The sequence below is a fragment of the Bacillus cereus group sp. BfR-BA-01379 genome (assembly GCF_022663605.1).
Classification (GTDB): domain Bacteria; phylum Bacillota; class Bacilli; order Bacillales; family Bacillaceae_G; genus Bacillus_A; species Bacillus_A mobilis.
Window position 1 is genome coordinate 1 of the sequence record NZ_JAKUFT010000017.1, and the last position, 57,671, is coordinate 57,671.

Sequence of the window (57,671 nt, forward strand, 5' to 3'; positions counted from 1 at the left end):
TTTGGCTCTTCTGTCACCTTTGGTTCTTCCGGTTTTTCTTCTTTGATTTCTTCTGTTATTTCTTCTTCAACTTGCTCTTCTTCTGGTTTTACATGAATTTCCGGCTTCTCCGTAACTTCTGGCTTCTCTAGCTCTTTCGGCTCTTCTGTCACCTTTGGTTCTTCCGGTTTTTCTTCTTTGATTTCTTCTGTTGTTTCTTCTTTAGTTTGTTCTTCTTCTGGTGTTACCCAAATTTCCGGTTTTTCTGTTACTTCTGGATTCTCAAGCTCTTTCGGTTCTTCTGTTACCTTTGGTGTTTCCGGGTTAGTTGGAGCTTCCAGTTCTTCTATCGATTCTTCTTTACCTTGTTCTTCTACTTCTGTTGCTTCATGTATCTTTATATTTGTAATATCATATCCGTTAACTTTCGATTGATATCCTGATACTGGTCGTTCTTTTACTTCATACATATGAACTTTTCCTTCATTATCAACTGCTGGTAACTTTCCAAACTCATATTTCCAGCCATTTGCTTCCGTAACTTCTTTCGTTGCAATGACCTTGCCGTTTTGTAGTAAATCTACTTTAATCGTTTTTGGGCGATCATTTACTTTATCGCCTTCCCACGTTTTCGTTCCTGCAACAGATGTAGTTTTTAACTTATTTGAAATCATAAGTTTAATTCCGTTTACAGCATCCTGCTTAATTGTAAAAGGAATTTTTGCTTTCGGATCAAACTCTACGTAATTCGGCGCAGCGATTTCTTGTACATAGTAATTACCTGGAGCAAGGTTTGGTGCTTCAACTATTCCGTCTTGGTTTGTTGTATAAGAATCACCAACTTGCTGACCTGACTCTGTAAATAATTTAAAAGAAACACCTGGAATCACTTTACCTTCGTTACCTTCAATATGCTTTACAATTTGCAGCGTTCCTTTTGTAGGTAAATCCCCTTCCGCTTCGCCACCGAATGATATATTTTTAACCTTTACGCTATTCGATTCAGAAGTAGGCTTCTCATATAAAATTTGATAATCAAGTTTATAGTCATTTTGTAGAAATTCTAATTTCTTTCCACTCTCAGTTATAGTTGATGTATAAGCAACGGTAAATGAATTAGCGCTCCCCATATGTCTATAAACTACGACTTCAAATGAGTTATCACTAGTAAACTTAATATATCCATAACCTCGCTGTTGAAATTGCTCAAGAGACAAATATTCTCTATTATTAATCGTTATATAGAAACTACCTGTATTAAGCGTTTGTCCTTCTTGTAACGTATCTTTCAAAACGATATTGTCATGTAAATGTTGTTTCTTTAAATTAATATTTAAAAACCAACGTACTTCATTACTTTTGTCTGGCTGAATATCACCAGATTTATAGAAAAAGATTCCCGGTTCTTTACCATCCCCTTTCGGATGAGTAATGCTAACCGTTTGTTTCTCTAAATTTGTTCCTAAATTCGTTTGTACATCTTTCGTTTTTCCTGCTTCTACATTCGTACCTTGAACAGTGAAATTAAAGCTCCCTCTAATATTCTCAAGCTTCTCTACTGTATCATTAAATGTACAAACTACATTATTCCCATTAATTTGGCACGTACCAAAAACACGCCCTGACTCATCCTTTAACGCAATTGTGCCACTAAAACCCTTTAATTCTGGTGGAAGTGCTAACGTTAATGTATCCCCGGACTTCATCTTTTCCCCAGGTTTTTCACTAAAATCTACACGTATGCTAGTCTGTTCCCCATAATTTAATTTTGTTTTTTCAATCGCAAAACTATCAACAAATCCTGCTGTGTTTAATTCTTGAGCATGCCCTATGATAGGCATAAAAATTTGTCCAATAAGAACAGTAAAAATAAAACAAATTACAGATATTCTTTTTAAATATGTACTCATAAAACCTCCAATATTAATTGTTAAACTTTTTAACCGTGAAATCCATTCCACCCAAAATACCCCTTAAACTAAGGGGATACAGACTAAAGATTATTTGCAGCATCAAACCATCGTTAGTTCTACAACATAAAGTAATAAACAATACAATTCATTCACTACATTGTGTTCATTCCTACTTTTTTCGGGCAGCCAACAATAAATACTATTCCTAATAAAAATACATTACAAGACTGTTCATTTACATATTAATTTGTTACTATGTTCATGCTGCCAAAATATACTAAATGACCATTTTATTCATAGAGTCATCTGATGACTGACTTTCTTTATCTTTCATCGATAATTCTCCTCTAATACCTTTATTCCACTCTTACTACATTTATTATTTTAACATTTATACAATCCACCTAAAAAGTTCACAAAACCCTTATTTAAAGCGTTTTTCATACATTTATAAACAAAATACAATCTCCAAAAAAATATTTTTATATAATAATAAAAGAGAGTTTACATAGAAAATACATACCATTTTTTCAATCGTTTTCAAAAAAATAAAGCTACCTTTTCTTACGAAAAAAGATAGCTTTATTTGTATAGACGACTGCTCTACTCCCTATTGTTTTGCGCCTTTTAACGACTCTCTCAGGACAAATTTTTGTAATTTTCCACTCGCATTACGAGGCAGTTCATCCACAAATAAATAATGACGCGGGCGTTTATAATCTGCTAATTCATCACTTTCTTTACAATATATTTCCAAGTCTTCTTCTGTAATCGCTTCATCTTTCTTTACAACGACAGCCACAACACGTTCTCCCCATAATTCATCTGGTTCACCAAGCACCGCAACATCTAATACACCAGGATGACTATGAAGGAAATCTTCAATTTCACGTGGATAAATATTAACGCCTCCGCTAATCACCATATCATCCACACGATCTGCGACGAATAAATAGCCATCTTTATCGAAATAACCTAAATCACCAGAGTGATACCATCCTTTATACATCGATTTTGCATTTGCTTCTTCTCGGTTATGATAACCAGCCATCATAGTTGGGCCGCGCAAAATAATCTCCCCAACTTCATAAGGAGGTAATACATCATCTGGCTCTGCTGGTGCGTCATCGTTCGGTTTTACAATGCGGATTTCATGACTAAAGCACGGTGTTCCCGCTGAACCTGCTTTCGTAATTTGATCTTCTTCTACGAGAAACGCAACAACTGGCCCCATTTCTGTCATTCCGTAAATTTGGACAAGATCAATATAAAGACGTTCTTTACATTCCTTCACTAGCGCTGGAGCCATCGCTGCTCCTCCATAAACACCAATCTTCATCGAAGTTAAATCATACTGCGTTAAATCTTTTTGCAGTAACATATTCCACATCGTCGGTGCTGCAAAAAACGTCGTAATCTTCTCTTCTTGAATCGTATGTAATACTCTATCCGTATCAAAGTGATGTAAAATCACATTCTTTCCACCAACTTGAATGCGCGGAATGATTCCAGCGTTTAACTCGCCACAATGATATAAAGGCGCAACTACAAGTCCGGTACTATCTCTGTTATATTTTATGAAATACGTGCAAATCATACTATGCTCAGTCATTTCACGATGGCGATGTAGTACGCCTTTCGGATGACCAGTCGTACCGCTTGTATATAACATAGAACAATAATCCATTTCATCGACTTCAATATTTACTTTTTCAGCTGATGCTTCATTTACTTTTTCATGGTAAGAACTCGCATAGGAAGGTGTATCGTCTTCTACATACCAAAAAGACGAATTTGGAAAATCTCGTTCAATAATAGCAACAGTTGATTCAACTGCTTTTTCAAAGACTACTACTTTCGAGGCTGCATCTTGGAGGATATACGATAATTCTTTTGCTTTTAAACGGAAGTTAATCGGGTTAAAGATTGCCCCAATTTTCGCACAGGCTAAGTAAACGTTTACAAATTCGCGGCAATTATATAAGTAAACAGATACAGTATCTCCCTTTCTTACACCTTCTTCCAACAGAGCTTGCGCCGTTTTATTTATTTGCTCATCCCACTGTTTATATGTCCAGCGAATATTTTTTTCCGGCTCTACTAACGCCTCTTTATTCGGATACTTACCAACCGCTAAATCAAATATTCTCCCTATCGTCATGTACATGCCAATAATTTCCCCCTTTTCTCTTTCATAAATCTATCATTTCGTCCATAAGTAGACATTGTCCTCCAATGATTTGACTAATTTTTCTGATTATTATCGACATAGTTTTACAAACAGTTCCGTTTATCGGCAAATGAAATTATACCGGCGGTTTGTCGAATATATCGACTTACCGACAAAACTGACATGATAAAGCGCAACTTTAATCACCACTCAGGCATTTACAGGCAGACCAACTTCCACAAATAGCGGAATAAAAAAGAGGCTATTCCAAATCGGAACAACCTCTTTCTTCTTATACAAATAGCTCTTCTAAAATTTTCAGTTTATCTTCTGTATATTTTACGAAGCCATCGTTATATGATTTTGGATCTTTCGGATTTGCGAAGTGCGTAATTGCACCTGTCTTCGGATGAACAAATTTACTTGATGCACCACAACCAAGTCCGATAATCGATTGAACTTCTTCCATAATAACAATGTTATAAATACTTTCTTGCGTCGGCATTGCATAACCAACGTTCTCTAAGTTACCTAAAATATTCTTTTGACGATATAGGTAATATGGTACGTAATTATGCTTTTGCGTCCACTCTTCTGCTTCGTGCATCATCGCTGTAATTTCTTCGCGACCAGCTACTTTATATTTACGTTTGTTTTGCGTCATTTCAGAAGCACGTTTAAATGATAACGTATGAACTGTTAACGATTCTGGCATTAACTTTTCTGTTTCATCTAACGTATGCTTGAAGATATCTAGCCCTTCACCAGGAAGACCAATAATTAAGTCCATATTAATATTGTTCATTCCCATTTCACGAGCTAAGTGATACTTCTCAATTGTTTCTTCTACAGTATGATGACGCCCAATCGCTTTTAGTGTCTCTTGATGGTATGACTGCGGATTAATACTAATACGGTCAATATTCCATTTATTTAACACTTCTAGCTTAGCTGGCGTAATTGTATCGGGGCGACCTGCCTCAACTGTTACTTCACGCACATTTTTCACATCTGGGAACGCCTCATACATTTCTTCATACAGCATATCCATCTCTTCTGCTGTAATACTTGTCGGTGTACCGCCGCCGTAATAAATCGTCGTAACTGTTACACCTTTTTCTTTTAAAAACTTACCAATTTCACGAACTTCATAATGTAAACCACCTAAGAACGAATCAACAGATCCTTGGCGTCCGTTAATTGCATAAGCCGGGAATGTACAATATGCACATTTTGTTGGACAGAATGGAATACCGATATAAATACTTACTTCCTCTTTCAAACGGTATAAATCCGGAACTACCGCTAATTGGCAATCCACAATACGCTGAAGAAGTTCAATTTTCTCTTCATGAATTAAATAGCTTTCACGAAGTTCTTGATGCGCTTCTTCTTTTGACATACCACTTTGAAGCATTTTATGAAGAAGTTTTGTCGGACGAACTCCTGTTAAAATGCCCCAGCTTTGTTCAAGACCAGTTAACTGCTGAAGAACAGAAAGATATACATAAGAAACAACGTGCTTCACTTGCTTCATACGCTCTTTTTCATCTGTGAAAGCAGATAAATCTTTTGCGAATGTTTCTTCATACACATTTCCAGTAGCAACATCTGTTAAACGAGCAGATGCTTTCACATTCTCTTCAATGTGTATATCAACAATAAGATTTGCTTCCTCTTGTTCAAATCCAATCGTACTATCTTCAAAAAATAAGCCGCCAATATTTTGCAGCGGACGTAAAAAACGATCATCTTGTAACGTTTTAATTGAAATTAACAACATTATCACCTTTTCATTTGCAAACTCTCTTTAGTTTACTTGAAGGGCGTTTGTAGGTCAATACAGAAGGTTTTACCTTATTTCTATATCCTATTTAAAACAAACTGAATATTGGTTTTTCAAGAACTTTTCCAAGTTATATAGACATTAGAATATGCTCTTGTTACAATCTAGAACGTATTAGTACTTGCTACTAATTTAAAATACACCTAAAGGAGGACTGTTAACACGACATAGCTACTATAACGTGTTAAAAAACAACTATGAAAAAAAGTTTTTACAACATTTTAGCACTATCTTTGGCATTACAAGCATTTATAGCACCTACCCATTCATTCGCAGAAAATATAGAGAAAACTGCGGAATTGTCTATTGATGAACAAGCTTTAAAAAGCATTGAAGAACATGCAAAACAGCATAGACATGACGAAGAAAACGACCTTGAAATCTCGGGTGAATATCTTCTCCACTTATCAACAAAACTTCCACTATACGATGCAAACGACTTAAAAACCAAAACAAATATTGAAATTACTGAACCAGTAGTAAAAGCAACGAAGAAAAAAGGTAATACATATTATATACAAACTACATTTGGTTCTGGCTGGGTTAATAAGGAAAGTACTAGTTTAGAAGTACAAGAGATTCATAAACTCTCGGATCAAAAACTAATTGTAACAGAAGAAACATCAGTATATTCATTCCCTTTCCAATCGTTTAAAGAAGAAACAACATTACAGCCACAAACAGTAGCTCCTACTGAACAAGCTGGGAATTGGTTTAAAATTCAAATGAACGGAACTGAAAAATGGATTTATGCACCTTCAGCTACATTTGAAGGTACAAAAGCATCATTATTTGAAAAAACAAGTTCTATCGAAAAGAGAAGTGCAACTTTCTTCAAAACACCATCTAATTTGCCTACAAATAACGTTTATGGTGTTACATTTAAAGAAATGATTGTTCCAAAAGGGAATGAAAACATTCGTCCCGGCTACGCAATGGAACCGAAATACATTACAATTCATGAAACTGCTAATACGAGTAAAGGTGCTAACGCGTTAAATCATGCAAAGTACTTAGATAGTCAAGCACGCGGGAAAACTGATCGTTCAGCATCTTGGCATTTTACAGTAGATGACAAAGAAATTTATCAACATCTACCAATAAATGAAGTTGGTTGGCATGCTGGAAATAAGACTGGAAACTATGAATCTATCGGAATTGAAATTGCTGTGAATAGTGATGGAAATTATACGAAAGCGGTAGAAAATGCCCGGAAATTAGCTGCTTATTTAATGAACGAATTAAACATATCTCTAGATCACGTTCAAAAGCATCAATTTTGGAGCGGAAAAAACTGCCCTGCATTTATGATTCAACGCGGACAATGGGATGCTTTCTTAAAGGGCACGAACGCTTACTATAATGAAAATCGTAAAGAAGTTATTCCGCCGCCAGAAGTCCCTCATGAAAAAGACGATATTACAGGTGGATGGTATGAACAAGACATTCGTCAGTTAGCAACTAGAAAAATCATGTTCGGTGATGGAAATGGTTCTTACTGGCCAAACCGCCTCGTAACACGAGCTGAATTTGCAAATTTAATGTCGAGAGCTTTAAAATTACCGGCTGGAAACGCTACATTTACAGATTTAAATGAAGCGCATCCATCTTTAATAGACGGAATTAACCGTGCCGCTAGCGCAGGTATCATTAGTGGTCGCGGAAATAATAAATTTGATCCAACCGCTACAATCACACGTGATGAAGCTGTTATTATGATTGACCGTGCATTAGCATATAACTCAATTTATAGAAAAGAAATGAAATTACCATTCATTGACCAAGATTTAGCATACGATAAGAAGGCATTACAAAATGTTTACGCATACGGAATCGTAAAAGGGAACGAGCGTAATGAATTCGTACCAAAAGGCACAGCAACACGTGCTGAATCAGCCGCATTTTTAAATCGAATGCTTAAAGTTATTGAAGCTTAAATAAAAAAACTAAAAGGCATAAGAGATAACATTTCTCTTATGCCTTTTATAATACTATTAACTATTTTTAATCATAAATCTAAGACGTATTCCTAATAAAACAAGAGCAAAACCAATGAATGGTAGATAATTCATATCATGTCCGGTGGCTGGAAGACGTTGCGCATGAGATGCATCTTGTCCTTTTTCTGGTAAGGTAGGTTGTTCTTTATCTACGTTTACCATTCCTTCACCTGGTTTTTCTGTTTCTTCACCCGGTTTCTCTGTCTCTTCGCCTGGCTTTTCTGTTCCTTCACCCGGTTTTTCTGTTCCTTCACCTGGCTTTTCTGTTTCTCCACCTGGTTTTTCTGTTCCTTCACCTGGTTTTTCTGTTTCTCCACCTGGTTTTTCTGTTCCTTCACCCGGTTTCTCTGTCTCTTCGCCTGGCTTTTCTGTTTCTCCACCCGGTTTTTCTGTTTCTCCACCCGGTTTTTCTGTTTCTTCACCTGGCTTCTCTGGACCTTTGCTTGTTTCTTTTTCATTTGTAATTTGAAGTTTTACTACTTCAATTTCTTGATTAGAAATCGTAAATTCAATTTCCTTATCAGATAAACTGTATCCTTCTGGTGCCTGAACTTCTTTTAAAATATAATCTCCTGGCTCTAGTTCTTTCGAAGTTGCTTTACCATTTTCATCTGATGTTAATGCGTCTATTTTTGTTCCATCTTTCAAAATTTCAAACACTGCGCCCGCTAATTTTTTATCTTTATCATTAGCATCTACCTTTATAATTTCTATTTGACCTGTAATTTTTTCTTTCACTTTTTCATTTAATACTTCTTGCTTCATTACTGTATTTGCAACAACATTTACTTCTACCGTCACTTCTAACGCTTTATAACCTTCCGGCGCTTTCGTTTCTTCTAACGTATACTTTCCTGGCACTAAGTTTTCGAATGTTACTACGCCGTCTTTATTCGTTGTTTTCGCTTCTCCAACTACTTGACCAGTTTCATTTTTCAGCTTAAATTCTGCACCTTCTAGAACTTTTCCACTCTCTGCATCCTTTTTGATTACTTGTAAGCTTCCTAGTTCTTTTGTGTTTTCTACTTGTACTTGTACTACTTTGTTTGCTTCCACAACGACTTCAATTTCTTCTTTTAACAACTTATATCCTTGTGGTGCTTTCGTTTCTTTTAATGTGTATGTTCCTGGCTCTAATTTCTGAGAGATTACTTTACCCGTTTTATCTGTTCGTAACGTCTCTACTTTTTTACCATCTTTGTACACTTCAAATTCTGCATCTGATAATACTTTCGTTTTATCGTTTGCATCTACTTTTACGATTTCGAATTGACCGAGGCTCTTACTATTCGTTACTTTTACATCAATAACTTTTTCACCATCAACTGTTACATGAATTACTTGCTTTGTTAACTCATAACCTTCTGGCGCTTTTGTTTCTTCTAACGTATATTCACCAGGCACTAGTCCGTCTACTTTAACAGTTCCAGACTCATCTGTTGTAATTCCTTCTTTTACAACATTCCCTTGCGCATCTTTCAATGTAAATTCTGCGCCTGCTAAACGTTTCGCTTTATCTTTATCATCCGTCTTAATAATTTGTAGAGAACCTAAGATTCTTTCGTTTTCCGCCTCTACTTTCACTACTTCTTTCTCGTTTTGTATTGTTACTTTCCATTCTTTATTTGAAAGCTTGTAACCTTCTGGTGCTTTCGTTTCTTTTACTGTATATTCACCAAATGGTAATTTTGGTGACATCACTTCTCCACTCTCATCTGTTTTCAGTTCCGCTACCTTTTTACCATCTTTATATACTGTAAATTCTGCACCTGATAATACTTTCGCTTTATCATTCGCATCTACTTTTACAATTTCAAATTGACCTGTTACTTTTTCATTCATAACTTCTTGTTTTACTACTTCATTTGCTACTACATTTACTCCGACTGTTACTTCTACTGCTTTATAGCCTTCCGGCGCTTTCGTTTCTTCTAACGTATATTTCCCTGGCACTAAGTTTCCGAATTGTACTACACCGTCTTTATTCGTTGTTTTCGCTTCTCCAACTACTTGACCAGTTTCGTTCTTCAGTCTAAATTCTGCGCCTTCTAGAACTTTTCCACTCTCTGCATCCTTTTTGATTACTTGTAAGCTTCCTAGTTCTTTTGCGTTTTCTACTTGTACTTGTACTACTTTGTTTGCTTCCACAACGACTTCAATTTCTTCTTTTAATAATGTATATCCTTGTGGTGCTTTCGTTTCTTTTAATGTGTATGTTCCTGGCTCTAATTTCTGAGAGATTACTTTACCTGTTTTATCTGTTCGTAACGTCTCTACTTTTTTACCATCTTTGTACACTTCAAATTCTGCGTCTGATAATACTTTCGCTTTATCTTCTGCATCCACTTTTACGATTTCAAATTGACCTGTAGCTTTTTCAACAATTTTTTTATTCAACACATCTACAGTCACTGTTTTATTAGCAGCTACATCAACATGAACTAAACTAGATGATAGCTCGTAACCTTTTGGTGCTTCAACTTCTTTTAATGTATATGTTCCAACTGGAAGTTGTTTTGATAAAGCTTCACCTTTACCATCTGTAATAATTGTTTCGACAACGTTCCCATCTTTATCTATAACATCAAATTTTGCACCTGGTAAAAGTTGACCAGATTCACTATCTTTTTTCAATAATTTAAATTGACCATTTTCTACTTTTTTCGTATTCTTCATAACAAATTCAATTATGTTTGTATTATCAATTGTTACTTTTACTGGTGTATCAACTTTTATATATCCTTCTGGTGCACTAATTTCTTTTACAAAATAATCACCAAACGGTAAGTCTTTAACTTCTGCAATACCATCTTCGTTTGTTGTAACAGTAGCCACAACATGATTCTCTTTGTCTATAACATCAAATTTTGCGTCTTTTAAAACAATGTTTTCATCGTTTTCATCAACTTTTTTAATTTGTAAATTTCCTTTTTCTACAGCCGGATTTTTCCACTTCGGCCAATTAAATTTAAAGTTATGAACCTCAAATCCATCTCTTTGGTGTAATCCACCAACAAAGGCTTGTCCGTTAATAGAGCCACCCTTTGTCTCTACAACTGCATTAGGCGCAAATACACTACCTACTACACCATATCCTTTAGTTGTTATCTTTTTAGCATTAGGGAACACCCAAATGACTTTACTAGCTAACTCAGTAAAAAAGGAATTAGGGTCATATGCTTGAGAGGTATTAACTAATGTGAACCCGCCCTTATCTGTCGTATCATACAGGATTGCACCGCCACCAAAATTAACTTCTTCTGCATCTGAATGAATAACAATAAAATCTTTGTTATTTACATTTGGAAGATAAACATCCTTTACATTGAATGGTTCTTGCCCTTCTAATCCTGAAGAGACGTAAATATTAGAATTATTTACATCTTCACCGATCCCAAAGGTCATACCCGATTTTGGTTTATCAGTGTGTAATTGGCCCGCATCCTCAATTACACTATCAACATCTTTTCTAAACTCTTTAAATTTAGTATCAATCTCCGCTTGCTCTTTATAAGAGATACGGTCATACGATGATTTCATTGCACCTTCTGGGTCACCATCTTTTGTCATTGCCACTGTTCCATCTTGGATAATTACTTGTCCTGTTCCCGCTTTCGTAAATTGACCACCTAGTAATAATGACGGATATCCTTCATCTACCCATGTCGCTCCAGCTAAATTATTCGCTCCCGTTGCAGCCGCTAAGACTGTATAACTTGATGCATTCATATTTTTTTGAACAGCCATCGCACCCTCAATATCCGCACTCGTTGCACTATGATCTCCAAAAATGATTGCATTGTAATAAGATACATCACCTAAACCTTTTAATTCTGTTGTAGCTGCCTCTGCTTTATACGGTAAATGGATTAAAAAATTCATACATGCTAATAACACAACTATAAAACTACTACTTAATTTTTTTATTTTTTGATTAAATGATTTCCTCAAAAAATTCATTCCCCCTTTTATAATTCCTAAATTTACGAAATAAAGTACATTCCATATGTACCAATCCTTACTCACATTAACTTAAAATAATCCATTTAAATAAAACAAAGACACTCTACAACTAATTAGTAAAATTACTACAATTCATTTTTGAAATAATACGTGAACGAAATTATCATGCGGAAATTTTTTTACGTATGGGAGTTAAATAAAATTAACCTAGAGAATATTTCATGTGGTGTAACTTCGTCGGCAACATCATTCACTCTACAACAGTTTCCCAGAGTATTCAAGTGAATTGTATAGATTTCATACACAATTCACAATCTAGAACGTTTTCATTCATTTTAATTAGTTCAACAAAAAACGTAGCCAAAAAGCTACGTTTTTCTTTCATCATTTCGGTGTATTTTTATGATTCTTCAAAAACGGAAGCGGGAATTGCTTACGGAAATGTTCTTTAATCATATACTCTACACCGTTCTCACTATTTGAACGTGTAATCCAGTCTGCTGCTTGCTTTAATTCTACAGGCGAGTTCCCCATCGCCACACCAAGCCCCACATTTTCAATTACCTCTAAATCTTCCAGACTATCTCCAATCGCAACCATTTCGTTTAGCGAAATATTTAAATGCTCTCCAAGCAATTGTAATCCACGTAGTTTTGATACATTTTGCGGCAAGATTTCTATTCGTTTTGAGTCGCACTCAACATACTCTATATCTTGGAATGCTTTTCGTAATGTATTTAATCCTCGTTCTTTTTCACCTTTACTTTGGAAAATCACATCAATTTTTGGTGCCGCTACTGGATGATCACGGAGCGCATCACCTAACGAGTCTACAAACTGAACCGGATAAAATAACGGATCTGCGCTTGATAATACAGTACGCGCAATTAAGTTTGGTGTATTTCTCTCACGATTTCCGATTGAAAATCGTTCATGAGAAATGCGGACGTTACAATCGAAGTGCTCTAACACTTGCACAATGTTAAACGTCTTCTCTTCCGATAATCTTCTTTGAACGTACGGCTTATCTAACGTCGCTGAAACGAAAGCACCGCCATGTGTCACTAATATAGAATCTAATTTTAACGCCTTTGCTACCTTATAAGCGGATTGAAAATTACGGCTCGTAAATAATGTAACGTATACATCTTTTCTTTTCACAAATTCAATCGTTTCTCGTAATCCTTTTGCAATTTTTCCGTTGTTGTATAGTAGTGTCCCATCTATATTAAGAGCTAGTAAGCGATAAATCATGTCGCACTCCCCCTCTTCGCTGTTGTACTCTATCCATAATTTATGAAATAAATGTAGCAAATAGAACGAGTTAGAATTACTACTGAAAATTTGGTTTACTATATACATATACACTCAGCAAAGGAGATAGTACAATGCAAGCACCTCCTTCCTTTTATGAAGGCGATACGTTAGAAGTCGCAAAGAAATTACTCGGACAAAAACTTGTACATATTGTAGACGGAATAACACGAAGCGGAATCATTGTAGAAGTAGAAGCATATAAAGGTCCCAATGATAAGGCCGCACATAGTTACGGCGGGAGACGAACAGACCGTACAGAAGTCATGTTTGGCGCACCAGGACATGCTTACGTATATTTAATTTACGGTATGTATCATTGTTTTAACGTCATTACAGCGCCAGTTGGCACCCCGCAAGGCGTTCTCATTCGAGCCCTTGAGCCAGTAGATGGAATAGAAGAAATAAAATTAGCGCGCTACAACAAAACAGACGTTACAAAAGCGCAGTATAAAAATTTAACGAATGGCCCTGGCAAACTATGCCGTGCACTCGGAATTACTTTAGAAGAACGAGGTGTATCCTTACAAAGCGACACATTACATATTGAACTCGTCCCAGAAGAAGAACACATGTCATCACAATATAAAATAACAGCAGGACCTCGTATTAACATCGACTATGCAGAAGAAGCTGTACATTATCCGTGGCGTTTTTATTATGAGGGGCATCCGTTTGTTTCAAAAAAATAAAGTGAAACTTTAATCAGTGGGTTTTTTTTCATCCCCCACTGATTATTAGTTGAACCAATCGGACTTTTATGGGCAGTTGATCCCCCGCCTAAATTCTTTGCTTTCGCTGAATTTTGAGGTGGGGGTCTTACTGCCCATTAAAGCGGGATAAACGATATTAACGACACGGCAAATAAAAGAAGACTGTTCCACAATGGAACAGTCTCTCCCTTTTACTCCGCACCTTCCGCAGTCGCAATATTATCCTCTAAGTTTTCTCTTGATAATTCAGCCATCATAAAGTCAGCTGTTTCTGGAAGTGCTAAATGCATATGCGCTTTTTGACAAATTTGGATCGTACAGTTTTCAACAACATAATCGAAAACATGTCCGCCTCCGCTTCTTTCATCATCAATATAATGTAAGTGGAAACCAGCTACACCAATACCTTGCGCATAATCTGGTGTCCAAAATCCAGCCAGCGTACCTTCTGTATGCTTAAATGAAAAGATTGGTTGCGATTTCGTCACTTCAACGAGTGGTGTATACGGTTTTTCTTGTCTTGGAACAGTTCTCGTTCTTACTTCACGGAACGTACCATCCATTCGAATACCATAAAATAAGTTTTTACTCGGCATTAATTCATGTAATAAAGCTTCCACTTCTTCACGATTCATCGGACGCTCTACCGTATAACTCATTTCTTTTTCAAAAAACGTTACCGTCGCAAATGGCGTTGTTTCTTCTGGCTCTACTTTTTCCGCTGAACCGTCCGAACGTAAATGATAAAATTCATTATCAAATGCTATCATTTCACCATCTAATTGATCAAATGTGCCGATGCCGAAATCACCACGTTCTTTCAATTCCTCAAAGCTAATCACACCATCATATATACCATCTAATAGTGCAAGCATTGTAGATGTTTGATATACTTCATTACTCGTTTTCGTTTTTTTTGCATCAATATCGATTAATTGCGCAACAGTCATCTCAAATCTGCCTCCATTAGTTTAATTGGTTTGGTAATAATTTTTCGCTTAATTTAATGTTGTCACGATAGTCAATTGGAATATCAATAATGACAGGACCATCTGCTGCTAATGCTTCTTTTAATACCCCTTCTAATTCATCAGGCGCGTTAACACGAAGACCTAACGCTCCGAAACTTTCCGCATATTTCACAAGATCAACATCACCGAACTCTGTAGCTGATGTTCTACCGTATTTCATCATTTGTTGGAATGCAACCATATCATATGTGCCGTCTCTCCAAACAAGATGGACGATTGGAGAATTTAAACGTACCGCCGTTTCTAACTCCATCGCTGAGAATAAGAAACCACCGTCACCTGATACGGAAACTACTTTTTTACCTGGTTCTACTAAAGTAGCTGCGATTGCCCAAGGAAGTGCAACACCTAACGTTTGCATACCGTTACTAAATAATAATCTACGTGGTTCATAAGAACGGAAACATCTCGCCATCCAAATAGAATGGGAACCGATGTCACATGTAACAGTTGTATCGTCACTAATTAAAGAACGAAGTGTACGAATCACTTGAAGTGGATGCGTAACACCTTCTGAAGCACGGTTCGGAACTTCTGCTTGTTCTGATAATTTCGCGCGTAATCGTTCTAATACCACTTCTGATTTCGTACTTAATACAAGTTTCGGTAATTTCTCCGCGATGCTATTTACCGTTAAGGCAATATCACCAATTAATTCACGCTCTGGTTGGTAATCATGGTCGATATCTGCTTGATGATCATCAAGATGAATAATCGTTCTGTCTCCAAGCTTATTCCAGAATTTCGGATCATACTCAATTGGGTCATAACCGATCGAAATAACAAGGTCTGCTTCTTCTAGTAAAATATCACCTGGTTGGTTACGGAATAATCCAACGCGGCCGAAGAAATGATCTTCTAACTCACGCGAAATGGCACCAGCTGCTTGATATGTTTCAACGACAGGAAGTTCTGTATCTGCAATTAATTCACGAACTGCTTTCGTCACTTCATTTGTGCTCGCTCTCATACCGAGTAAAATAACCGGTAATTTCGCTGACTTTATTTTTTCTACTACATATGTAATTTCATGTGTGGGAGCGATTCCAAGCTGTGGCTTAGAAAGCGCACCGATAGATTCTACAGTCGTTTCCGCAGTCATAACGTCTTGCGGAAGACTTACTAAAGTCGCTCCTGGATTTGTGGAAGTCGCACTTCGGAATGCATTACTTAATGCTTCTGGCACATTATCAGGATGTTCTACTTCTACGCTATATTTTGTGATTGGTTCGAATAGTGCAGCATTATCCATAGATTGATGCGTACGTTTTAATCGATCCGTACGCGGAACTGCACCAGCTAAAGCAACAACGGGATCACTCTCCGCATTCGCAGTAACAAGGCCTGTCGCTAAATTTGATGTCCCTGGTCCTGAAGTTACAAGACATACGCCCGGTTTCCCTGTTAATCTACCAATAGCAGCTGCCATAAATGCTGCATTTTGCTCATGACGACAAACAATTAACTCTGGTCCTCTTTCTTGCAGTACATCAAATACAGAGTCAATCTTCGCTCCTGGAATACCGAAAACATGTGTAACACCTTGTTTAATTAAACAATCAACAACAAGATCTGCTCCTTTTGTTTTTGTCTTCACGTCGTTTGCTTTTACACCTGTACTCAAACTGATCATCCCTTTATTTCATAATGTGTGTAATAAAGATTTTTAATTTCACCTGGTTAATTAATGTGGTGAAGTATTGTTTATCATTATAGTACAAATGCATTATTTTTCCAAGAATATGAATTTGACAGTATTTTGACAAATAATAAGGAATCCGCTTACACCCCTTTATTTATCCTAAAATAATATTTTTATAACTCATCTAAAAATGTCCGAAAAACTCCCATCACATCACAGTATTAAAAACATTACAGTACCTTGCAAAGAACACTAGCAAATGATATATTTGTAAATATTGGAATACCCATTAATTGGAACACATTTTATAACTCGCATCCCCCTTTTCAAAAGACAAGATTCTCATCTGTAATTCATCATTTTATAAAGGAAAGTGATTGTTATGAACAAAAGTGAATTTTTGGAACAACTTAGTTCCTCCCTGCGGAATATGCCCAATGTAGAAAAGAAAGATATTATTTCAGAGTACGAAACTCATTTTATCAGTGGTAAACAAGATGGGAAATGCGAAGAAGAAATTGCTAGAAAACTAGGAAACCCTAAAACGATCGCGAAAGAACTTACTGTTTCCTATGCAATAAGCAACGCTGATAATAAACGAAGCTTTAAAAATATGATAACTGCACTATTTTCTGTTATGAGCTTAAGTGTTTTAAACTTTGCCTTTATCATTATCGCCTTTTTCGTACTACTCTTTTTATTACCGATTCTTCTAGCACTTATCATTGCCACTCCGTTATTAATCATCTCACCTATTTTATTAATAGGACTAGGATTTTTTAAAGGGTTTCATCAAATCAGTTATTCGGATGTTTATAATGTGTTCATCGCTTTTTGCAGCGGTTTATTAATATCCGTCATATCTTACCAAATGGTAAAACATCTATACGCAACTTTAGTTAAGTACTTGAAATGGAATATAGCTATTTTACAAAGAAACTAATGAATGTAAAAGGAGATTAAAATGAAAAAGTATACTTTATATCTACTCATGTTACTGACACTTTTATTGCTACCAGCTTGTTCAAACAGTGTACAACCTAAGGAAGAAAACGATGTACAATCTATTAAAGATGTAACGATTAAAATTCCAGAAACGATATTCACTTCCTCAAAAAAGAATGAAACGATTAATGAAGATGAAATGAAACAAAATATAAAAACGTATTTAGATTATAGCGGAGAGTTATACGAAAACATCGTCCCACTTTCGTCAGCCATGTCTGACGAGAATGTCACGGAATCCGACCGCGAGAAATTACAACAACTTGTAGATTTAGCAAAACAAAACGATGCGAATTTCCATGATTTTATTAGTAACAATACGATCCCTGATGATTACAAACAGCCTTCGAAGGAAATGTATGAATTCATTTCAGCATCTACGGCACTTTCAGTAGAACTAGAGCAAGAATTAGACAAAATCGCGCAAGATGGCAACTTATTCAAAACTGATTTTTCTTTTACAAAACGATTTGAGAAAGTGAATGGTAGGAAGCAAAAAGAAATTGAAAAGTTTTTGAAGGAGAAGAATATTGAGACTGAGTATTTCCACAAATAACAAACAGAAAAGACGCCCCTATACAGGGGCGTCTTCCACTATTACGCTTGTTGTTGCGCGTTATATAATTCTTCAAGTGGCTGCATGATAATTTTGTTAACGTCAGTGATAACGATGTTTAGGCGTTGTTCAGTTTCCATTAACTTTGTGATTTTAGCGTCTTGTTGAATGCGAGCTACAACTTCTTGTGCTTTTTGGTTATCTTCCTCAGTGATTTCTTGACCTTGCATCATTTTTTGTTGTAGGCCAAGTTGCATTGTGCGGAACTCATCGAATAAGTTCTTTGAAGCTGCGTCACCTTGAACTGCTGCGTAGCTTGCTTTTAATGTTTGGAAATCTTCGTTTTCAGCGATTGCTTTTTGTAATTCATATGCAACATCATGAATGTTTTTTGTCATTTTATTTTTCCTCCTTTAGAAGGCTAGCGCTTTTCACTCACACTGCCTTTTAAGTGCATTTACATACGCACCTCTACTTACCATATCAAACTATGCAAGAGATGTGAAGAAATTTCACTTTTATTTCTATGTACTCATCTTATTATTTAAGAAACAACAATAACAGTCCTTGCACGAGTCCAATCATCCCGCCTAATAAGGCACCTAAATACGTAATCATTTTTAGTTCATTTTTTGTAATGGATAGCACTAAATCTTCTAGTCTCTCTGTTGAGAATGTGGATACTTCTTGCTGCACAATTTCCGCAAGATGGAGATTGTTTAATATACTCGCTACGTTTTCTGTCCCCCACTTTAAGCCTTTCGTTACTGCACTTGGGACTACCTTTTCCATGATTGTTTCTCGAACTGGCTCACATACTTGCTGCACAGATTGGTTTAAAAACTTACTCACTGTTTCCTCCACTTTAACCGCTGACAATATAGAGCTTACAATTATTTCTTTGTCTACAAACGTTTCTACTTCTTTTACATCTCTTCCTTTTAACTTCTCCCACTCTTTTTGCAGTACATCAGTTAAAAGTTGCTTTGTGCCATCTTGCCCTAAAAACTTAATAACTTCTGGCTGCACACGATCCACTACACTTACATTCCCTAAAAACATTCCGACTAAGTTAAGCAGCGTTCCCCTAGAAGCAAAGAAATCATCAATCATTTTTGAAAGACGTGCTTTCCCTTCTTCACTTTCAAAAAAATTAATTCCTCGATCTAAAATAAACGCCGAAACATTTGGAATCGCATTCTCTATTTTTTCATGAACAGAATGAGGTAAAGCCTGTTCCCATGTATATGTATAGTACTCTTCTAAAAATGCCTGAATTTTTTCTGTAATCACATGTTCGATTTTCTCGGTTGCTTCTTTTTCTACATGCGCTACGTTCCATTTCTCTAACATTTGTCGCAGTGATTGTTCATTCGTCATTACTTTATCCACTTCTACTTGCATCCATTGAATTAAGCCTTTTTGAAACTCTTCATTTGTTAGCTTCTTTCCGATTCCTTCTGGCGTTAACAAATGCTCGACAACCATTTTTCCTAATTGAACAGCAAGCTCATCGCGGCGCTTCGGAATTAATCCTGGTGTAAATGGAACTTGAAACTTCCCAATATAAATAGGGCGATGCGGACGAAATAACATTTTTATCGCTAAATGATTTGTGAATCCCCCAATAATTGCTCCGAGCCCTGTCGTCGTTAACATACTTAACCATATATTCATTACAATCAACCTTTCGCTTCTCCAAAACTATAGCATATCATCATACGGACAAAAGTATAATGGTATAAAAACGTATTTGCAATATATAGCTTCGCCTATTGTGCCAACATTTTGTTAGTAAAGGAGTGATTTCGTTGGTTCTCGGTATTTTAACTTCTCACCCTCATTATGAGCAAACGTATTACACCGAAATCGCTAAACGCGCTCGGCTTTATCATAATGTCGTTGCCCAGTTTACGCCATTTGGTATTAATCCTAAAACAGATCTTGTCTCTGGTCTGATTTATGATACGGATACAGGAAAATGGAAAGAGCAAACATTCCCTATTCCTTCTTATATATACGATCGTTCTTCTTTTAACGAGGACACAGACTTCGAAAAAGCAAAGTCAATTATTCACTCATTACACAACCGTCCTACCACTACCTTTTTAAATAACACACTCATTGACTTAAGCGAACTACATGATGTATTTCTCACAAATAAAAAATTATCTCCTTATATACCAAAATTTGAAATAGCAACAATCCAAAACATTTTCAAACTGTTATTAAAAACAAAAGATATTATTATACGTCCTACCCATACACATTCCAATGAAAGTCTGTACCGGGTCGCTTACAAAAACAAAACGTTTCATATCGATACGATAAATGATGACTATCATACTTCTACTCCAATCAAGCGAACAGATGAATTTATATCTTGGTACAAATCTAATATACGATCAGCACGTTACATCACCCACACTATGCTGCAGCCACCTAATCAATTAACATACCCACTCCATATTCGAACCATTTTGCAAAAAAATAAAGAACAGAAGTGGAATGCTATTGGCCAATTTATACAAAAAAGCTCATTTCCGAATCAACTTTTACTTTCGGCAACAGATGATTCCTCGCTGCATTCATTTTCAAAAGTTAAATACGTACTATCTAGTACCGGTGTACAATTATTACAAGACGCTTTACACGATATTATAAATGAAGTGTTCCAAACATTAGATCAATCTTATTCTTCGTTATTCGAGCTAGAGCTTTCCACCATTATGGATCAAAAGGGGGCCATTTGGCTTATGTATGTCAACACGATTCCCCCGTACGAACATTACATTCGTCATAGCGATGCATTAGCCGAAAAAATATATCACGGACCACTAAAGTTTAGCCGCTTCACACCATAATGAAAGGGGGTAAACCCATTTTGAAAGAGCACATATATACGTTAAATATTTCAGATGAGCATCCAAATAGTATTACTTTACCTTATATTTTTTCCATTACACCACCGATTACATCCCTTTCCTTCGGCGTACGCCATGTTGCAAGTGAAGAGGTAAAAATTCATTATTCCTTTACTCGTGAAATCATTATCGGACAACAAATTGCAGAGAAGCTTTTGCTTCCTCATTCCACTACTATCCATGCATTCACGCAAAATGAGACTATTGTTTTCGGACCATTAATCGGGATTTTCACAACTGGTTTTAACGATGACTCTTCTAACCCTTTAGGAAACCGTTCAACTTCTCTTGGTGAGTTACTAACGCCGCCATTCACCTTGCGACCATTTGTATTCGTTTTTGGTGTGCAACATATAGACTGGGAAGATGAAACAATTGAAGGGTATTTCTTTCAAGAAGGGCAATGGATTAAGAAAAAAGTCCCTTTACCGAATGTCATTTACGACCGATTACCAAATCGGAAAGCTGAAAATTATAAACCGATCGTAAGAGCAAAAAGAAAATTAGAGCATGACTATGCTATTCCGTGGTTTAATCCAGGATTTTTTAATAAATGGGAAGTGCATCAACTTCTTATGAAAGATGAATCCATTATGCCATTCTTACCAAACACAGAAACATTTCAAAACTTCGAACAAGTAGAACGATTTCTCGGTACGTATAAATCGATTTACATGAAACCCATTCACGGCAGCTTCGGTAGAAATATTCATCAACTATTTTATTCTCAAGCAGAGAATTGCTACTACTGTCGTTATCGCGAAAATGAAGAAAACAAACTAAGAAAGTATCAATCATTAGAAACGCTTCTGAACCATGTATTAAAAGGACATGATTTAAAAAAGTTTATCGTACAACAAGGTATTTCCTTACTTCGCTTCGATGGGCAACCGGTTGATTTCCGCATTCATACAAATAAAAATCATTTCGGTCAATGGATTGTCAGTGCAATCGTTGCAAAAATTGCTGGCAAAGGTAGTTTAACAACACATGTAAATAGCGGTGGTGATACAAAATTACTGCAAGAGCTTTTTCCTGATTCAACGAAACAAGTTCAAATTGAAAATAAATTAAAACATACAGCCTTACAAATCAGTTACGCGCTCGATGAACAAGTAACCGGAAATATTGGAGAAATTGGTTTTGATATCGGTTTAGACACGCAGGAAAACCCGTGGCTCTTTGAAGCAAACTCTAAACCTGGGCGGACTGTATTCCAAGATGAAAAGTTAAAAGAACAAAGTGAACTGACGCGCCAATTATTTTACGAATATGCCATCTACTTAACTGAACATTCTTTGCGCGATGCAAAAGAAAAAATGTCTCAAATAAAATCCGGAACTCCATCAAACACCGAACATATCCCTTCCCCTATGATTCACTCACAAATACGAAAACAAAAACTTCCACCTCATTCATAAGGTGGAAGTTTTCTATTTACACAAGTTTCACTACAACTTCTGTTTCCACGTTACACATCCCGCAATAAAAAACATGATTGCAGTATTCTTGTGAATTACTATGTGTTAAACCATCTACTGCACTTAATAATTCTTGATCCATATACGCACTATAATCGTCTATGTAATCTACAGTTTTCCCATAATCTTGGAGTATACCTTCGCAATTTTGACAAGAATATGTTTGTGATTCTAATGCGTTGCAAAGCGGGCAAATTCCCATCACGATTCCTCCATACGTTATCATTTACAAGTTGATTGAAGAGAGCATCTAGCCGTGCATAGGAGCGTTCTATCCTACCCCTACTCAAAATAGAACTATACATGTAGTAAGTCATAAATAAGAAGTGAATGATTTGCCCCCAACTAGCGGGATACAAAAACATATTTCAAATCGCTCTTAGTTTAGCCTTCTTTCTAAAAAATACAACGATTACTCTTATTTCATAATTTACGAAACCACTAAGATTTTTTTACAAAATTTACAAATTATTATTTCGTATATCTTTCTAGGTAACATCCATACTATGAGTACAAACTTAATTACCGATGGATTAGCGCCAAACGGGGCGATAATCTGGTTCAAATCCAGCTAGTCCAACCAAAAAAAATTTTTATAACTCTAAGGAGGATATATTCCTATGGCAAACCAAAGTTCTTACAATCAATTAGTAGTACCAGGTGCAACAGCAGCAATCGATCAAATGAAGTACGAAATCGCTCAAGAATTTGGTGTACAATTAGGAGCAGATTCTACGGCTCGCGCTAACGGTTCAGTTGGTGGAGAAATTACAAAACGTCTAGTTGCAATGGCTGAGCAAAGCCTTGGCGGATTCCAAAAATAAATATATATGGCAAAAAGGTCTCAAGGCATATGCCTTGAGACCTTCCTTAGTTTATCCCGCTTTAATGGGCAGTAAGACCCCCACCTCAAAATTCAGCGAAAGCGAAGAAGTTAGGCGGGGAATCAACTGCCCATAAAAGTCCGATTGGTGAGGGCTGATAATCAGTGGGGGATGAAGAAAACCCCCACTGATTAAAGTTTCACTTTATTGCAACATTTGTAAAAACTTCTTCGTGCGTTCTTCTTTTGGATTTGTAAATACATCTTCTGGTGTACCTTGTTCGACAACGACACCGCCATCCATGAAAATAACGCGGTTCGCAATTTGATGTGCAAAGCGCATTTCGTGCGTTACAATCACCATCGTCATGCCCTCTTTCGCAAGTTCTTTCATTACTTTCAGAACTTCTTGAACGAGTTCAGGATCAAGCGCTGACGTTGGCTCATCAAATAGTAACACTTCCGGCTCCATCGCAAGCGCGCGAGCAATTCCAACGCGCTGTTGTTGTCCGCCTGATAATTGGAACGGATATAAGTCTACTTTATCCGCAAGACCAACTTTTTCAAGGAAATAGTTTGCTTTCTTCTTCGCATCTTCTTTCCCCATCTTTTTCACTGTAACGAGCCCTTCCATGACATTTTGAAGTGCTGTTAAATGCGGAAATAGATTATGGTGTTGGAATACCATACCTGTTTGTGTACGAAGGTTAACAATATCTTTCTTCGATACTTTTTGAGAGAAGTCGAGCTCTTTATTACCGACACGAATACTACCAGCATTCGGCGTTTCTAGCACGTTGAGACAACGTAAGAATGTCGTTTTACCAGATCCAGATGGTCCGATAATAACAACAACTTCTCCCTTCTCAACTGATAAATCTATATGCTTTAGTACGGTATTATCTCCGAAACTTTTTTGTAAATGTTGAATTGAAATCATAAAAACAAAAACTCCTTTTATGAAAGGGTTATTTTAGAGTGTAACGTTCTGAACGTTTTTCTAATATTTGTTGCACGATAGATAATAAGAAGCAAATTGCCCAATAAATTAGACCTGCTTCGAAATAAACAATTAAAAACTCGTAGTTCATTGCCGCAATTTCCTGCGCTTTTCGGAACATTTCTGTTACTAAAATTAACGATGCTAATGAAGTATCCTTCACTAAACTAATAAATGTATTCGAAAGCGGCGGAATGGATACGCGTGTCGCTTGCGGTAAAATAACTCGTTTTAGCGCTTGCGGATACGTCATTCCAATTGTATAAGCTGCTTCCCACTGTCCTTTCGGGATTGAAAGGATAGAAGCACGAATAATTTCAGATGCATATGCACCGACATTTAATGAAAATCCAATAACTGCTGCTGTATATGGCTCAACTTCAATATTAAGAGTTGGAAGACCATAGAAAATAATAAATAACTGTACAAGAAGTGGCGTTCCGCGAATGATAGATACATAGATACGTGCAATCCATTGTAAAATACGACTACCTGAAATACGTGCAAGCGCCGTTAACGTCGCAAGTATAATCCCGATAATAAATGTAATAAGCGTTAATGGAATTGTCGTAAACACAGCTTCCTTCAGCATAGGCATGAAGGAAGACTGCATAATATCTATCCAAGTAGACAATCGATCTGAAACCAACGCACTACTTAGATACATTTTCACCGAACCATTTTTTCGCTATTTTGTCATACGTACCGTCTTTTTTCATATCTTCTAACGCTTTATTTACTTCTTGTACTAGCTTGTCGCTACCTTTACGGAATAAGAATCCACTTTGTGACGCTTCTTTTTCTGTATCTACAATTTTAATTTTTGCATCTTTTTTCGTTTCTAAGTAGTTTAACACTGATAATTTATCATTAATTGTGAAATCAACGCGGCCAGTGTTTAATAATTCTGCTGCTTGGCTAAAGCCTTCTACATTCGTAATTTCTGCGCCATTTTTCTTAGCAATATCTGCATAGTTACTTGTTAAAGATTGTGCTGCTTTTAATCCTTTTACATCAGCAAAAGTAGCAGGTTTATCTTTATCTTTTGCAATAACTAATACCGCTGAAGATGAAACGTATGGGCTAGAGAAATCATATTTCTTTTGGCGATCTTCACGAATACCAACTTCATTTGCAACCATGTCGAAACGTTTTGCATCTAGACCAGCAAGTAAGCTATCCCATTGTGTTTCTTTAAACACAGGTTTTACCCCTAAACGTTTTGAAACTTCTTCTGCTAATTCAACATCAAATCCAGTTAATTTATTGCTTGAATCGTGGAATGTGAACGGTGGATATGTACCTTCTGTTCCAATTACAAGTTCACCACTTTGTTTTATCTTTTGTAACGCATCTTGACTAGCTGTATCTTTTTTCTCTTCTTTACCGCAGCCCGCTACAATCCCGATCGCTAATGTAGTTACTGCAAGTACTGAAAATAATTTTTTCATGATGGTAATCCTCCAAGTATTCTGATAGGAATTTAAAAACTATATTGATTGTATGCAATCTTGAACAATTTTTCAATGAAAATGTTCTTATTTAGTTTATCCTTTTTCTTCATAATCAAACAAAAGGGGAAAATAACGCTACATACAAAAAATAAGTAACATTTTTTAATATAGCATTTATAAAGAAAAAGGTAAAACAATACTTCTTATTTAACTACCCTGATTCACTAAAAAAAGAACTTGTGAAAATCACAAGTTCTCCTCCATACCTATTAAGCGCTCTGATTGCCTTCCATTTGCGTTTTGTACATATCGTAATAACGCCCGCGCTTTTTCATGAGCTCATCATGAGAGCCTTTTTCTAAAATCGTTCCTCTATCAAGCACAATAATTTGATCTGCGCTTTTAATTGTTGAAAGTCGGTGAGCAATAATAAATGTCGTTCTCCCTTTTTTCACAACTTCTAGCGCTTGTTGAATCATCGCTTCTGTCTCTGTATCAATACTAGATGTCGCTTCATCTAAAATTAAAATGGCCGGATCAAAAGCAAGTGCCCTAGCAAACGATATAAGCTGACGTTCTCCGGTTGAAAGTGTACTTCCTTTCTCCGTAATTTCTTCATTTATATTGTTCGCAAATCTTTCAGCACCAACATCGCGTAATGCTTTTACGATGCGGTCTTTCGAAATTTTTTCGTTCTCTAAGCTTACATTAGAAGCGACCGTTCCGCTAAATAAAAAAGGATCTTGCAGTACGATTCCCATATGTTCACGAGTTGCTTGTTTCGGCATCTCTTTTACATCGTGACCGTCAATCGTAAGCTTCCCTTTTTCAAACTCATAAAACTGAAAGAGTACATTCATAATGGAACTTTTTCCTGATCCAGTATGACCGACAAGCGCTACTGTCTCGCCTTGTTTCGCTTCAAAAGAAATATTTTTTAACACTTCATCTTTTCCATTATAAGAAAACGACACATTATCAAACTTCACATTTCCTTGTAAGCGAGGCATACGCTCCTCTTCTACCGCTTCCCCTTTTTCCTCTAACAATTCAAAAACACGTTCTGATGCAACGCGCGATTGTTCTAAGTTAGCGAGTTGATTTACCATATTTGTAATCGGTGAGAACAATCGTGTTAAATAATCAACAAACGCATACAGTATCCCTAGCGAAATGACGCCTGAAGCACTTAATGAAGCTCCACCGAAATACCAAATCACACCTGTGAAAGCGATATTTCTTAATACAGACACTAAGTTATGCGAAGTTGCTGCATTTAAATTCAAAATTTTATTTTGATACTTAAAATAATCACCATTTAATTCTTCAAACTCTTTTTTCGTTTCACGCTCTTGACGGAACGCTTGGATAATTGGCATTCCTTGAATGGATTCATTCACTGTTCCGTTAATATCAGATAAACGCGAACGCATTTTATGATTGTATACAGACGCGTACTTTCTATAAAGAATTGCCCAAACGATTAAAATCGGGATGATAAGTAAACATAACGTCGCCAATTTTACGTCGAGTAAAAATAGCGCAGCGAATATCCCGATAATATAAATGATACTAGAAACGAATGTCGCAAGCACCGTTACGTATAAATCCCGAATGGCTTCCGTATCATTCGTGACACGCGATACAATTTTCCCTGCTGGTAAATGATCGAAATACCGAATCGGCAACGTTTGAATATGAGAAAAGACGTCTTCCCTCATAATTTGAATAATTTTGTTCGCTGCCTTCTGTAAGAAAAATTGCTTTCCGTATGCAAATAATGAAACGACTACTAATAAAGCGAAATACCCACCACCAAGTAGAAGTAGACGGTTTATTTCTGGTTTATAAAACGCAAATACTTCTTCTTTCGTTAATGCTTTCGCTTTATACACTTGCACCGCCTTACCATTTTGAACGGTAATCATATCACCTTTTACAGTACGTGATCCTTCAGCATTCACTTTATTCGGCACAAAGTAATATTGAAAACCGACTTGCATCACGCGTACTTCTTTTCCTTTTTTCTCACCTTGTTCAAAGCGATCACTTCGTTTATAAAAGGTACCGTTATACGGAACAGCCTCTTCACTCTTTTCTGTTTCATACCAAGGTTTCTCTATTCCAACGATATGATCGTCAATCATCGTTTTTGCGACGAAAGGACCAGCAAGCTCTGCGATAACGAAAATAAATAACATTAGCATCGCTGCAAAAATCGTCCCTTTCACTTTCATCGCATATTGAAACAATCGTTTTGAAACGCTCATATTTTCACCCCACTATCCGCACTTTCACTTTCATTTTCTCCTTGTTGTCTTTCAAACTGCTCAGCATACCAGCCCCCGCTTTTAATAAGCTGATCATGCGTACCCTCTTCCATTACTCCACCTTCATCCATAACGAGAATCCAATCTGCATGTTGTACGGCTGATAAACGGTGCGTTGTAATAATCGTCGTCTTTCCGCTTCTTTCTGTTCTTATATTTTCAATAATCGCTGCTTCCGTACGAGCATCCACAGCTGATAACGAATCGTCCAAAATTAAAATTTCTGGATTTTGAATCACAGCTCGCGCAATCGAGATCCTTTGTTTTTGCCCTCCCGATAAAGAAACACCCTTCTCTCCAACGAGCGTTTCTAACCCTTCTGGTAAAAACTCTAAATCCTTTGTAAACGCCGCAATTTCAATCGCTTTCTCGAGTTCTTCTTCCGTCGCTTCTCGGTTCCCGAATAAAATATTTTCCCTCGCTGTTTTTGAGAACAAAATATGTTCCTGAGGTACATACCCAATCCACCCGAGTACATTTTCATTCGTTATGTTATCTAACGTCACATCAGAGACTGCAATATCCCCATCTCCAAGTGGATATTGACGAAGAAGCTGACGTACAAGTGTCGTTTTTCCACTTCCTGTTTTTCCAACAACCCCAAGCGTTTCCCCTTGTTTTAATGTAAATGAAACCTTTTTTAAATTTGTTTCAGTTGATGAAGGATATGAAAAGGTAACGTCATCAAACTGAATATAATCCGGCTCTTGTACAAGCTTTGGATTTTTCGGATCCTTTACATCTGGTTCATACGCTAACGTTTCATTCACACGGTCTAATGATGCATTTCCTCGTTGCATAACATTGATTAATTCGCCAATTGCAAACATCGGCCAAATCATCATCCCTAAATACACGTTAAATGAAACGAGTTCACCAAGCGTCACCTTTGATTGAAATACAAGATACGCGCCATACACTAAACCGATTAAATAACTAAGACCGACAAGCATTTTTACAGTTGGCTGGAATAATGCATCGATTCTAGCTACCTTCATATTTTTTTCGTAGACGTCATCTCCTAAATGATGAAATCTTTCCTGATCTGCATTCTCTTGTACGTATGCACGAATAACGCGCACGCCAGCGATCGATTCTAATACTTTATCGTTCATATCACCGAACGCATCTTGCGCAACTGTAAATCTTTCATGCAATTTCTTTCCATATATATTCATCGCATACGCCATAATCGGAAGCGGTATAAGTGCCGCAAATGTAAGCTCCCAACTAATTGTAAATCCCATCATAAAGACAATCGTCAGCATATATAAACTCGAATCCACGAGCGTTAATATACCGAAACCAGCTGTCATAGCGATTGCTTTTAAATCATTTGTCGCTCGCGCCATTAAATCACCAGTACGATTCTTTTGATAAAACGTCGGTGTCATTTTAAGTAAATGCCCCATAAATTTAGAGCGCATCGTCTTCTCCAGTACGAATGCCCCTCCAAACAATTGATGTTGCCACACAAAAGTGAGACCGTATCCAACGATCGTAACCCCTATTAAAATAAGAATAGATTGCATAATTGCTTCATTCGATAACGTTCCTGTTTTTATGTTATCAATCGTAACCCCTAACACTTTCGGGGGAATAACTTCAACTATATTTACAATTAAAAGAGCTCCAATGGCGATACTATATCTCTTCCAATGCTCTTTAAAAAACCATTTTAACTTTAGTAATACTGATAACAATGTAACCTCTCCCTTCTCGTGCTCGTTTCCCTCTCATTTCTTTATCCACTATCCAGACCCCTCACATTTACATTTCGTAACCCATACAATCTCATCACATTTTTCCACCTTCCAAAGTTTTATATAGTAACATGGAAAACAAAAAAAAGCATACCGCCGCTTGACGATATGCACAGGAATGCATAAAAGCGTACGTTACGATATACGCAACGCACGCTTTTTATAAGACAAAGATGCCCTATATAGCCGTACGGGTTGCGTAATGATATGAATGTTTTCTGCCATTTAACAGAGCTAAGCCCATTACATTTACGATTACAATCATTACGCACACCCCCTTCATTTATTTTCCATTTATAATCTTACAACTTTATTGAGTATTCTGTCAATTGTTTTTTTACACACCGAATAAAAATATACGCTACATCATTTTGAAATAAGGGAATGTTCTGTAAGAAAGGGCATACAAAATAAAAAAAGAATAAGAAATCGTTTTCACAAACATTTCATTTGAAAAATGTTATCAAACACCCTACAATCACCTTATACTCACTCTTACAAGTTGCTATTTTAGGAGGACTAATCATGACAACTAGCAATACGTACAAATTTTATTTAAACGGAGAATGGAGAGAAAGCTCTTCAGGAGAAACAATCGAAATTCCATCTCCATACTTACACGAAGTAATTGGACAAGTACAAGCAATTACTCGCGGAGAAGTAGATGAAGCAATTGCATCTGCAAAAGAAGCTCAAAAATCATGGGCAGAAGCTTCTCTACAAGATCGCGCAAAATATTTATATAAATGGGCTGATGAGCTCGTAAATATGCAAGATGAAATTGCCGATATCATTATGAAAGAAGTCGGTAAAGGATATAAAGATGCGAAGAAAGAAGTTGTTCGTACAGCTGATTTCATTCGTTACACAATTGAAGAAGCTCTTCATATGCACGGAGAAAGCATGATGGGCGATAGCTTCCCTGGTGGAACGAAATCTAAACTTGCGATCATCCAACGCGCACCACTTGGTGTTGTATTAGCAATCGCACCATTTAACTACCCAGTAAACTTATCTGCTGCAAAACTTGCACCAGCATTAATTATGGGTAACGCTGTTATTTTCAAACCAGCAACTCAAGGTGCAATTAGCGGTATTAAAATGGTTGAAGCGCTTCATAAAGCTGGCCTTCCAAAAGGTCTTGTAAACGTAGCGACAGGACGCGGTTCTGTAATTGGTGACTACTTAGTAGAACACGAAGGCATCAATATGGTATCGTTCACAGGTGGTACAAACACAGGTAAACATTTAGCGAAAAAAGCTGCGATGATTCCACTTGTATTAGAACTTGGTGGTAAAGACCCTGGTATCGTTCGTGAAGATGCTGACTTACAAGATGCTGCAAACCATATCGTAAGCGGTGCATTCTCTTACTCTGGTCAACGTTGTACAGCTATTAAACGTGTACTTGTACACGAAAACGTAGCAGACGAGCTTGTTAGCTTATTAAAAGCGCAAGTAGCTGAACTATCAGTTGGATCTCCAGAACAAGATAGCACAATCGTTCCATTAATCGACGACAAGTCTGCTGACTTCGTTCAAGGTTTAGTTGACGACGCTGTAGAAAAAGGTGCAACAATTGTTATCGGTAACAAACGTGAGCGTAACTTAATTTACCCAACATTAATCGACCACGTAACAGAAGAAATGAAAGTTGCTTGGGAAGAGCCATTTGGCCCAATCCTTCCAATCATCCGTGTTTCTTCAGATGAGCAAGCAATTGAAATTGCTAACAAATCAGAGTTCGGCTTACAAGCAAGTGTCTTCACAAAAGACATTAACAAAGCATTTGCAATTGCTAACAAAATCGAAACTGGTTCTGTTCAAATTAACGGACGCACAGAGCGCGGCCCTGACCACTTCCCATTCATCGGTGTAAAAGGTTCAGGTATGGGTGCACAAGGTATTCGTAAGAGCCTTGAGTCTATGACACGTGAAAAAGTAACAGTATTAAACTTAGTTTAATCTTATATGTAGAAGCTGATCTAGTTTTAGATCAGCTTCTTTTTATATCAAATAATTATTCATCCCTAATGACTAACTCTTCTCTATAATCTGATTATTACTATATCCATTGACGTATAAAAATTCATTTGTTACTCTTAAAGACGTTAATTTAATATTTAAATCCTCATTCGTATCTCGGTGAGGTAGAGGTTGCAGTCATTAAGAGTATCATTTCAGGAGATGTAGTGGCATTGATGAAGGAATGAGAAAGGAATGATTGCCGAAGTAAGCCCGTGTCCACCATGCACGCTTGCTGGGTCTGCATTTAATAAGTGCAGAACTGTCACAAACGAAACGTTTCGTTTGTGGAGAGCTATCGAGAGGTATGTCGTGGGTTTCTTATAAGATAGAAAGCATGTAGCGGCAAATTACGTGCTTTTTTTGTTTTGTTTGGGACTTCTCTTCTCTACTAAGAAGACATACATATCTCCTCGCTTGACTTGGTTATACTAACTTTGGAGGTATTTTCTATGCAACAAAAAAAATGGGGCTTTTGGGTACTAACAGCTTTCGTTGTCGGTAACATGGTTGGCGCTGGGATTTTCATGGTGCCAAGTACGTTGGCACAAACAGCAAGCCCTCTCGGTGTCACTTTAGCTTGGTTAACAACAGGGTTTGGTGTTTTAATGCTAGCTCTTGTTTTCGGTAATTTAGCAATTCGTCGTCCTGATTTAACGACAGGACCACAAAGTCATGCATATGCTTTATTCTCATCACCAAAAAAGAAAAAAATGGCTGGTTTCAGTATGGTATGGGGATATTGGGTTGCAAACTGGGCAAGTAACGTTGCCATTATTACGTCTTTCGCGGGATATTTATCACTCTTCTTCCCAATTATGAAAGATACGCGACTACTATTTTCAATCGGTTCTTTTAACATAGAAGTCGGAAAACTAATTACATTTACGATTTGTTCCATCTTACTTTGGGGAACTCATATTATATTAACAAACGGTGTAAGCGGAGCTGGAAAGCTAAACTTCTTAGCAACAACAACGAAAGTAACTGGATTCCTTTTATTCATCGTCGTTACGTTATTTGCATTCGAAGCTTCTAAGTTTGGACAATGGTACACACCGATGATCGATAAATCAGGTGTATCACACGGCCTACTTTCACAAGTAAACTTAGCTGCTCTTACAACGCTTTGGGCATTTATCGGAATTGAATCGGCAGTACTTTTATCAAACCGTGCTACCTCTCCTAAAACAGTAAAACGCGCAACAGTTGCAGGATTACTTATTACAGTTGCGATTTACTTAGGAATTACAATTTTAACAATGGGTGTACTTCACGTTGATAAATTACAAGCTTCTGAACGTCCATTAGCAGATGCATTAAACGCTGCAATGGGTCATGGCGGTGGGAAACTGATGGCATTACTTGCTCTTACTTCCCTATTCGGTTCTATATTAGGCTGGATTTTATTAAGCTCAGAAGTACCGTATCAAGCAGCAAAAGAAGGTTTCTTCCCTTCCTTCTTCACAAAAACAAATAAAAAAGGAAGTCCAATTTACTCATTACGATTAACAAACATTATGTCGCAAGTGTTCTTATTCTCAACATTATCAGGAACTATTGCGGAAGCTTATACATTCGTTATTACCGTATCAACACTGGCCTACCTCATTCCATATCTCGTTTCACCAATCTTCCAGTTAAAACTAGTCGCAACTGGTGAAACATATAAAAATGAAATGCGGGCAAGAATTACAGATGGTATAGTCGCAGTGATCGCACTTTGCTATGCACTATGGGTTATTAAAACCGGTGCATCCGATATAAAAACGTTCCTTCTCGGAATTGGTTTATTCGTAATTGGTTTTGCCTTCTATCCATTAATGAATCGTGATCAGAAAAAAAATAACGAAAAGGAAAACGAGCAAGTTGCATAACGCAATTTGCTCGTTTTTTCTTTTATAAAACATATATAATAGAACAAAGAGGTGAAAAACATGTCAATCGAATCACTATGGAGCAGTCGCTTCCAACAACATATGCAAAATATCATTACATACTTTGCACGTATGATTAACGGTTTACTATATAGCTTTATCTTTATTTCATGCGTTGGCGCATACTACTATGCTCAGTTTCTAAAAGCATCTCCTTCTAAAGGAATAGCTTTACTACTCATCACGATTGTACTTACATTCATTATAACGAGATGCCCGATCCGTACATTTATTCAAAAACCTGATGCTGTCTATTTGCTTGCATTAGAAGAGAAACTAACATCTTATTTTAAAAAATCTCTTCTATACAATTACATCATTCAGCTTTTCCCATTATTATTCACATTCTTGATTCTCGTTCCACTTGCCCTGCAATCATTACAAGTAACGGTACCTTTCTTATGTACAATCTTTATCGTTTTAATGATTATGAAAGCTTGGAATATATATACACATTGGATGTGGCGTGATAGTCATGAAAAAAATATATGGTTCATTATTCGTATTGCTTGTAACGCCTTAATCATTTACATGCTGTTTTACTCAGCACATGTTCTCATATTAGGCGGATTGCTCTTACTACTTGCTTTCCTACTTCTATATACGAAAAAACAGCCTACAAAACGAATACCGTGGGATTACATAATTGAACAAGAAGAAAAAATGAACGTTCGTTTTTATCAATTTGCTAGCATTTTCACCGATGTTCCGCAACTGAATAAGCAAGTAAATAAAAGAAAATGGCTTACAAATTGGATTGAACCTTTATTACATAAAAAAAGAGCAACTTTCTTCTATTTACATACACTCGCATTTTTACGCGGGAATGATTATTTCGGTATATATATTCGCTTAGGAGTAATCGGTGCCTTCGCCTTATATTTTATACCAAACATATACGTAAAAGGCGCTATCGCCTACATCGTCCTATATATGATTTCGATGCAGCTACGTTCCCTGTGGAAATATTTTTCAGGAAATATTATTGTAGCATTATATCCAATTGATACTGAAAAACGAATGAATCAATTTCTTCACTTAATCTTTATATTACTAAGCATTCAACTCATTGTATTTTCAAGTGTTATACTCATTGCTACAGTTCAATTTTTACATAGCCTTATCATTATGATTATCGGGTTACTCTGGATCAAATTTATTATTATACCAAAAACGAAGCAACGAATTTCCGCATTTTAACAAAAAAAAAATCATCTTAAAAGCCAAGGAGAAAACAAATTATCTCCTTGGCTTTTTTATTTTTCTTCCTCAAATAAGAATTATCCAAACAACTGATAGTTATGCTTTTTACATACAAAAACGATAATGCATGTTTACGTCTTAATAAAAAGGGTATGTATTAAAGTAACAGGGCAAAGAAACTGGAGGGAATGAAAAAATATGAATTAAAAGTTTCACTTTATAAAAGACATTGCTCAAGGATGATTCTGAAACCGATAATATAATGTAAGGAGCGGATTAGAATGAGTAAAAAAATTGCTATTTTAATAACGGATTATTTCGAGGACACAGAATACACAGAGCCAGTAGGAGCTTTTAATGAAAAGGGATATGAATTAACAACTATTGAAATGGACAAAGGTAAAACGGTACACGGTAAACAAGGAAAAAGTGAAGTCGTGATTGATAAAAATATTGATGATGTTTCTCCAGAGAACTTTGATGCCCTCTTCATACCAGGCGGATTTTCCCCAGATATACTTCGTGCAGATGAACGTTTTGTTCGCTTTAGCAAAGCATTTATGGATGCGAAAAAACCTGTTTTCGCTATTTGTCATGGACCTCAGCTACTCATCACTGCACAAACACTTGAAGGACGCGATGTGACTGGATATAAATCCATTGCGGTCGATTTGAAAAATGCCGGTGGACATTTTCATGACAAAAAGGTTGTCGTATGCCAAAATCAGCTAGTAACAAGTAGACAACCAGAGGATATCCCAGCGTTTATTGAAGAATCATTGCGTATATTAGAGTAACTACTTTGGTTAACTTCATTTTATTTGTATGAAAAAAATTTAATCAGTGGGGTTTTGTTCATCTCCCACTGATTATTACTTCTTACCAACCGGGTGTTTTCACGAAATCCGGCTTCCACAAATAGCGCGGGATAAATAAAAGGATAGAAACCAAAAGTTCAGTTTTAATGATCTTTTGGTTTCTACCCTTTTCCCGCCCCCAAATTTCTAATCACTTTTCATAGGCAGTTCTCATATAGTAAAAATGACCATACAATTCCTATCCATAAGTTAACTAATGATTTTACACATATATGAATACAAAAGATGGGAGCCTTATTTATGAATAACAATCCACCTTCAACGCCCCCAAATCCAACAGAAACGAATAATAATGAAGTGAGTTTACAAACGTTACGCGTCATTGGGCTTATTGTACTAATTAGTGGCTACATATTAGTAGCTCTTTCTGAAGTAGGAACGTTAAAAAATCTTTTGCTACAGCCTAACACTACTCCAAATTTAGCTGAAGTTGATCCGTTCTAAAAATTATATAAAAAGCGAGTCTAGTTCGTTCGCTTTTTATATAGTTTTACCCAATCTGAGAAACCTCTCTCTCATCCTCATACTTCTCTTTCCCTATCGCCTTCATAAATAATAAAATACTACTCATACCAACGATAAAGTACAGAACACTCATGCCCCAAGATGCAAGAAATGAGCCTATCATAACACCTAATGCCCCGTTCATTTTTGCTACCTGAAATACCATCCCGTTAATCGCCATATAAGAACCTCTCGCCTCATTCGGCACCATATCTGCCATAATAGATTGACGTACAGGCACATACATCATCTCTCCTACCGTTTGGAAAAGCCCTGCGATTAATAAGATCCATAAACTATTGCTCGTTCCGAGTATTGTAAAGCCAATCGTATAAATGAATAAACCTACATATAAGATTTTCAAATCATTGAAGCGTTTCAGCATTTTAATAAGAAGCGCCGAACATAACACAACTAAAATTGTATTCTCTGCTGAAATCCAGCTCATCATTCGAATACCTGTTAAATCAAACGTAACACCATTCCAAAAGAAAAAGTGCACCGTTTCAAATTCCTTCTGCAAACGTACCCCTAAATAATTATTAACCTGAAACTCTAAAGATAATGTACATATACTTGCTGCACAAAAAATTAAAAACGCTCTATCTTTCATCACGACTTTATAACTATCCGCCATATCTTTTAATACATTTTTCTTCTCTACCGTTTTTCGTGCTACATACACTTCTTCCATATATACTGCCATCACATATAATGTAATAACTGCAATAACTGTTAATCCGATAAACAATTGTAATCTATAGTTCTCAAATAGTAATCCGCCAAATATCGCTCCAATCGCCATGGATAAATTAATTGCCCAGTAGTTAATGCTGTACATCACTTTTCGGTTTTCCGGTGTACTCACATCAATTAACATCGCCTCTGTCGCAGGATTCATAAGTCCAGATCCTAAACTATTCACTAACATAAATATAAATGTTAGCCACGGTGAATCTACATAATCTGAATTCGCAACCCCCATACAAGCGATGGAAATGACTTGTATACTTTGACCGATAATCATCACCTTTTTACGACCGAGCCGATCCCCGACATATCCACCGTATAAACCAATTACTAATGAAGCTATGACATTAATGAGTAATAACGCACCTGCAATCGCACTACCTAACTTTATTGAAAAGTAAATCGCCATAAATGGAAAAATCATCGTGGACACAGCACGTGTTAAAAACGAAGTTATAATTCTAATTTTTATATTTCGATGCATACTCCAAAATCCCATTGTTCCCCCTCCTTATGCTTACTTATTTTACTTTGAAAAAGAGGAAGAAAAAGGTTAGAATATTCTAAAGAGTTTCCCCTTTTATTATAGAAGGAAGTGTATATATGAAAATTATGGACTATTACATTAGACTAAGACTACATGCACAAGATCAACAACATATCCGAAATAGCTTACAAGAATTAGCGGATGTTTTATATTGCAGTACGAAAAACGTAAAAATTTTATTAAAGAAAATGAGCGAGGAGCGATTCATTCACTGGACTCCCGGGAGGGGCCGCGGGAATAAAACGGAAATTCTATTTATACATAGTCTCGTAGAAGCGATTGAATCCTACACAGATGAACTGTTAGCGCAAGAAAAATTAAAAGATATCTTTCTTCTTTTAAAAGAACCCCTACCTCTTGCACTTCAAAAAAAGATAGAAAATAAACTACATCATCATTTTGGATACGAACCTTCAAATGATATGTACGACATATTAAAAATTCCTATATCGAGAAAGATATTCCCATTAGATCCGGCCTTTGTCGCTGTAACTACAGAGAGCCATCTTACGAGTCAAATTTTTGACACGTTAGTCGTTTATAACGATGTTACTGAAAAGATGGAACCACACATTGCACATACGTGGGAATTAAGTGAAGACGGACTTACGTGGACCTTTTATTTACGAAAGGATATACATTTTCATAACGAAACAGTTTTAACTTCTAAAGATGTACAATTTTCATTTGAACGATTAAAGCAAGTTCACTCTCCTTTCGAATGGTTAACAGAAGAAATTGTTCAAATTGAAACACCATCACCACTGCAAATTCGATTCCATTTAGCAAAACCCAACTTTTTTTTCTTACACTATGTAAGTTCCATGCAATTAGCAATTTTGCCACGTGATGCTAGTATTCAAAATCATCATTATATAGGTACTGGACCTTTCAAACTTGCTCATTACTCTGAAGACAATATCGTACTCGAAGCGTTCACCCATTATTTTAAAGAGCGCGCGTTATTAGACCGTATTGAATTTTGGGGTATTCCTGATCATGTGCAAATCGCTGCTGATTATGAACTACCAAATGAAGAGGAAAATGAAAGACATGATATACAAATAGAAGAAATAGGTTGTATTTATGCTAGCTTCAACTTTACAAAACCTGGTCCTCATCACGACATGTACTTTCGAAAAGCTTGGAGAGAAATATATGACGTTGAAACGATACTTCATAGCATAGATGGCCGACGAACAATTGCCGCATCAAGCTTTTTCCCTGAAAGAAGCCGCCAAGTTGCTAAAAGGTCCTACTCTTTAGAAAAAGCGAAAGAGTATTTAAAAAAGAGCACCTATAATGGAGAAACAATACATATTTACTTCTTCGCATTTAAAGATAGTGCAAATGACGCATATTTCCTAAAGGAACGTTGTGAACAATTAGGAATACACGTAGAGCTTCACCCATTTCTCGTTTCAGATTATATGGATCATTCTATCGATAAGCACGCCGATATTATTTTCATGGGAGAAGTATTTGCTGCTGATCATGAACTTGCATTCTTAAATGTATTTAAAAATAAAAGTTGCTTCGTAAATCGGTTCATGGACCCGCACTATGAAAACCAAATTAACTGTTTACTTGATACCTTTTTATTAGAAGAAAATAAAGAGAAGCGCTATGAACTCATGTATGAAATCGAAGAGTTTTTACAAGCAGAACACATCATTTTATTTAACTATCACGTTTTAAAAAGAAAAACATACCCGTCTTCTTTAAAAAACGTAACAATTGATTCATTCGGCTGGGCAAATTTTGCGAAGTTATGGATACAGCCATCCATGTCTTAAAATGTGAGTCATTATAAAGTGAAACTTTAATCAGTGGGGGTTTTTTTCATCCCCACTGCCCATTAATGCGGGATAAAAGGAGAGGAACCATGAAACGCACCCTAGAAAAAAGACTTTCCTATCTATACACAGGTGAGTTATTTTCAGTCATTACTTTTATTTTCACAAGCTACTTACTTAATTATGCTTATCCTACGTTACATTTATATTCCCTATATTCTTTTTGGGTCTCATTTCTTCTTTTAGAGTTTATCTTATTACAAGGAACACTTTACTGGTACGTAAAGTGGAAACGACTAAAAAAAGAGAAAACATCTGTTACACCTATTAGGGTGATTCAATATTTAAAAATACTTAAAAAGATAAATATAGCATTCGTTATCACAGGAGTTATTACGTTTACTATTGATTTTGTAATTTGGTATCCACACTTACCTTTAGGTGGGCTATCATTCACTCTATTTATTTATATTTTTGCATTACTTGAGTACATTAACTATTATCACACTCAGCTTTCATACGATAACATTTCTGATATTAAACGTTTAATCAAATCAAAAAAACTAAAACAGTCCTGTATAAGTAAAGACTTTCAACGTATTTCATAAAAGAGAAGGTACTACATCCCTAGTAGCACCTTCTTCACATACAGATACAAAATATTATTTAATTACTCCATCTAAGTGATCTTTCAAGTTCAATAAATATTGTTCAATATCCGGATTCTTCACCACATCATAACAAGCAAAGCTCTTTAACGGACTCATGCCAAGAAACTTTTGCACGCGGTGTAAGTGGCTAAGCGCTGACTCTAAACTTTCCCCTTCAAAGAACTTCGTCTTATCTCCAAATGCTTTCTCCGGTGCGTTCCAAGTTGTAGAAAACATATACGCTTTCTCTTTTAATAAACCACCTGTTCCATATTCATCAGCACCTTTAAAGAACAAACCGTATTCATATACTTCATCCATATACGTTTTAAATAACCCTGGTACACTAAACCAGTAAATCGGCGTTTGATAAATTACAACATCAGCCCATAAAAACTTCTCTTGTTCTTCTTTAATACTATAACCATCTTGAATCGTTGTTGTTTTCACATGGTTCTTCTCACTTAATACCGTTACCATATAATCAACTAACGTTCTATTTAAACGTCCTTCTTTCGTACCGTATTTTTCATGTCCATTTATAATGAATATATTTTTCATCGCTTTTCTCTCCCCTATATAATTTACTCTTCAGCTATTAACCCAAGTTGTTGTTTCAGCGTAAGATTATCTTCTAAATGCCAGTCTTCCGTTATCTTTCCGTCTTCCACATGTAAAATATCAATTGCAAAAAAATTGATTTTCTTATCCTTATGAGTGCCTGTAAAAGAAAGACGAGCTGTTACTTTATCCCCAACGACTAATAAATCTTCAATCTCGCAATGTATATTAGGAACAACTTTACGAAAGTTTTGTGCCGCAAACTTTAATCCTTCCGTGCCTTGTGGTCGCCCTTTCGGCAATGTATTATCGAAAAATTTTTCAGTAACAGTCTGCGGAATAAGTTCCTCTTTACCTGTATCCCAAAATGCATAAAAACGCTGCGCTGCATGAACCATCTCTGTCGCTTCTTTTTTACTTAGTGAGGGATCAATTGTCATTGCTTTTGGCTTGGGCATTTCTTTTAATAACTGGACTTCCGTTTTTTCTTCCACGCCGCATGCTACAAGTGCAATGCAAACAACAAACAAACTAAGAAATCCAACCAACTTTTTTATCCCCATGAAAATCACCTCCTCCTCATCTTAACCCCTTTGTATTTCGTATTGCTATTGTATATGCACTAACTTCCTTTATGGAAGTAGTGATATTTTTTTCATATAGTTACCAAAAGTATAGTTTTGTGATACTATAAAGCAAATTCATTCAAAAAATTTTTATGGAGGCTAGTTCCATGAACAATATAGATTCAGTTGAATTAACGAAAGGTTTACCTGGCATACCTTGTCCTATCGCTAAAACGCTTGATGTAATTCGTACAAAATGGACGTTTTTAATCATTCGCGACCTTCTTATCGAAGGAACATTGCGCTTTAGTGATTTACAAAAATCAATGGACGGGATTAGTCCGAAAACATTATCGCTTCGACTAAAAGAACTAGAGTCTCAAGGGATTATAACGAGAAAAGTATATCCAGAAGTTCCGCCTCGTGTAGAGTACACATTAACGGATAAAGGAAAGCAATTAGAGGGGATTTTCATTGAATTAAAACGATTTGGATTAAGTTTATAAAGTGAAACTTTAATCAGCCCTCACCAATCGGACTTTAATGGGTAGCCCGACCCCCACCTAACTTCTTTGCTTTCACTGAATTTTGAGGTGGGGGTCTTACTGCCCATTAAAGCGGGATAAAACAAAAACCCCTTACCGTCGTAAGGGGTTTTATTACTTTGCAAAACTTTCAGCTAGCTGTTTCTCTCTCCACATAAATGTAATGCCGAGACCAACTATTAAAACAACTCCTGAAAATGCATATGGATAATGAATATTCATATCAAATAATATTCCGCCCATCGCTGGACCTGCGATATTTCCTAAACTCGTATAAGTCGAGTTCATACCAGCAACGAATCCTTGCTCTTTTCCGGCTGCTTTTGATAAAAACGTCGTTAAAGCTGGACGAAGTAAATCAAATGCTAAGAAAATAAAACAAGTAACAAGAAGTACAATCCAATAATTAAAGACTACAGTTGAAACGAACGCTAATACTGCACCTACAATTAAACATATTTGAATCAGCACTTTTTCACCGAACATGTCGACCAATTTACCAAACATAAATACTTGCACAACTACCCCAAAGATGGAGCTAATCGTAATAATTGCAGCAATATCTTTCGGTGTGAACCCAAACTTATGATCAGAAAATAGACTAAACACAGTTTCATACGCTGATAATCCGAATGCGAGTACAAATACGATAATAAATGCAATTGCATACATTGGATGTAATGATTTCTTTAAATCACCAATAAAACTCGATTCTTTCGTATTAGCAGAAATCTCTGCAAGCTCTTCCTTCGTTAACGGCTCTTTCAAAATAAAAATCGAAATTACACATGCTATAAAGGCAATTGCTGCTGCAACGAAGAATGGCACACGTATACCGTATTCTGCAATAAATCCGCCAATTCCAGGCCCTATAATAAATCCAGTACTAATTGCCGCAGATAAATATCCCATCGCCTTTGGACGTTCTTGCATAGAGGTAATATCCGCAACATATGCCGTAACACCAGGCATAATAAACGCAGCACTAATTCCGCCTAACACTCGTGCTGCATAAAGCATCCACACATCTTTTCCTAATCCAAAAAGAAGTTCTGAAACACCAAAAATAAATAATCCAATGATGATCATTTTCTTCCTACCGTAAAGATCGACCCACCGGCCTGTAATAGGTGACGTAATGAGCTGAGCCATTGCAAACACTGCAACGAGATATCCCATCGTCTTCCCTGTTAAACTCATGTCATTCATAAAGGACGGCATAACCGGAATGATTAATCCAATCCCTAAAAAAGCGATAAATATATTACTCAAAAGAATGACCAATACCATCTTTTGTTCTTTTATCGGTTTCTTCACTTTTTAACACCTCTTCCCGTAAGTTCCTCAAAAAAATAATGCCCAAGAAGCTTTTTCTTTATCCTTCTATTTGTGGGCTAATCATGAGTAGAGATGCCTCCACTCATTAGAATTTCACACTATCCTTCCACACATACATAAGCATTAGGTGAATGACTATCATTCAGTTTTCCTCAAAAATGAACCTACCTTTTCAGACAGGTTCATCTTACTATTTCTTTATATGTAGTGCATGTGTTAAAAAATCTAGTACTTCTGCCTTTTGTAGCTCGACTTGCTCTTCATCTTTATGATCATATAAATAAACTTGTTCCGCTGCTGATTCAACAAGAGCGATAAATAACTTCGCTGTTCGCTCTGCGTGAACCGAACCACGAATTTCACCAGCTTCTTTCGCCTCATTTAAAAACTCGCTTAGCCACATATAAAGAGGCTCATACACAGCTTCCCATTCTTTTATATGTTCTGTAGATGCAAGACCCGCATACATTAAAGCTTGTATTTCACGATATTCAGCTATGAAGTTAAATACCGCATCTATCACTTGCTTAACTTTACTTGAGAAAGGCGCATCGTTTTGCACTTTTTCTTTCACTGCAAGTATCATCTTTTCAACCATCACTTCTGCTATTGCAGGCATAACAGATAACTTAGAAGGAAAATATAAATAGAAAGTTCCTTGTGCAATGCCAGCTAATTTTACGATATCAGAAATCTTCGTTTTTTCAACGCCCTTTTCCTGAAACACTTCAATAGCTGCATAGACAATTTTCTCTTTTTTATTCATCATCTAAACCCTTTCAAACACGTATTGAATGACTGTCACTCATTTTATAAAATAACTAGCTGTACTGTCAATTATCGTGCACTTTTTACAATAAAAATCTCCTAACGACTTGTTAGGAGATACAATATATTTTTACGAAAGAGCCTTTAATCCTGTCACTCCGCATACAATAAGGGCCACACTAATGATACGTGCTTTACTTTTCGACTCACCAAACAGGAACATGTTTAATAAAACGGCACCTGCCGTTCCAATACCAATCCAAACCGCATACGCGACACTTACTTGTAAGAATAAGAAAGATGTATACAAGAATGCGAAGGATGTAGCAAATCCACCTATATAAATCGCGCCATTTGCTAATGTTTTATCTTTACTATACATTTTCAGACCGATCACACCAACTATTTCACTAATTGCAGCACAAAATACGAAAAACCAACCCATCTTTAAGCAGCTCCTTCCACAGTTTCTTCTTTATTATCAGCTAGCTTTAAACCGATAACGCCAGCTACAACCATCACGATAAAGAATAACTTTCCTACACTGAAACTTCCGCCAAAAAGGAATACATCCATTAAGAAAGTCCCTACCGTACCAGCTCCGGCAAAAATAGCATATACAGTTCCTGTCGCAAGATGTTCACATGCTTTAGAAAGGAAGTAAAAATCAACAGCGATAACGCCTAAAATAATAATCCAATGCCACCAAGTATCGGCCGTATTAAAACCAAACACCCAAAAAATTTCGAAGATACATGTTAATATGACATATAACCAAGCTCTATTTTTCATACCTCTCACCTCTTATGACTGACTATCAGTCATTTTTGTTTTAAAAAAATATTCCTTTACATCACTACTTATATATAAAACAACTATCATCCTCATTTACCATTATATTTGTTCCATTTCCAAGCAAATTATATCCTGTCACATAAAAATGACTGAATGTCATTCATAAATATTGTACATGAATATTTTAAGAACTGTCAATGCCGAAAGATTATTTTAAAATTTCTTTCATCCGATTTGTATATTCCCTAATAATCTGTCAATACTGCTAGTAACATAATATTTTCTCCACTCCCCCTTGGAGAGATCCCTTTAATAGAGCAGTTAGCGTTTGCTAGCTGCTCTTTTTTATTTGCCAACACACTGTGAGATTAAATCCATTTTTATCATATATATATTTTCTATTTATTTTCCAAAGAGGCTTTGTATGCAATAATTTTATTCTCCAGCATCTTTTCTGTAATGGCTAAGTTTTCTCTTTGCATCTGAATAGATTTCCTATGATCTTCTAGGAGCTGTAAACGAGCTTCGGTTGTATGCTCTCCTTCTAAATATAACCTAGCATATTCTCTAATTTTCGCTATTGGCATTTGCGTTTGTTTTAATTTCATGACAAACTGCAACCACTTTATATGTGACTCTTCATAAAGTCGATTCCCATTTGTATCGCGATTTGCAATTAATATATTTTCCTTTTCATAATAACGTAATGTATGTGTACTCACTCCTATTAATTTAGCCACCTCGCTAATTGTGTACATACTCTAACTCCCTCCACATGCTTATCCTCATATATTTTATAGCCTTATCAAATTGATAAAAAACATTTGACTTAGAGTATACTCTAACAAATAAAATCTAACCATAATACATTTATTTGAACTTAGGGGGATTTTATATGAAATACACTGTTATTACTGGCGCTAGTTCTGGAATTGGCTATGAATCGGCTTTAGCCTTTGCATCTCGTGGAAAGAACTTAATACTTGTCGCTCGAAGACAAGAAGAATTAGACGGATTAAAATTAAAAATTAACGAAATGAATCCAGAATTGGATGTTGTTATTCGAAGAACTGATTTATCTATCACGGAAAATGTTTATAAGCTTTATGAAGGCTTACAATCTTTTCAAATTGAAACGTGGATTAACAACGCAGGTTTTGGTAATTTCGCCTCAATTGCTGAACAAAATTTAAATAAAATTGAAACGATGTTACATGTAAATATAGAAGCACTAACAATACTCTCTTCTCTTTTCGTTCGAGATTATTCAATGGTTGATGGCACACAACTTATTAACGTTTCATCAGGCGGTGGATACACAATTGTTGCTGATGCTGTTACGTATTGCGCTACGAAATTTTATGTAAGTGCATTTACAGAAGGTTTATCTCATGAATTGAAAGAACAAGGTGCAAAACTGCAAGCAAAGGTTTTAGCACCTGGTGCAACTGAAACAGAATTTGCAAAACGTTCATTTGATATTGATGAATTCCAATACGATACTGTTGTACCGAAATTCCACACTGCAAAACAAATGGCACAATTTATGCTTGATCTTTATGACAGTGATAAAGTTGTAGGGCTTGTCGATGGTTTTACTTATAACTATGAGCTTAAAAATCCCATTTTTAATTTTGCAGTTAGAAAAACGAATTCAAGTTCTTAATTCCCCTAAAATATAGATGCCCACTATTACGTAAATAATAGTGGGCCTTTTTTCTCTCTGAAAATTTCACCCAACATACCGAATCATCGCCACCTCATCACAATAATCAACCTTTGGGCAATGTCTACAATCAATCCATACTTTCTCTGGTAACGCCTCTCTATTCACAAAATCAAACCCGCACTTTTGAAAAAATTCCGTTTCATATGTTAAAGAAATGACTCTACTCACTTTTATTTTCGCTGCCTCATTTATTACATGATTCACTAACATACGCCCGATTCCTTTCCCTGCATATGTATGCGAAACGACTAATGACCGAACTTCTGCAAGATCCTCCCCTAACACATGTAAACCAGCAACTCCAACAATTTCTTCCCCTTCTTTCATAACATATAAACATTGTAAATATTGATAGAGAGACAAAAGCGAACGCGGTAAAACAACTCCCTCTTTTGCATAAACTTCAATGAGACTATAAATTTCTTTCACATCACTCGTAACCGCATTAAAGATTTTCATATTTTATCCCCTTGCCCCTAATATTAATATTTATAACCAAAAATGAATTTTAATACATAATTTTATATAATAATACATCTCTCTTTTCTCCCCGTCAATCACTTTATACAAACAAAAAACCGAGCAATCTAATCGATGCTCGGTTCCTCATTTCGTATCGGTAATACTGTTGAATATTTAATTTCACGAAGTGCTAAACTCGTCTGTATCCTTGTAATCCCAAGCTTATTCAGCTTTCTAATAAACTGTTCCAGCTCTTTACGATCACGATTTGCAACCTTTAATAAATAATCATACTCTCCTGTTAAACAGTGACATTCTAACACTTCAGGCATCGATTCTAATTGTTTTTCCAACACGTCAAGTTTATCCGATTGATGAATATTTGTACTCATAAAAATGAAGCATAACAAATCAAAACCAAGCTTTTCTTGATTTAAAATGGCTACTTGCTTATCAATGAACCCTTCTCCATCTAATCTTTTTATTCTCGCATGCATCGCAGCTGGTGATAAATTAACGCGTCGCGCAAGCTCTGCATTACTTACTTGTGACTCCTTCTGCAATATATCTAAAATTTGTACATCTAAATCATCTAACACTTTAATAACTGACGACTCCATCAAAATCCCCCCTTTTTATTACCGATGATTATTCGAAAAAACACCTTATAATCTAAATAAAACTGAACATATTTCCGTAAATACCATTCAAAACAAAACATCTTATCGACTTTTTTTCATTATACAAAAGAATATATTACATAATAAAGAAAAATGCTAAAATTATTTACAATTCACATTGATTACAACAAAGGGGATTTTAGTATGCCTTATTTTTATGTCTTTTTACTATTACTAACGAGCTTATTATGGGGAGGAAATTTCGTCGTTGGAAAATCGCTCGTTGATCACGCGTCTCCGATGACACTTACAAGTTTAAGATGGATGATTGCGATTGTTTGTTTATTACCGATGGTTTGGTTTAAAGAAAAGAAAATCATTCCACCTCGTGCTGCCATACTTCCGTTACTACTAATGGGGATTTCAGGGGTCGCTCTTTTTAACATCTTTCAATTTCTAGCACTAGAAAAAACATCCGCAACGAATGTAGGGCTTATTTCTACATTAAATGCGATTTCCATTGCACTATTTTCAGTATTATTTCTAAAAGAAAAGGTAAATACACTTCAAATTCTATCCATGATTCTTTCATTCTTTGGGGTTATTCTTGTCCTATTAAAAGGTAACTTTGCACTTTTATTTTCACTACATTTTAATAGCGGCGATTTATGGATGCTTGCGGCTGTTTGTATTTGGGGCATGTATTCTGTTTGCAGTAAATGGGCAACAAAAACAACTACACCGCTCATGGCAACATTATACTCTGGTATTTTCGGTGTTATTTTATTACTGCCATTTAATATTGGGAGCTTCACTGTTACAAATATAAATACTTCCTTCATCACATCCCTTTTATATACAGGGCTTATTTCTACCGTGCTTTGTATGGTATTTTGGAATATTGGCGTACAAAAATTAGGAGCTACGACATCCGGTATTTTTCTAAACTTCAATCCGATTTTCACAGCTATTTTAGCATTCCTTTTCCTCGGTGAAGAACTAACGTGGATACAAATTTTCGGGACAATAATCGTTGTGACAGGATGTTATTTATTTTCCCATTTCAAAACGGCTACTGTTCAGCCAACTAGAACTTTAATGCGGAAACATTCTTAACAAAAAATGTCGCCACCAAAGTGGCGATATTTTTATTTACCTTTCATTTCTTTCACATACTGCTTTTCTTCTTCTGGCGATAAACGTTCTGTTGCCTTTCCAGTATCACCACCTTGAATTTCCCACAAAAAGTTATGCTCCTCGACCGTTTGTGAAAAATCCCCTTTCTCCCAGCGCTCTAAAGTGGCAAGTAACTTTGATTTATATTTAAAATTTGTACTACTTTCTACTGCCTTCTTGGCACTAACAATTTCCTTATTTGTCATTTCAATAAATCCCCATTTTTCAGAGGATTTTACTTTTTGATGTACCATCCTATGCATGGTAGAAATAATTTCATCCTCACTAAATTGTGGCTTCTCTTCCGCAACTTTCTTGTCCTGTTGGCTCATCACTTTTTGTGTTTTAAGACTCTTCTCCTCTTCCTCTATATAATTAAGAAGTTTAGTAACACCGAATACAGCTCCTATCGCAATTACAATCATTGTAATTGCCCCTATTATCCATTTTTTCATATTATGTACTCCCCATTCCCCTAATAATCACATAAACAAATGGAATCGCCTGCGCACAGCCGATTCCATTTGTTTCCTTATTTCATTTTAAACCTTCATCGCTTCTCGTACAATATAACTATCCACATATTGCTTGAATTTTATGATTTTTCCATTCTCCAGTTGCCATACGTGAACGAAATCTGCTTCAAATGATTTTCCCGTTTCTTTATAAACTCCTGAATAAACACCTTCAGCAATAATTACATCTTTTCCGTTTACTTCGTGGTACATATTTACACTCGCTTTATAATCATCCCATTCTGATCCTAATCGGCTAAATACATTTTCCATTATTGCTTCCAAACCTATATAAGTTCCCCCATACGGGAATCCTTCTGCCTCTGTCCATTCTACTTTTTCAGAGAGGGCTTCTGCTAAATGTTTAGCATTCGAAGAAGATGATCCTTCATATGTACTTCGAATCATTTCTAAATTTGATTTAGGCATGTTACTTCCTCCCGTTTTATTTTTTACACAAGTTGTAACTGAAATCGTTACAACTTGTGTAAAAAAATATTTATATTGCTTTATCCTTAACTCATTAGTTGTAATCATTATAGTTACATTAATGATTCAAGTCAACAATTTATAAATAAGTTTACTTCGTTTTCATTACTTTCTCTTTTAAGAAACGATCTACATATCCTTCTGCTTTTACAACGAATAAATACGCACCCATTGCTAGTAATGCAAGATCTAATTCATATCCTGGATTCTTTCCATCTCCTAATAAACCTGCTGCTCCATTTACCTTGACAATAGCTCCAGCTAAAATAAGTGCAAATAACAATCCTACATATTTTACGCCTAAACCGATAATTAATAAGATGCCACCAACTAATTCCACAGTCGCCACGCCATACGCAAGACCACCCGGTAAGCCGATACTTGTAAACCATCCTGCTACGTTATCAATACCTGATTGAAACTTCGCTAAACCGTGTGCAAAGAATGTCACTCCTAACACGATGCGAATAATTAAATTCCCAATATGTTGATTCATTTTGAACTCTCCTTTTTGTTTTGTTATGGTGAACTTTTATTTACAAGTCAAAACAATACGGTATTTCATTTCATTCGTCAAATACTTTTTTTAAGAAAACAAAAAACATTATCCCATTTACGGATAATGTTTTCCTACAAAATAGCGCTAATTCAAGCTTTTACTCTATCACACAAAAAAGTTGAAACATTTTCCCAGCGCCAACATAAGACAATAAAGACAAGTCCTCTTCGACAACCATTCCAACAACATTCACTTTTTCATCTTGAGGCAAATCCTGTACAACAACTTGCATCTCTCCTGCATATCTACCGTACAATTCATTATCAATTGTAATGCTGCCTTTCTTTCTTGCAATTGTATGCATCGGCTGTAACACGACTTTATTTTCTTCTCGTGATTCTACAGAGCGAATAACATCACGAGCTGGATCTAGTCTATTTGTATGCACTTGTTCTACCATTTTTAATACTTCACTTTTCTCTATCAATGGCTCATACCGCAGCGGAATAATTCCTCTACTCGCACTCGCTATCTCTTGTACACTTTCTATACTTCCGCTTATATCTCCGATTAACACCTTATCGACACCACAATCTTGTACAAGTTCTAAGTACGCTTCAAGCGGGCGCATATTACGGTGCTTTTCTAACGTCGGTAAGCCTTCATATAGCGGACCACGTTTTTCACCATCTCCCGGAATAAATGCCATCGTTTTTATTCCGCACTCATGTAAGTATTCGTTTTGTTTTTGTAAGAAAGACTTTGCTAGTCCTGTTTCTGGACGCGGATAAAAATTATGCCATGCTTCAACATTCTCTACCTGTATCTTTTCAGTGATTAGCTCTTTCCAAAATGAATCCGTAATCGTACTCGCATTTAAAGCTACTTTCATTTTATGAGATACGCGTGCGATTTCTTTCGGTGTGATGCCATAGTCCATTCGTAAACCAGTAATGCCCCAGTTTACTAACTCTTCGACATTTTCGTACGTCATACCTAAATGGTGTAACGATTTTGGAGAAACATCAACCATTAATTCCATTTTATTTTCGAGAGCTTGCTTCCCAAGTATTTGAATTAACTCTTTATACGTATTTGGATCATCCTCTGGTATATGAAGTGATGTAAAAATAGATGAAAACCCGTTTTCCTTCGCTACTTTTAGCCACTCTTCTTGTTTCTTTACTCGTTCTTTTGCAAGATAAATTGAAACTCCTATCATATGAATCTCCCTTTCTATGAATCGAAAAAGAGAAAGGAATCCCTTTCTCTATATGTTTTCTGCCATTTCTTCTTTGAATCCGAAGAAGTACGTAAAGATGAATCCGAAAGTATATGCCACTACTAATCCAAGGAAATATAATAAATATTTATTATCAGCAATTAACGGAATTAATGATAATCCTGATACGCCAATTCCGAGTGCAGCTGTTTTCATAACTGCTTGGAATGCACCGCCAACTGCTGCTCCTAAACAAGCTGTAAGAAACGGTTTCCCAAGTGGTAATGTAACCCCGTATAATAACGGTTCGCCGATTCCTAAAAACCCAACTGGTAATGCACCTTTAATTACGTTACGAAGTCGTTTGTTTTTTGTTTTTACAAAAATCGCAATCGCTGCTCCTACTTGCCCAGCTCCAGCCATTGCTAGTACTGGTAATAAAGGCGTTACGTGCGTTTGATTAATAAACTCCATATGAATTGGTGTTAAACCGTGATGTAATCCGACCATAACGAGCGGTAAAAATGTTCCAGCAAGCACTGCTCCTGCAAACGCTCCGCCAATACTTAAAATACCGTTAATCCCGCTTGTAATTCCTTCAGATAAGAAACCTGCTACCGGCTGAATCGCTAACATCGTTACGATACTTACTACTAATACAGTAATGAGTGGTGTCACGATAATATCAACTGCATTTGGCACTGCTTTTCGAACTTGTCTTTCCACTACAACCATAAGCCACGCTGCAAAAATAACTGCAAACAATCCGCCCCGTCCGGGTACGAGCGCTTCACCGAATAATTTCACATTCGCCATCGCTGGGTTAAAAATTAAAATACCAGCAATTGCCCCAAGAACTGGTGTCCCGCCAAATTCTTTCGCTGTATTCCAGCCGACTAAAATCCCTAAGAATGTAAAGATACCTCCGCCAATGAGTAGTAACATTTGTAGCCACGTTGCATTCGGATCAGCACCTGCGTTTTTCGCAAAGTTAGCGACCCCGTTTATAATTCCTGATGCAACAAGGCCCGGAATTAACGGAATAAAAATACTTCCTATTTTTCGTAAAAAGTTTTTCACTGGCGTATTATTTTTCTTCTTCCTCTCTGACTTCATCTCTTGCCCAAGATCTTCAAGGTGATGATCTGCCACCTCACCAATTCGCAGTCCCGTTAAACCTTCCATTTCAGCTGCTACTTTATTTACTGTCCCTGGCCCAACAACAACTTGAAGCGTCTCATCTTCAATAACGCCCATAACCCCTTCAACCTTTTTCAAAAGGTCCATATTCACTTTACTTTCATCATGAAGCGTTAATCGTAGTCTTGTCATACAATGAGCAATGCCACGAATATTCTTTACTCCCCCAAGTTGCTCTGAAATTTCTCTGGCCATTCTCTCTTCTTTCTTCATAATAGAATCCCCCTCCCTATTATTTTATAATGCCTTCTTCACAAACCCTTTCGCTTCTTTTAATTTTCCCAGTGCTTCCCCATACTCACACTGCAATAACACCATAACAATCGCAGCTTTCACATTACGTTCTGCTTTTTCATAATACTCCGCTGCTACTTCATAACTAATCCCTGTTGCTTCCACAATAATTCGTTTTGATCTTTCTACTAATTTTTCATTTGTGGATTGAACATCTACCATTAAATTTTTATATACTTTCCCAACACCAATCATAGAAGCTGTTGAAATCATATTCAGCACTAATTTTTGCGCTGTACCAGCCTTCAAACGCGTTGAGCCTGTTAAAATTTCTGCGCCTGTTTCTACTTCCACATTTAGTTTTGCATACTTACTTATTTCAGCATTTTTATTACAAGAAATACTAGCTGTACTCGCACCCACGCTAGCAGCGTACTTCAAACCGCCAATTACATAAGGAGTTCTACCACTTGCCGCAATTCCAATCACTGTATCTTTCTCGTTTAATCCAATGCTTTTTAAATCTTCTTCTGCTAACTCTTCGCGGTCTTCGGCACCTTCCACCGCTTTAGTAAACGCTTTCAATCCGCCTGCTATAAATCCTTGCACCATTTTATCATCTGTGCCAAATGTCGGCGGACATTCCACTGCGTCCAAAATGCCTAAACGGCCACTCGTACCAGCCCCAATGTAAATTAATCGGCCCTCATTTTCAAAGGATTTAATGACAATCTGTACAACCTTTTCAATTTCTTCTATTTCATTTTCAACCGCTAACGCAACAGTTCGATCTTCTTCATTCATACTTTGCAACACTTCTTTTATGCTCATCTCATCTAAATTCATCGTCTTCTCATTACGATGTTCTGTCGATAAATTTTCTAACATATTACCACCCGCTTTGAAATTTAATTTCATACTTTTATTATAACTTTAAGAAATTTAAAATCAATATTACTTTATTATTTTATGAAATTTTATTTCTTTTCATGACGAATTTATGTCTGTATGCAAAAAAAGATGGGTTTCCCCATCTTCTCATTTTAGCTTCCGTAATCGTAGAGCTTCTTCTCTTGTCTCCATAAATTGATCCAACACTTTATTACCGATACGATTAAAAGTAATCACATATAAAGCATCAATCATATTGAGTTGTGTCATTCTCGAAGCAATACTCGCAATACGATGATCTTGTTCTACATCTGGCATACAAAGACGAATATCCGCCTCTTTATATAACGGTGATGATTGATCTAGCTTCGTAATTCCGATAACAGTTGCACCTTGTCTCTTCGCATATTGCGCCATTTCAAGTACATCTTTCGTACGACCAGATGTTGAAATCGCAACAAATATATCGCCCTCTTTTAAATTCGTTACAAGCGGCAACATCATATGAAAATCAGATAGCATCATCGCTGTAAATCCAAGTCTTGTGAATTTATAAGCCCCGTCCATCGCCGGAGTAGCTGATCCGCCGACTCCGTAAAATATAATTTTATCTGCATTTACAATACGATCTGCAGCTTTCTCAAGTTCTTTTTTATCTATCGCTGTAACGCTCGCCTCAATTGCAGCTTTATTCACATATGTAACTTTATTAAACAAGTCATACGGTCCATCTTCCGTATTCATCACTGAAAAATCATTAATATTATAATCAGCAATCGTTAATTCACGAACGAGTGCGATTTTAAATGCTTTAAAGCTCCCAATCCCAATCGACTTACAAAAACGAACAACACTCGCTTCACTTGCGCCTGCATTCGTTGACACTTCTTTCGTCGTTAAGTTCGGAACAATCTCTGCATTCCCCATTATGTACATGGCAACCTTCTTTTCAGCTGGTGAAAATTGATCCATATTACTTTCAATTTTAAATAGTAACGTTGAAGCTTTCACTATTTAACCTCCACTTCTTACGGTTGCGTATATTCTCTCATATTATTTGTATCATATAGATAAAAACCATCATCGCCAGGAGGATGGTGAACGATCACAGTTCGATCCCCTTTTTTATATGACGTTATTTCACCTTCAGACTTCTGTTCTTCCCAACCACCTATCCAAATTGCAAAGTCAGGTACAAAAGCAGTGTACTTATAGTCTTTTGGGTTTTCATCTTCTACATAGGAAGAAAAAATAGAAACAGGAAAATCTTTCACCTTTGATTCTTTCCATGCGGTAAATGGTATGCATATTGCAGTAAGTATGATTACACCGATAACCTTCCCCTTCGTAATCTTCATACATTTTCTCCCCTCGACTTATCATATACGTAGATTTTACCATAATTACAACCTATTCACGCCATATGACTATTGCTTTTTCCAATAAAAAAGAGCTTACCTACATCAGATAAGCTCTTCCTCTCTATACAAAATACTTCTTCAAAAGCGGCGGTGTAATAATCGTCGTCAATATAACAACAATAACAATCGCTGTGAAATTTTCTTTCGCTAATAAATTCGCCGCAAGTCCATTCGCTGCGATGATAAGCGCCACTTCTCCACGCGAAACCATCCCCGCACCAATACTAATAGAAGATTGAAGGTTGAATCCTGTTAGTCTTGCTCCTAAACCTGAACCAATTAACTTTGTAAAAATTGCAATAAGCGTCATGATGATAATGAACCAAAGCTGGCTTCCGATACCTTGAAATGTAATTTCCATTCCAATACTTACGAAGAACACTGGCACAAATATCGCATATGCAATCGGTTCAATTTTATGCTCTACTTCGTGCTTATACTCTGTTTGAGAAATGGCAATTCCGGCTGCAAATGCCCCGATAATACCTGCGATCCCCATCATTTCACTGTAATACGAAAATGAGAAACAAATAATAAGAGCTGCACTAATTAACGCTTCTGTTACACGAAGTGGTACGAGCATTTTCATAATCCATGGAACAACTTTCCAAGAGATGAAAACGATACTTACAAAAAAGATAATTTTCTTTGCAATGACAAGCGTTACATTTACATCTTGTGTGCCTAAAAAACTCATCACAAATGCTAATAAAATAACAACAATTACATCATCAAATACAGCTGCACCTAAAATCGTCGTACTTTCTCTCGTATTCATTTTCCCTAAATCTCTTAGTGTTTGAACAGAAATACTAACCGAAGTGGCACAAAGTAATAACCCTAAAAAGATCGCATGCGACTGTAACATTCCAAACGCAAGTCCTGCTAAATATCCACCAAGGAATGGGAAAATAATTCCTCCCATCGCTACTGCGAATGCAGATTTCAAATTCCGATTTAACTCTTCTAAATCTGTTTCAAGTCCTGCCATAAACATGAGTAATAAAACACCAATCTCACTCAGTTCATCGATCAATTCAGAACTATTAATAATACCGAGTACAGCCGGACCGATAATAATACCAACGATTAATTTACCAAGTACAGAAGGCTGGCCAAGCCTAACGCTAATATCACCAGCTAATTTCGTACAAAGTAAAATGACGACAAGTTCAAAATAAAATAACATAACATCTTCTCCTACTTTATAAAGTGAAACTTTAATGAGTGGTTTTGTCACTCTGTTAACCCTCGTCTATTCCTGCCAGTAGTTTCCCCTATTCATTCGCATTTTATTTGTCACATTTTTATTTGACAAAATATTCTGAATTATAATAAAATTAATCCAGCAATTTTAAAAAACTACATACCATAACTGTACCTCCATTTACTTACATACTCTTTTCTAGTGGGCTCATACTATATTCGCAGTTATGGAAATGAAAAAACGGGGGGAGAGTCCAAAATGAAGTCATTATTACGAAAAAAACCGCTTAGTACTGAATCACCACGGCAGTTAGCGAGAACATTAACCGCACTTGATTTAACATTTTTAGGAATTGGCGCCGTGATTGGGACAGGGATCTTTGTGTTAACAGGTATTGTCGCAGCGAAACATTCTGGTCCTGGTATTATGCTATCATTCCTTATTGCTGCATTTACTTGTGCTTGTGTAGCCTTTTGTTATGCAGAATTTGCTTCTTCTATTCCTGTCTCAGGAAGTGTGTATACTTACGCATACATGACAGTCGGAGAAGTCGTCGCCTTCATCGTCGGCTGGTGTTTAATGCTCGAATATTTACTTGCAGTCGCGGCAGTAGCTGTCGGTTGGTCTGGTTATTTACAATCTTTACTACAAGGATTTAACATCCATCTGCCCGCCATAATCGCCTCTGCCCCTGGCGTAGGAAAAGGCGGCATTATCGATTTACCGGCTATTTGTATTTTACTACTCATTACGGGACTTTTAAGTTTTGGTATACGTGAAAGCGCACGTATTAATAATGTTATGGTTCTTATCAAGTTAGCTGTTATTATCGCCTTTATCGTAGCAGGCGCAAAATATGTAAAACCTGAAAATTGGACGCCATTCATTCCGTTCGGATACGACGGTATCATTACTGGAGCTGCCACTGTATTCTTCGCCTTCTTAGGCTTTGATGCAATCGCAACCGCTGCAGAAGAAACGAAAAAACCACAGCGCGATTTACCAATTGGCATTATCGGTTCCCTTCTTATTTGTACTGTTTTATACATGATTGTATCTTTCGTTTTAACAGGTATGGTTCCATATACACAATTAGATGTTTCTGATCCAGTTGCGTTTGCCTTACATTTCGTTGGCGAAGATACAATTGCAGGACTACTCGCTGTTGGAGCAATGACTGGAATGACAACCGTCCTCTTAGTCGTTATGTATGGACAAGTTCGTGTTTCTTATGCG

The 57,671-nt window shown here is 36.4% G+C and carries 52 protein-coding genes and 1 riboswitch (1 of these 53 running past the window's edge); of the genes, 18 read left to right on the forward strand and 34 right to left on the reverse strand.

Annotated elements, in window-relative coordinates; translation table 11 throughout:
* The 3 genes from MR113_RS08935 to MR113_RS08945 form a co-directional block, all read right to left on the reverse strand.
* The coding region (locus tag MR113_RS08935) for a Cna B-type domain-containing protein (RefSeq protein WP_242253730.1) at nt 1-1,889 on the reverse strand (1,889 nt) is incomplete at its 3' end.
* A 613-nt stretch (nt 1,890-2,502) separates the two neighbouring features.
* Nucleotides 2,503-4,059 carry a fatty acid--CoA ligase gene (locus MR113_RS08940; RefSeq protein ID WP_242253649.1) on the reverse strand — a complete coding sequence of 519 codons (1,557 nt, stop codon included), beginning with the start codon at nt 4,057-4,059 and terminating at the stop codon, nt 2,503-2,505.
* Nucleotides 4,060-4,354: 295 nt separating this feature from the next.
* Nucleotides 4,355-5,845 carry a coproporphyrinogen III oxidase gene (locus MR113_RS08945; protein ID WP_002007015.1) on the reverse strand — a complete coding sequence of 497 codons (1,491 nt, stop codon included), beginning with the start codon at nt 5,843-5,845 and terminating at the stop codon, nt 4,355-4,357.
* Nucleotides 5,846-6,105: 260 nt separating this feature from the next.
* Between MR113_RS08945 and MR113_RS08950 the strand changes: the two genes are divergently transcribed.
* Nucleotides 6,106-7,845, forward strand: coding sequence for an S-layer homology domain-containing protein (locus tag MR113_RS08950; RefSeq protein WP_242253651.1), 1,740 nt, complete (start codon nt 6,106-6,108; stop codon nt 7,843-7,845).
* A 57-nt stretch (nt 7,846-7,902) separates the two neighbouring features.
* Here MR113_RS08950 and MR113_RS08955 read toward each other — a convergent pair whose 3' ends face one another.
* Both MR113_RS08955 and MR113_RS08960 read right to left on the reverse strand, forming a co-directional pair.
* Entirely contained in the window at nt 7,903-11,859 is a 3,957-nt protein-coding gene (locus tag MR113_RS08955; RefSeq protein WP_242253653.1) for an MSCRAMM family protein, read from the reverse strand.
* A 396-nt stretch (nt 11,860-12,255) separates the two neighbouring features.
* Nucleotides 12,256-13,125, reverse strand: a complete 870-nt coding sequence (locus MR113_RS08960; protein WP_242253655.1) for a Cof-type HAD-IIB family hydrolase — start codon at nt 13,123-13,125, stop codon at nt 12,256-12,258.
* Between the two features lie 134 nt (nt 13,126-13,259).
* Here MR113_RS08960 and MR113_RS08965 point away from each other — a divergent pair, with 134 nt between their 5' ends.
* Nucleotides 13,260-13,877 (forward strand): DNA-3-methyladenine glycosylase, encoded by a 618-nt coding sequence (locus MR113_RS08965; RefSeq protein ID WP_242253656.1) that lies wholly within the window; start codon nt 13,260-13,262, stop codon nt 13,875-13,877.
* Between the two features lie 212 nt (nt 13,878-14,089).
* Here the strand turns inward: MR113_RS08965 and alsD are convergent, their stop codons facing one another.
* Together alsD and alsS are read right to left on the reverse strand one after the other, a co-directional pair.
* Nucleotides 14,090-14,848, reverse strand: coding sequence for an alpha-acetolactate decarboxylase (gene alsD / locus MR113_RS08970; protein WP_242253657.1), 759 nt, complete (start codon nt 14,846-14,848; stop codon nt 14,090-14,092).
* A gap of 16 nt (nt 14,849-14,864) precedes the next feature.
* Nucleotides 14,865-16,553 carry an acetolactate synthase AlsS gene (gene alsS, locus MR113_RS08975; RefSeq protein ID WP_242253658.1) on the reverse strand — a complete coding sequence of 563 codons (1,689 nt, stop codon included), beginning with the start codon at nt 16,551-16,553 and terminating at the stop codon, nt 14,865-14,867.
* Nucleotides 16,554-16,953: 400 nt separating this feature from the next.
* On the opposite strand from alsS, the gene MR113_RS08980 reads away from it, so the two are divergent.
* The gene (locus MR113_RS08980; protein WP_242253659.1) at nt 16,954-17,514 is read left to right on the forward strand and encodes an HAAS signaling domain-containing protein; all 561 of its coding nucleotides are present in this window, start codon (nt 16,954-16,956) and stop codon (nt 17,512-17,514) included.
* Nucleotides 17,515-17,535: 21 nt separating this feature from the next.
* Nucleotides 17,536-18,132, forward strand: a complete 597-nt coding sequence (locus MR113_RS08985) for an NDxxF motif lipoprotein (RefSeq protein WP_242253660.1) — start codon at nt 17,536-17,538, stop codon at nt 18,130-18,132.
* A 41-nt stretch (nt 18,133-18,173) separates the two neighbouring features.
* On the opposite strand, the gene MR113_RS08990 is transcribed toward MR113_RS08985, so the two are convergent.
* Nucleotides 18,174-18,530, reverse strand: coding sequence for a YlbF/YmcA family competence regulator (locus MR113_RS08990; protein WP_064473844.1), 357 nt, complete (start codon nt 18,528-18,530; stop codon nt 18,174-18,176).
* A 142-nt stretch (nt 18,531-18,672) separates the two neighbouring features.
* Entirely contained in the window at nt 18,673-19,809 is a 1,137-nt protein-coding gene (locus MR113_RS08995; RefSeq protein WP_242253661.1) for a DUF445 domain-containing protein, read from the reverse strand.
* 134 nt (nt 19,810-19,943) lie between these two features.
* Here MR113_RS08995 and MR113_RS09000 point away from each other — a divergent pair, with 134 nt between their 5' ends.
* Nucleotides 19,944-20,996 carry a YheC/YheD family protein gene (locus MR113_RS09000; protein ID WP_242253662.1) on the forward strand — a complete coding sequence of 351 codons (1,053 nt, stop codon included), beginning with the start codon at nt 19,944-19,946 and terminating at the stop codon, nt 20,994-20,996.
* 20 nt (nt 20,997-21,016) lie between these two features.
* On the forward strand, nt 21,017-22,477 hold the full coding sequence (locus MR113_RS09005) for a YheC/YheD family endospore coat-associated protein (RefSeq protein WP_242253664.1): 1,461 nt from the start codon (nt 21,017-21,019) through the stop codon (nt 22,475-22,477).
* A 16-nt stretch (nt 22,478-22,493) separates the two neighbouring features.
* Here the strand turns inward: MR113_RS09005 and MR113_RS09010 are convergent, their stop codons facing one another.
* Nucleotides 22,494-22,739: a hypothetical protein gene (locus MR113_RS09010; RefSeq protein ID WP_212956097.1), complete on the reverse strand. Its 246-nt coding sequence runs from the start codon at nt 22,737-22,739 to the stop codon at nt 22,494-22,496.
* Between the two features lie 418 nt (nt 22,740-23,157).
* On the opposite strand from MR113_RS09010, the gene sasP reads away from it, so the two are divergent.
* Complete coding sequence (sasP, locus tag MR113_RS09015; RefSeq protein WP_000013349.1) at nt 23,158-23,361, forward strand: small acid-soluble spore protein, SasP family; 204 nt, start codon at nt 23,158-23,160, stop codon at nt 23,359-23,361.
* A gap of 204 nt (nt 23,362-23,565) precedes the next feature.
* Here sasP and MR113_RS09020 read toward each other — a convergent pair whose 3' ends face one another.
* From MR113_RS09020 to MR113_RS09040, 5 genes are all read right to left on the reverse strand, one after another.
* Nucleotides 23,566-24,300: an amino acid ABC transporter ATP-binding protein gene (locus tag MR113_RS09020; RefSeq protein WP_242253666.1), complete on the reverse strand. Its 735-nt coding sequence runs from the start codon at nt 24,298-24,300 to the stop codon at nt 23,566-23,568.
* Nucleotides 24,301-24,328: 28 nt separating this feature from the next.
* Nucleotides 24,329-25,027, reverse strand: a complete 699-nt coding sequence (locus tag MR113_RS09025) for an amino acid ABC transporter permease (RefSeq protein ID WP_033657688.1) — start codon at nt 25,025-25,027, stop codon at nt 24,329-24,331.
* Nucleotides 25,014-25,811, reverse strand: a complete 798-nt coding sequence (locus tag MR113_RS09030) for an amino acid ABC transporter substrate-binding protein (protein WP_000732853.1) — start codon at nt 25,809-25,811, stop codon at nt 25,014-25,016. Before MR113_RS09030 ends, MR113_RS09025 begins: the two co-directional genes overlap by 14 nt.
* A gap of 272 nt (nt 25,812-26,083) precedes the next feature.
* Nucleotides 26,084-28,084, reverse strand: coding sequence for an ABC transporter ATP-binding protein (locus MR113_RS09035; RefSeq protein ID WP_242253668.1), 2,001 nt, complete (start codon nt 28,082-28,084; stop codon nt 26,084-26,086).
* Nucleotides 28,081-29,847 (reverse strand): ABC transporter ATP-binding protein, encoded by a 1,767-nt coding sequence (locus MR113_RS09040; RefSeq protein WP_242253670.1) that lies wholly within the window; start codon nt 29,845-29,847, stop codon nt 28,081-28,083. Before MR113_RS09040 ends, MR113_RS09035 begins: the two co-directional genes overlap by 4 nt.
* Before the next feature lie 585 nt (nt 29,848-30,432).
* Between MR113_RS09040 and gapN the strand changes: the two genes are divergently transcribed.
* The 5 genes from gapN to MR113_RS09065 all read left to right on the forward strand — a co-directional run bounded on the left by gapN (nt 30,433) and on the right by MR113_RS09065 (nt 36,394).
* A complete protein-coding gene (gapN, locus tag MR113_RS09045; protein WP_061677872.1) occupies nt 30,433-31,872 on the forward strand; it encodes an NADP-dependent glyceraldehyde-3-phosphate dehydrogenase in 1,440 nt (479 codons plus the stop codon).
* 178 nt (nt 31,873-32,050) lie between these two features.
* A riboswitch (Lysine riboswitch) is annotated at nt 32,051-32,238 on the forward strand.
* A 146-nt stretch (nt 32,239-32,384) separates the two neighbouring features.
* Nucleotides 32,385-33,809: an amino acid permease gene (locus MR113_RS09050; RefSeq protein WP_242253671.1), complete on the forward strand. Its 1,425-nt coding sequence runs from the start codon at nt 32,385-32,387 to the stop codon at nt 33,807-33,809.
* A gap of 60 nt (nt 33,810-33,869) precedes the next feature.
* On the forward strand, nt 33,870-35,069 hold the full coding sequence (locus tag MR113_RS09055) for an ABC transporter permease (protein WP_242253673.1): 1,200 nt from the start codon (nt 33,870-33,872) through the stop codon (nt 35,067-35,069).
* Nucleotides 35,070-35,353: 284 nt separating this feature from the next.
* Nucleotides 35,354-35,869 carry a type 1 glutamine amidotransferase domain-containing protein gene (locus MR113_RS09060; RefSeq protein ID WP_242253675.1) on the forward strand — a complete coding sequence of 172 codons (516 nt, stop codon included), beginning with the start codon at nt 35,354-35,356 and terminating at the stop codon, nt 35,867-35,869.
* 321 nt (nt 35,870-36,190) lie between these two features.
* The gene (locus MR113_RS09065) at nt 36,191-36,394 is read left to right on the forward strand and encodes a hypothetical protein (RefSeq protein WP_001063863.1); all 204 of its coding nucleotides are present in this window, start codon (nt 36,191-36,193) and stop codon (nt 36,392-36,394) included.
* A gap of 46 nt (nt 36,395-36,440) precedes the next feature.
* Here the strand turns inward: MR113_RS09065 and MR113_RS09070 are convergent, their stop codons facing one another.
* Entirely contained in the window at nt 36,441-37,703 is a 1,263-nt protein-coding gene (locus MR113_RS09070) for an MDR family MFS transporter (protein WP_242253677.1), read from the reverse strand.
* A 104-nt stretch (nt 37,704-37,807) separates the two neighbouring features.
* On the opposite strand from MR113_RS09070, the gene MR113_RS09075 reads away from it, so the two are divergent.
* Nucleotides 37,808-39,547 (forward strand): SgrR family transcriptional regulator, encoded by a 1,740-nt coding sequence (locus MR113_RS09075; protein ID WP_242253679.1) that lies wholly within the window; start codon nt 37,808-37,810, stop codon nt 39,545-39,547.
* An 89-nt stretch (nt 39,548-39,636) separates the two neighbouring features.
* A complete protein-coding gene (locus MR113_RS09080; RefSeq protein ID WP_242253682.1) occupies nt 39,637-40,155 on the forward strand; it encodes a general stress protein in 519 nt (172 codons plus the stop codon).
* 54 nt (nt 40,156-40,209) lie between these two features.
* On the opposite strand, the gene MR113_RS09085 is transcribed toward MR113_RS09080, so the two are convergent.
* Together MR113_RS09085 and MR113_RS09090 are read right to left on the reverse strand one after the other, a co-directional pair.
* Complete coding sequence (locus MR113_RS09085) at nt 40,210-40,758, reverse strand: NAD(P)H-dependent oxidoreductase (RefSeq protein WP_242253684.1); 549 nt, start codon at nt 40,756-40,758, stop codon at nt 40,210-40,212.
* A gap of 23 nt (nt 40,759-40,781) precedes the next feature.
* Nucleotides 40,782-41,321: an ester cyclase gene (locus MR113_RS09090; RefSeq protein ID WP_242253687.1), complete on the reverse strand. Its 540-nt coding sequence runs from the start codon at nt 41,319-41,321 to the stop codon at nt 40,782-40,784.
* Between the two features lie 170 nt (nt 41,322-41,491).
* Between MR113_RS09090 and MR113_RS09095 the strand changes: the two genes are divergently transcribed.
* Entirely contained in the window at nt 41,492-41,830 is a 339-nt protein-coding gene (locus MR113_RS09095; RefSeq protein WP_001059476.1) for a winged helix-turn-helix transcriptional regulator, read from the forward strand.
* Between the two features lie 153 nt (nt 41,831-41,983).
* Here the strand turns inward: MR113_RS09095 and MR113_RS09100 are convergent, their stop codons facing one another.
* The 5 genes from MR113_RS09100 to MR113_RS09120 form a co-directional block, all read right to left on the reverse strand.
* Nucleotides 41,984-43,186 carry an MFS transporter gene (locus MR113_RS09100; protein ID WP_048545666.1) on the reverse strand — a complete coding sequence of 401 codons (1,203 nt, stop codon included), beginning with the start codon at nt 43,184-43,186 and terminating at the stop codon, nt 41,984-41,986.
* Between the two features lie 211 nt (nt 43,187-43,397).
* Complete coding sequence (locus tag MR113_RS09105) at nt 43,398-43,976, reverse strand: TetR/AcrR family transcriptional regulator (RefSeq protein ID WP_242253689.1); 579 nt, start codon at nt 43,974-43,976, stop codon at nt 43,398-43,400.
* 129 nt (nt 43,977-44,105) lie between these two features.
* Nucleotides 44,106-44,420, reverse strand: a complete 315-nt coding sequence (locus MR113_RS09110; RefSeq protein WP_000539670.1) for a DMT family transporter — start codon at nt 44,418-44,420, stop codon at nt 44,106-44,108.
* Between the two features lie 2 nt (nt 44,421-44,422).
* Nucleotides 44,423-44,767 carry a DMT family transporter gene (locus tag MR113_RS09115; RefSeq protein WP_064473857.1) on the reverse strand — a complete coding sequence of 115 codons (345 nt, stop codon included), beginning with the start codon at nt 44,765-44,767 and terminating at the stop codon, nt 44,423-44,425.
* Nucleotides 44,768-45,168: 401 nt separating this feature from the next.
* The gene (locus tag MR113_RS09120) at nt 45,169-45,528 is read right to left on the reverse strand and encodes a MerR family transcriptional regulator (protein WP_242253691.1); all 360 of its coding nucleotides are present in this window, start codon (nt 45,526-45,528) and stop codon (nt 45,169-45,171) included.
* Between the two features lie 137 nt (nt 45,529-45,665).
* Between MR113_RS09120 and MR113_RS09125 the strand changes: the two genes are divergently transcribed.
* Complete coding sequence (locus MR113_RS09125) at nt 45,666-46,436, forward strand: SDR family NAD(P)-dependent oxidoreductase (RefSeq protein ID WP_242253693.1); 771 nt, start codon at nt 45,666-45,668, stop codon at nt 46,434-46,436.
* Between the two features lie 66 nt (nt 46,437-46,502).
* Here the strand turns inward: MR113_RS09125 and MR113_RS09130 are convergent, their stop codons facing one another.
* Nucleotides 46,503-46,958: an N-acetyltransferase gene (locus MR113_RS09130; RefSeq protein WP_097815075.1), complete on the reverse strand. Its 456-nt coding sequence runs from the start codon at nt 46,956-46,958 to the stop codon at nt 46,503-46,505.
* Nucleotides 46,959-47,086: 128 nt separating this feature from the next.
* The gene (locus MR113_RS09135) at nt 47,087-47,581 is read right to left on the reverse strand and encodes an Lrp/AsnC family transcriptional regulator (protein ID WP_242253694.1); all 495 of its coding nucleotides are present in this window, start codon (nt 47,579-47,581) and stop codon (nt 47,087-47,089) included.
* 204 nt (nt 47,582-47,785) lie between these two features.
* On the opposite strand from MR113_RS09135, the gene MR113_RS09140 reads away from it, so the two are divergent.
* The gene (locus tag MR113_RS09140) at nt 47,786-48,697 is read left to right on the forward strand and encodes a DMT family transporter (RefSeq protein ID WP_242253696.1); all 912 of its coding nucleotides are present in this window, start codon (nt 47,786-47,788) and stop codon (nt 48,695-48,697) included.
* 32 nt (nt 48,698-48,729) lie between these two features.
* Here the strand turns inward: MR113_RS09140 and MR113_RS09145 are convergent, their stop codons facing one another.
* From MR113_RS09145 to MR113_RS09185, 9 genes are all read right to left on the reverse strand, one after another.
* Complete coding sequence (locus MR113_RS09145; RefSeq protein ID WP_063263502.1) at nt 48,730-49,212, reverse strand: PRK06770 family protein; 483 nt, start codon at nt 49,210-49,212, stop codon at nt 48,730-48,732.
* Between the two features lie 87 nt (nt 49,213-49,299).
* Nucleotides 49,300-49,701: a nuclear transport factor 2 family protein gene (locus tag MR113_RS09150; RefSeq protein ID WP_242253698.1), complete on the reverse strand. Its 402-nt coding sequence runs from the start codon at nt 49,699-49,701 to the stop codon at nt 49,300-49,302.
* Nucleotides 49,702-49,852: 151 nt separating this feature from the next.
* Nucleotides 49,853-50,257 (reverse strand): DoxX family protein, encoded by a 405-nt coding sequence (locus tag MR113_RS09155; protein WP_202321585.1) that lies wholly within the window; start codon nt 50,255-50,257, stop codon nt 49,853-49,855.
* Between the two features lie 160 nt (nt 50,258-50,417).
* Entirely contained in the window at nt 50,418-51,482 is a 1,065-nt protein-coding gene (locus MR113_RS09160) for a DUF871 domain-containing protein (protein ID WP_242253705.1), read from the reverse strand.
* A 48-nt stretch (nt 51,483-51,530) separates the two neighbouring features.
* Entirely contained in the window at nt 51,531-52,895 is a 1,365-nt protein-coding gene (locus tag MR113_RS09165; protein ID WP_063263498.1) for a PTS transporter subunit EIIC, read from the reverse strand.
* Nucleotides 52,896-52,919: 24 nt separating this feature from the next.
* Nucleotides 52,920-53,804, reverse strand: coding sequence for an N-acetylmuramic acid 6-phosphate etherase (murQ, locus tag MR113_RS09170; protein WP_242253707.1), 885 nt, complete (start codon nt 53,802-53,804; stop codon nt 52,920-52,922).
* 150 nt (nt 53,805-53,954) lie between these two features.
* Entirely contained in the window at nt 53,955-54,818 is an 864-nt protein-coding gene (locus tag MR113_RS09175) for a MurR/RpiR family transcriptional regulator (protein ID WP_087979551.1), read from the reverse strand.
* Between the two features lie 17 nt (nt 54,819-54,835).
* Entirely contained in the window at nt 54,836-55,165 is a 330-nt protein-coding gene (locus MR113_RS09180; RefSeq protein WP_242253708.1) for an outer surface protein, read from the reverse strand.
* Between the two features lie 124 nt (nt 55,166-55,289).
* Entirely contained in the window at nt 55,290-56,417 is a 1,128-nt protein-coding gene (locus MR113_RS09185; RefSeq protein WP_000899803.1) for a cation:proton antiporter, read from the reverse strand.
* 276 nt (nt 56,418-56,693) lie between these two features.
* Between MR113_RS09185 and MR113_RS09190 the strand changes: the two genes are divergently transcribed.
* Nucleotides 56,694-57,671, forward strand: partial view of a branched-chain amino acid transporter BcaP gene (locus MR113_RS09190; protein WP_242253709.1) — the 5' portion only. 426 nt of this gene lie beyond the right edge of the window; only the first 978 of its 1,404 coding nucleotides appear in the window; it begins with the start codon at nt 56,694-56,696; the stop codon falls past the right edge of the window.

Bases quoted from the DNA above. Each gene is read 5' to 3' on its own strand.
- MR113_RS08940 (WP_242253649.1), bottom strand. From the start codon at position 4,059: ATGTACATGACGATAGGGAGAATATTTGATTTAGCGGTTGGTAAGTAT.
- MR113_RS08945 (WP_002007015.1), bottom strand. From the start codon at position 5,845: ATGTTGTTAATTTCAATTAAAACGTTACAAGATGATCGTTTTTTACGT.
- MR113_RS08950 (WP_242253651.1), top strand. From the start codon at position 6,106: ATGAAAAAAAGTTTTTACAACATTTTAGCACTATCTTTGGCATTACAA.
- MR113_RS08960 (WP_242253655.1), bottom strand. From the start codon at position 13,125: ATGATTTATCGCTTACTAGCTCTTAATATAGATGGGACACTACTATAC.
- MR113_RS08965 (WP_242253656.1), top strand. From the start codon at position 13,260: ATGCAAGCACCTCCTTCCTTTTATGAAGGCGATACGTTAGAAGTCGCA.
- alsD (WP_242253657.1), bottom strand. From the start codon at position 14,848: ATGACTGTTGCGCAATTAATCGATATTGATGCAAAAAAAACGAAAACG.
- MR113_RS08980 (WP_242253659.1), top strand. From the start codon at position 16,954: ATGAACAAAAGTGAATTTTTGGAACAACTTAGTTCCTCCCTGCGGAAT.
- MR113_RS08985 (WP_242253660.1), top strand. From the start codon at position 17,536: ATGAAAAAGTATACTTTATATCTACTCATGTTACTGACACTTTTATTG.
- MR113_RS08990 (WP_064473844.1), bottom strand. From the start codon at position 18,530: ATGACAAAAAACATTCATGATGTTGCATATGAATTACAAAAAGCAATC.
- MR113_RS08995 (WP_242253661.1), bottom strand. From the start codon at position 19,809: ATGAATATATGGTTAAGTATGTTAACGACGACAGGGCTCGGAGCAATT.
- MR113_RS09010 (WP_212956097.1), bottom strand. From the start codon at position 22,739: ATGGGAATTTGCCCGCTTTGCAACGCATTAGAATCACAAACATATTCT.
- sasP (WP_000013349.1), top strand. From the start codon at position 23,158: ATGGCAAACCAAAGTTCTTACAATCAATTAGTAGTACCAGGTGCAACA.
- MR113_RS09020 (WP_242253666.1), bottom strand. From the start codon at position 24,300: ATGATTTCAATTCAACATTTACAAAAAAGTTTCGGAGATAATACCGTA.
- MR113_RS09025 (WP_033657688.1), bottom strand. From the start codon at position 25,027: ATGTATCTAAGTAGTGCGTTGGTTTCAGATCGATTGTCTACTTGGATA.
- MR113_RS09030 (WP_000732853.1), bottom strand. From the start codon at position 25,811: ATGAAAAAATTATTTTCAGTACTTGCAGTAACTACATTAGCGATCGGG.
- MR113_RS09035 (WP_242253668.1), bottom strand. From the start codon at position 28,084: ATGAGCGTTTCAAAACGATTGTTTCAATATGCGATGAAAGTGAAAGGG.
- gapN (WP_061677872.1), top strand. From the start codon at position 30,433: ATGACAACTAGCAATACGTACAAATTTTATTTAAACGGAGAATGGAGA.
- MR113_RS09050 (WP_242253671.1), top strand. From the start codon at position 32,385: ATGCAACAAAAAAAATGGGGCTTTTGGGTACTAACAGCTTTCGTTGTC.
- MR113_RS09055 (WP_242253673.1), top strand. From the start codon at position 33,870: ATGTCAATCGAATCACTATGGAGCAGTCGCTTCCAACAACATATGCAA.
- MR113_RS09060 (WP_242253675.1), top strand. From the start codon at position 35,354: ATGAGTAAAAAAATTGCTATTTTAATAACGGATTATTTCGAGGACACA.
- MR113_RS09065 (WP_001063863.1), top strand. From the start codon at position 36,191: ATGAATAACAATCCACCTTCAACGCCCCCAAATCCAACAGAAACGAAT.
- MR113_RS09070 (WP_242253677.1), bottom strand. From the start codon at position 37,703: ATGGGATTTTGGAGTATGCATCGAAATATAAAAATTAGAATTATAACT.
- MR113_RS09075 (WP_242253679.1), top strand. From the start codon at position 37,808: ATGAAAATTATGGACTATTACATTAGACTAAGACTACATGCACAAGAT.
- MR113_RS09080 (WP_242253682.1), top strand. From the start codon at position 39,637: ATGAAACGCACCCTAGAAAAAAGACTTTCCTATCTATACACAGGTGAG.
- MR113_RS09085 (WP_242253684.1), bottom strand. From the start codon at position 40,758: ATGAAAAATATATTCATTATAAATGGACATGAAAAATACGGTACGAAA.
- MR113_RS09090 (WP_242253687.1), bottom strand. From the start codon at position 41,321: ATGGGGATAAAAAAGTTGGTTGGATTTCTTAGTTTGTTTGTTGTTTGC.
- MR113_RS09095 (WP_001059476.1), top strand. From the start codon at position 41,492: ATGAACAATATAGATTCAGTTGAATTAACGAAAGGTTTACCTGGCATA.
- MR113_RS09105 (WP_242253689.1), bottom strand. From the start codon at position 43,976: ATGATGAATAAAAAAGAGAAAATTGTCTATGCAGCTATTGAAGTGTTT.
- MR113_RS09110 (WP_000539670.1), bottom strand. From the start codon at position 44,420: ATGGGTTGGTTTTTCGTATTTTGTGCTGCAATTAGTGAAATAGTTGGT.
- MR113_RS09115 (WP_064473857.1), bottom strand. From the start codon at position 44,767: ATGAAAAATAGAGCTTGGTTATATGTCATATTAACATGTATCTTCGAA.
- MR113_RS09120 (WP_242253691.1), bottom strand. From the start codon at position 45,528: ATGTACACAATTAGCGAGGTGGCTAAATTAATAGGAGTGAGTACACAT.
- MR113_RS09125 (WP_242253693.1), top strand. From the start codon at position 45,666: ATGAAATACACTGTTATTACTGGCGCTAGTTCTGGAATTGGCTATGAA.
- MR113_RS09130 (WP_097815075.1), bottom strand. From the start codon at position 46,958: ATGAAAATCTTTAATGCGGTTACGAGTGATGTGAAAGAAATTTATAGT.
- MR113_RS09135 (WP_242253694.1), bottom strand. From the start codon at position 47,581: ATGGAGTCGTCAGTTATTAAAGTGTTAGATGATTTAGATGTACAAATT.
- MR113_RS09140 (WP_242253696.1), top strand. From the start codon at position 47,786: ATGCCTTATTTTTATGTCTTTTTACTATTACTAACGAGCTTATTATGG.
- MR113_RS09145 (WP_063263502.1), bottom strand. From the start codon at position 49,212: ATGAAAAAATGGATAATAGGGGCAATTACAATGATTGTAATTGCGATA.
- MR113_RS09150 (WP_242253698.1), bottom strand. From the start codon at position 49,701: ATGCCTAAATCAAATTTAGAAATGATTCGAAGTACATATGAAGGATCA.
- MR113_RS09155 (WP_202321585.1), bottom strand. From the start codon at position 50,257: ATGAATCAACATATTGGGAATTTAATTATTCGCATCGTGTTAGGAGTG.
- MR113_RS09160 (WP_242253705.1), bottom strand. From the start codon at position 51,482: ATGATAGGAGTTTCAATTTATCTTGCAAAAGAACGAGTAAAGAAACAA.
- MR113_RS09165 (WP_063263498.1), bottom strand. From the start codon at position 52,895: ATGAAGAAAGAAGAGAGAATGGCCAGAGAAATTTCAGAGCAACTTGGG.
- murQ (WP_242253707.1), bottom strand. From the start codon at position 53,804: ATGTTAGAAAATTTATCGACAGAACATCGTAATGAGAAGACGATGAAT.
- MR113_RS09180 (WP_242253708.1), bottom strand. From the start codon at position 55,165: ATGAAGATTACGAAGGGGAAGGTTATCGGTGTAATCATACTTACTGCA.
- MR113_RS09185 (WP_000899803.1), bottom strand. From the start codon at position 56,417: ATGTTATTTTATTTTGAACTTGTCGTCATTTTACTTTGTACGAAATTA.